Below are 57,671 nucleotides of genomic sequence, written 5' to 3'. Positions count from 1 at the left end.
CAGTTGCTCGCCGTTGTCAGCCCAGAAGCTGACGTCGATCTGCACCTGGTTGGCGATGTTTTCCGGGGTGGTCGGCATGTCTTTCAGGATCGCCTTGTCCAGCAAAGGCACTGCCTGAGAGTTGGCCGGGCCGTAGGCGATGTTTTCCGAGTAGGTCTTCTGCTGTTGCGGCTGCACCGAGAACGCGATGAATTTCTTCGCCGCTTCGGCGCGCTTGGCGTCCAGACCTTTCGGGATGGCCCACGCATCGAAGTCGTAGATGCCGCCGTTCCACACCACTTTCAGATTGGATTCTTTCTGCACCGCAGCGATACGACCGTTGTAGGCCGAGCTCATGACCACGTCACCGGAAGCGAGGTATTGCGGCGGCTGGGCGCCGGCTTCCCACCACTGGATGTTCGGTTTCAGCTCATCCAGTTTCTTGAATGCGCGATCCTGACCGCCCTTGCTGGCCAGTTCCTTGTACACGTCTTTCGGCGCAACGCCGTCGGCCATCAGTGCGAATTCGAGGGTGTACTTGGCGCCTTTGCGCAGGCCGCGCTTGCCCGGGAATTTTTTCGTGTCCCAGAAATCCGCCCAGCTGGTCGGTGCGGTTTTCAGCTTGTCGGCGTTGTAGGCCAGCACGGTCGACCACACGAAGAAGCCCACGCCGCACGGCTGGATCGCGCCTTTGACGTAGTCTTCGGACTTGCCGAACAGCGCAGGATCGAGTTGCTCGAACATGTCTTCGTCGCAGCCACGGGACAGCTCCGGCGATTCAACCTCGACCAGATCCCAGGACACGCTCTTGGTGTCGACCATGGCTTTGACCTTGGCCATTTCACCGTTGTACTCACCAGCGACGATCTTGCCGTTGCCCGCCGCTTCCCACGGTGCGTAGAAGGCTTTGACTTGCGCCGCCTTGTTCGCCCCGCCAAACGACACCACGGTCAGATCCGGCCCAGCGGCCATTGCGCTTGCCGCACCCATCAGGCCCAGGGTCAGGGCTGTGAACTTCAGGGATCTCAACATTTATTGTTCTCTCCACGTGCAGGGTTGGTGTTGGTATTGCCGGGGCGCTTAATGCGCCTCTAGAAGTGGATCGAGCGCGCGAACGTGCTCGACCTGCCAGCCAAGCGGAACCACGTCGCCGACCGCGAGCGCTGGATCGAGCTCGGCAATCGGTTGTTTCACGAAGAAGTCGGTCTTGCCGCAGACTTCAAGGCGCACCCGGACGTGGTCGCCCAGATAGATGAATTCGGCCACCCGCCCGGAGAAGCGGTTGACGCATTGGTCGCTCGAACCGTTGAGGCTGACGCGCTCGGGGCGGATCGACAGGGTGACCGGTTCGCCGGTCCGGCCGATGTTGACCGCCAGCGCCTCGACCTTTTCCCCGCGCCCCAGCTCGACCACGCAGCGCTCGCCGCTTTGGCTGAGCAGGCGACCGTTGAGGCGGTTGTTCTCGCCGATGAAGTTGGCGACGAAGGTGTTTTTCGGTTCTTCGTAGAGGGTGCGCGGCGGGGCGATCTGCTGGATCTCGCCCTGGTGGAACACGGCCACGCGGTCGGACATGGTCAGGGCTTCGCCCTGGTCGTGGGTCACGTAGACCACAGTCACGCCGAGACGCTGGTGCAGGTGTTTGATTTCCATCTGCATGTGTTCACGCAGTTGCTTGTCGAGGGCGCCGAGGGGTTCGTCCATCAACACCAGTTGCGGCTCGAACACCAGCGCGCGGGCCAAAGCCACACGTTGTTGCTGACCGCCGGACAATTGCGCCGGATAACGCGATGCGAACGCATCAAGCTGGACCATGCTCAGGACTTTCTTGACCTTGTCGCTGACGTCGCTCTTGTTCAGGCCACGCACGGTCAGCGGAAACGCCAGGTTTTCAGCGACGGTCATGTGCGGGAACAGCGCGTAGTTCTGGAACACCATGCCGATGTCGCGTTTGTGCGGCGGCACGTTGTTGATCGCCCGCCCGGCGAGGAGGATTTCACCGGCGGTCGGCGTTTCGAAACCGGCGAGCATCATCAGGCTGGTGGTCTTGCCCGAGCCGGACGGCCCGAGCAAGGTGAGGAATTCGCCCTTGCGAATGTCCAGGTTGAGGTCTTTGACGATCAGGTTCTCGCCGTCGTAGCTCTTCTGCACTCCACGAAAGCTGACCAGCACATCGCTGGCCCCTGCGTTTGATTCGACCTGGCTCATACCCACACCTTTGTTATTGATGACTGCTGTGGGATTAAGCCTAGTGGCTGCTTGCAGTCACGCAAATCGGGGCGCAGGAGAGAATCGCCTCAGCCGGATGGAAGGCCGGGGGTAGGGATTGCCCTACAAGGATGGCGCGTTTTGGCAAACCCGACGCATGGGTCGGGGCTCAAGCCGTCAGAACCGGCAAAAGCGCCTGTCGCTATTGGATATGTCGCTCAGAGGAGCTTGTGTTCCATCGCGTACTTCACCAGCTCGGCGAGCGAAGTGATGTTGAGTTTCTGCATCAGCCGCGCCTTGTGGGTGCTGATGGTCTTGCTGCTCAGAGCCAGTTGCTGGGCGATGTCGTTGACGTTGGCGCCTTGCGCCAGGCGTTCGAACACCGAGAATTCGCGCTCCGACAGCAACGAGTGCAGTGGTCGCGCATCGGTCAGGCCGACTTCGAAGACCATGCGGTCGGCCAGCTCCGGATCGATGTAACGCCCGCCCGCCGCGACCTTGCGAATGGCCGTCAGCAGCAGCGCCGGATCGCTGTCCTTGGTGGCATAACCGGCGGCGCCGACCTTCAGCGCCCGGGCGGCCATTTGTGCTTCGTCGTGCATCGACAGCACCAGAATCGCCGGCGGATGGTTCAGCGCGCGGATTCGTGGAATCGCTTCGAGCCCGTTGACGCCGGGCATCGAGATGTCCAGCAACACCACTTCGCAGGGCACATTGCGCAGGGCTTCCAGCAATTGCTCGCCGTTGCTCGCCTCCCCCACCACCTGCAGATCCTTGGCCAGGCCGATCAATTGCTTGATGCCTTCGCGAACGATGGTGTGGTCTTCGGCTACCAGTACACGGATCACTTACTTCTCCTCATCCAGTGGCACCCGCACGCTCAGCGTGGTGCCCTCGCCCGGCTCGCTGTCGAGTGACAGCTGCCCGCCCATGATCAACACCCGCTCGCGCATGCCCACCAGTCCAAAGGATGTCGGCCTGCCGGCAGCGGCGACAAATCCTACGCCATCATCGCTGACCGTCAGACACAATTCGTTGCCTTCCTGCGTCAGCGTCAGTTCCACAGTATGCGCCTGAGCATGGCGCATGACGTTGGTCAACGCCTCCTGAAGAATACGGAACAGGCCGATGGCCTTGGCGTCGCTGAGGGGCGCAAGGTTGTCCGGCACCTGCACCAGACACGGAATCTGCGTGCGCGCCTCGAACCGCCGCGCCTGCCACTCGATGGCCGAGGCAATCCCGGCATCGAGAATCGGCGGGCGCAGCGCCGTCGCCACATCCCGCACCAGCTGGAACAACTGGGCAATCAGGCGCTTCATGCTGTTCAAGCGCTCGTTCAGACCCGGATCAAGTTGCGCGTAGGCCAGTTCGCACATCGACGTTTCCAGTTTCAGCACCGTCAGCATCTGCCCCAGTTCATCGTGAACCTCCCGGGCGATGCGCGCCTTTTCCTCTTCCCGCACGCTTTCCAGGTGCGCCGACAGTTCGCGCAGTTGTTCGCGGGAGGCCGCCAGCTCCAGTTCGATGCGTTTACTTTCGGTGATGTCCCAGACAATGCCGTCCCAGACATAGGCACCGCCCTCCAGCTGACGGGTGATGGCTTTGATCTCAGCCCAGCGCTGCTCGCCCTGGCGCGTGAGAATCCGGCCCTGCCACGACCAGTCGCTGTCGGTGTCCAGCGCCTGGTCCTGAGTCTGGTGATAAGCGGCCCGGTCATCCGGATGCACCAGACTGCGAAGTCCCATGTCGCGATGGGCGATGGCGGCCGGCGCATAGCCGACCAGACTTTCGCTGCCCTCGCTGATGTAGGCAAAGTCGATCTGCCCGGTTACCGGTGCACGCTCGAGACGGAACACCAGCCCCGGCACATTGGCCGCGATGCCTTGCAGCCGCGCCTCGCTTTCTTGCAACGCAGCCAGGGCACGACGGCGTTCGGTGACATCGGTGAGGTAAACCACCAGATACTCGCCATCGCGAAAACGCAGAAAACTCAGCGACACGTCCGCCGGCAGCACACTGCCATCGGCCCGCACACAATTGGTTTCAAAGCTCAGCGGCCCTTCTTCGCTGGCTCGGGCGCGTTTCCACAGGTTGAGCCAGCGATCCATGTGCAGGCCCGGTTCGAAGTCGATCAACGGTCGGTCGATGATGGCGCCCTGTGGATAACCGAGCATGTTTTCTGCCGCACGGTTGGCGTAGCGCACATGGCTGTCCCAATTGACCCAGAGAATGCCGACGGTGCTCTGATCGATGGAAAACTGGGTCAGGCGCAAGGCCTCTTCGCTGGCGGCGCGCAGGGCGATGTCTTCACGCGCGTCGAGCAGGCGCTGTTCAAGACTGCGCTGCTGGCGGCGCTGCCAGAAGACGATGGCCACGCAACTGAGCAGCAACACCGCGAACAACAGACTCAGGTTCTGCCAGAAGCCCGGCGATTCGGAGAGTCGCGGATATTTGGGTTGCAGCCATTGCGCATGCAGGCGCTCCAGGTCCTTGGCCGGGATTGCGCGCAAGGCACTCTCGACGATCCCGGCCAGCTCCGGCCAGTCACGACGGGTGCCGATGCGCAGCAGTTGCGGCAGACCGATGTCACCGACCACCACCAGCCCGGCAAACTCCGGTTCCGCCGACAGCCGCCCGAGCTGCGCCTCATCGACCACCGCGTAGGACGCCTGCTGACTCAGCAACAGTTGCAGCGCCTGGCGCTCCATCGGTACGCCTTGCAGATTCAGGTGCGGATAGTTGCCGCGCAGATAATCGGCGGTGACGCCGGGCATGCGCACGGCGACGCGGGTCTGGCTGTCGAGTTTTTCCAGTTCCACGGTCGCGCTGCTCTTCTGGTCGCTGACCACCAGTTGCGGCACACGCATGTACGGGTCGGAGAACTGCCACAGACGCAGCCCGCCCGGGGTCTGGGTCAGACCCGGGGCAATGTCGATTTCGCCGTCCCGGGCGGCGGCCTCGAGTTGGGCCAGATCCTGAAAATTGCGCCAGCTCAGTTCGACATTCAGCGCTCTGGCCAATGCCTTCATCACTTCGACATTGGCCCCCGACAGCCGCTGCAAGCGCCGGTCGTATTGCGCGTACGGCGCCTGCAGCACCAGACCGACACGCAACTCATTGTGCTGCGCGAGCCACTGCTGCTCGCTCGCCGACAACCGCGCGAGGTGGCTCGGTGGCGCAGGCGCTGCCCAGCCCATCAAGGGAAACGCCAGACAGCCGATAACCCACAGGCAGCAAAAACGCATCATTGAAGTCTCATACACTGACAAATTCTGACCAACCCATTAGGCTGCCGGGATAACTTCTGGCCTGGAATAACCGATGCCCCCTGTCTATCGCCTGGCAATGCCAGCATTGTGCCTGTCGCTGATCCTGCCTTGTGCGTTTTCCGTCGAAGCCGCGGATCCGGCACCTGCCCCCGCCGCAGAAAAAGCCGCCGAAGAAAAACCGGTCGAACGCCAGCCACTGCTTGAGCGTAGTCAGGAAGAAGCCGCGGCACTCGAACGCAAGGTTCCAGCCCAGGAACAACAGCAACTGCAAGCGGGCAGCGACACCTTCCTTGCCCTGTGGAAACCGGCCAACACCGCCGAACCCAAAGGCGCGGTGATCCTCATTCCCGGTGCCGGCGAAACCGCTGACTGGCCCCAAGCGATCGGCCCGTTGCGCCGCAAGTTGCCGGACGTCGAGTGGAGCAGCCTGAGTATCACCCTGCCCGATCTGCAAAGCGATGCCATCGCGCCGCGCGTGGTCGAAGCACCCGCCGCAGCGAAAACCGCTGACCCCGGCAGCAAGGATTCGACCACCGCCGAGCCGATCGAACAAGCCGCCGGCGGCGAAGCCGACGTGGCCGACAAGGTCGTTGCCGAAACCACCGAGGAGCAGTCCAAGGCCGATGCCGAGCGAATTTTCGCCCGCATCGACGCCGCGCTGGCCTACGCCGAACAACAGAGCGCGCGCAGCATCGTCGTCCTCGGCCATGGCACCGGTGCTTACTGGGCGGCGCGCTACATGAGCGAGCGACAAAGCTCGCAGGTCGAGAAGCTGGTCCTGGTAGCCGCGCAGACCCCGGCCAAGGCCCAACCGCAACTGGTGGAACTGACGCCGACCCTGAAGCTGCCGACCGCGGACATTTTCTACATGGATAAAGCGCTGGACCGCAACGCGGCACTGGAGCGCATGCAGGCGAGCAAGCGACTGAAGACCTCCGCGTTCAGTCAGGTCGCACTCAAGGCTTTGCCGGACAACAAGGCCGAGCAGGAGCAGTTGTTCCGCCGGGTGCGGGGCTGGTTGAATCCGCAGAGCCCGGACTGACAAAGCGCAGAAAAAAAATCGCAGCCCAACGCTGCGATTTTTTTATGCCTAGCGAAAATCCCGCCGTTCGCGAATCAACGTGTAGGCATTGTGCAATTCGCGGGTCCTGTCGGTGGCCTCGCGCACCTGCGCCGGCGTGGCCCCCGTCCCGGCCACCTTGTCCGGGTGATGCCGGCTGAGCAGACGCCGATAGGCGCGTTTGATCTGTGCCGGTTCGCTGGTGGCTGAGACGCCGAGCAGGCGCATCGCTTCCTGATAGCTCACCGCCGCGCTGACGATCGGACGCTTGTGTGGCTCGTAGTCCGCCGCCAGCGCATGGATCTGCTGGGTCGTCCAGCCCAGCCACTTGCCCCACTGCGCCAGCAATTCCCGCTCGCTGACGCCGGCCCGACCATCGGCGAAGACCATTCGCCAGCAGGCGCGCAATACACCTTCAGCCGCGTGAGGTTGAGTGCTCAATCGACGCAGATAACCGCGCAGATTGTCGTTGCCGGACTTGCCGCGATTGAACGCGGCAATCGCCCGGCGCTGCGCCGGCTCGCTCATTTCCAGCGCGCGCATCTCATGCCGCGCCTGCTGGATGTGACCGTCCGTGACCCGCCCGTCGCTCTTGGCCAGACGCCCGAGCAACACGAATAACAGTTCGTCGTTGCGCAGCATCGGCCGACCGCCGAGTTTTTCCCGCAAATGCCCCCAGCTCTGCAAATGCAGGCGCCGATCCAGCGCCTGCCCCAACAAAGCCCCAAGCATGGCCCCCGGAATGCTGGCGATAGCAAAACCCGCTCCGGCTCCAATCAGAGTCCCTGGCCACAACATATCAGCGACTCGCTTCTATCAAGGCTTCGGCTTCGGCCAGACGCTCGTGGGTACCGACATCGACCCAGTGACCTTTCAGTCGCTCGCCGGTCACCTGCCCGTCCGCCATGGCTTTACGCAGCAGCGGCGCCAGTTTGAAGGCACCGTTGCTGCAGCCATCGAACAACTGCGGGTGCAGCACGGCGATGCCGCTGTAGGTCAGGGTCGCCGCGTCAGCCTGGCCATCACGCACCTGGCCGTCGGTCAGGGTGAAGTCGCCTGTCGGGTGATGGGCCGGGTTGTCCGCCAGCACCAGATGCGCCAGCCCGGTGATCGGCTGATGCAGCACGCTGAAGTCGTAATCCGTCCAGATGTCACCGTTGACCACCAGAAACGCGTCGTCGCCCAACAGCGGCAAGGCGCGGAAAATGCCGCCGCCGGTTTCCAGTGGCTCGCCCTCCGGCGAGTACTGGATCGACACGCCGAACTGCGAACCATCGCCCAGATGATCTTCGATCTGCTGGCCGAGCCAGGCATGGTTGATCACGATCTCATTGAAACCGGCTGCGGCCAGGGCACGCAGGTGATATTCAATCAGCGGCACCCCACCGGCTCGCACCAGCGGTTTGGGGGTGGTCAGGGTCAGCGGGCGCATGCGCTCGCCTTTGCCGGCCGCCAGAATCATTGCCTTCATGCCGTCACTCCACCACGCAGGCTGGCGAGCAGTGCCTGCAGATCCGCCAGCTCGGGACGGCGGGCGATGACCGCTTCTATATAAGAGAAGAAACGCGGCACATCACCGAGGTAACGCGGCTTGCCGTCGCGATGGCAGATACGGGCGAAGATGCCGATGACTTTCAGATGACGCTGCACGCCCATCAGATCGCTGGCGCGCAGAAACTCTTCGAAGTCCGGCTGCACCGGGATGTTCAGTGCTGACGCCTGCTGCCAGTAGCTTTCCAGCCAGCCGCGCACACGCTCTTCTGGCCAGCTGAGGAAGGCGTCCTTGAACAGGCAGGTCACGTCGTAGGTCACCGGGCCATACACCGCGTCCTGGAAATCCAGCACGCCGGGATTCGGCTCGCTGAGCATCAGGTTGCGCGGCATGTAGTCGCGGTGCACCAGCACTTTCGGCTGGGCCAGGGCGCTGTCGATCAGCAGCTCGCTGACCTTTTGCCACTGCTGCTGTTGGGTGGCATCGAACTCGACGCCCAACTCGCGTTTCACGTACCACTCGGGAAACAGTTCCAGCTCGCGGCGCAACAACGCGACGTCATAGCTCGGCAGCGGTGCCACCATCGGCAACTGCTGAAAAGCCAGCAGCGCTTGCAGGGCATCGCTGAATAACGCTTCGGCATTTTCGCTGTCGATCACGTCCAGATAGGTCTGGTTGCCCAGGTCATTGAGCAAAAGAAAGCCACGTTCGAGGTCTTCGGCATAAATTTTCGGCACGTTGATACCGGATTTCGCCAGCAAAAAGGCGATATCCACGAACGGTTTGCAGTTTTCCTGAGGCGGCGGCGCGTCCATCACGACGAAGCTGCGACCCGCGCCTTCCCAACGGAAATACCGGCGGAAACTCGCGTCGCTGCTGGCCGCGGTCAACGTGGCCGGGGGTACGGCTCCCCAGCCCTGATCTGCAAAAAGGGTTGCCAACTGTTCATCGAGCCAAACTTTCAGGTGTTGCAAGCGTACATCTTGATCAGGCATTGCAAGGGTCTCCGACGGCGCTAGCCGTCAAGCGGGTCATGCTTTATTATCCAGCATCTTTTTCAGACCATCGAGAGGCGTGCGGCCCACACCGCGGGCAGATGGCACGCAGGAAGCCCGGACTAATAAGATGGCATTGAAATCCCCCGCGTTTCGTAAAAAATTTCCGTTGTTGGTAACCGGCAGTCTGCTGGCTATGCAACCTCTGGCCAGTTCATTCGTTGTTGCCGCCGAGCAGTATGACTGCGCCGTCTCGGCAACGGGTGGCTGGGCCTGCTCGCCGAAGACGCCGGCCGCTGCGTTGCCGCCGCGTCCCGTGCATGACGGCAGTGCCGTCAGCGCCGCTGGCGAAGCCCCGGCCGAGAGCGGCTCCACTGCGGAGTCCGGGCCCAAGCCGGTACTGGTTACCGAGTCCAAGGGCCGTGGCCTGAAATCCCGTAGCGAAGACTACAGTCACCTCGACTGGGTTCCGCGCGAGAAGCTCACTGCCGCCCAACTGGCCGAGACCGGTCCTTACTGCTCTGGTTCCTATATCGAACCGATTCGTCCTGGCATGAATGACAAGACGAATAAAAGTGATGCCCCGACCTTCATCGGCGCCAAGGCGTCGCGTTATCAGCAGGATTCGCAGGTTGCGAGTCTGGCCGGTGACGTGGTCATGCGTCAGGGCAGCATGCAGGTCGAAGCCGACGAGGCCAACCTGTATCAGGCCGAAAGCCGTGGCGAACTGGCGGGCAACGTGCGCATTCGCGACAACGGCGCGCTGATCGTCGGCGACCACGCCGACGTGCAGCTCGACACCGGTGAAGCCAAGGTCGACAACGCCGAATACGTCATGCACAAGTCGCGCATTCGCGGTAACGCGCTGTACGCCAAGCGTGCCGAGAACGCGATCATCCGTTTGAAGGACGGCACGTACACCACGTGCGAACCGAACAGCAACGCCTGGCAGCTCAAGGGCAACAACATCACCCTGAACCCTGCCACCGGCTTCGGTACCGCGACCAACGTGACGCTGCGGGTCAAGGACATTCCGGTCCTTTACACGCCGTACATCTATTTCCCGATCGACGATCGTCGTCAGTCGGGTTTCCTGCCGCCGACCATCGGCACCGGCAGCGACACCGGCTTCATGCTGGTGACCCCGTACTACTTCAACCTGGCGCCGAACTACGATGCCACGTTGTATCCACGTTACATGGCTAAACGCGGCCTGTTGATGGAAGGCGAATTCCGCTACCTCACCAAGTCCAGCGAAGGTCAGTTCGGTGCGGCGTACCTCAACGACGAGGAAACCGAGCGCAGCAAACAGACCGACTACCAAAAGAATCGCTACATGTACAACTGGCAACACAAGGGCGGTCTCGACTCCCGCGTGTTCACCCAGGTTGACTACACCAAGATCAGCGACCCCTACTACTTCCAGGATCTGCAGACCGATCAGATCGGCGTGAAAAGTGCCGACTTCGTGAACCAGCAGGGCTCGGTCACCTATCGTGGTGACAGCTACACCGCCCGCTTGAACGCCCAGGCGTACCAACTGGCAACCGTATCGAACATCACGCCATATGACCGTCTGCCGCAGATCACCTTCAATGGTCAGCTGCCGTATCATCCGGAGGGTCTGAACTTCGATTACGAGACCGAGATCGTTCGGTTTGACCGCGATCTGAAGGACGGCAATTTCGTCAACGAAGACGGCACGATCGAGCGCCGCCTCGATAACAACGTGTTCGGCCTGGCTCGCGCCAACGGTGACCGTCTGAACCTGAAACCAGGCGTCAGCCTGCCGATGAACTGGACCTATGGCTTCTTGAAGCCGTCGCTCAAGTACCAGTACACCCAGTACCAACTGGATCTGGATGGTCAAGGCAAACGCGACATTGCGACGCAAAATGCCGAGCAAAACAAACTCAACGGCACCTTCGACAGCAACCAGAGTCGTGGCGTCCCTATCGCCAGCGTTGACGGTGGCCTGTACTTCGACCGCAATACGTCCTTCTTTGGCAAGAACTACCGCCAGACGCTTGAACCGCGCATGTTCTACCTCTATGTGCCGAAGGTGGATCAGGAAGACATTCCGGTATTCGATACCAGCGAATACACCTTCAACTATGCGTCGCTGTTCCGCGACAACCGCTTCTCCGGCGCCGACCGTGTCGGCGACGAGAACAAGCTGTCGCTGGGCGTGACCAGTCGCTGGATCGAAGACGACGGGTTCGAGCGTCAACGCATCAGCGTCGGCCAGGCTCTCTACTTCAAGGATCGCGAAGTCCAACTGCCAGGCATCGCGTTCAACGACCGCGACGACGCCAAGGCCAATGTTTCGCCTTACGCGCTGGAATACGAATACCGCTGGAACCGCGACTGGCGCACCACGGCCGACTACAACTGGGATCCGGACAGCCGCAGCCCGCGTTCCGGTAGCGCGATGTTCCACTACCAGCCTGAAGACAACCCGAACAAGGTGGTCAACGTCGGCTATCGCTATCGCAACGACCAGGTCCGCTACGACCAGAACACCGGTAAATGGGCCGTTGGCGGTGGTGACTACGGCACGCCTGGCCAGCCTGGCTACGTGAAGGACTACTACAAGATCCAGCAGCATGATTTCTCGGTCATCTGGCCGATCGTTCCGCAGTGGAGCGCGATCAGCCGCTGGCAGTACGACTACAACCGCAACCGCACGCTGGAAGCCTTCGGTGGTTTCGAATATGACAACTGCTGCTGGAAACTGCGCCTGATCAACCGTTACTGGGTCAGCTATGACGAATTCAGTCAGAACGCCCCGGAAAACGAAAAAGGCGACCACGGCGTCTTCCTCCAAATTGTTCTGAAGGGACTCGGCGGCCTCACCGGCGCCAAGGTAGAGAGCTTCCTCGACAAAGGCATCCAAGGTTATCGTCAACGTGAAGACCAAGCTTTCTGATTGTCTGCGCCCGCTGATGCTGGGCGCGCTGTTCCTGGGTACCGCGGCCAATGCCGCGGTGCAGTCCATCGATAAGGTTGTGGCCATCGTCGACAACGACGTGGTCATGCAGAGCCAGCTGGATCAACGCGTCCACGAAGTTCAGCAAACCATCGCCAAGCGTGGCGGCGGCTTGCCGCCTCCGGGCGTACTGGATCAACAGGTGCTCGAGCGCCTGATCGTCGAGAACCTGCAACTGCAGATCGGCGAACGTTCCGGCATCCGCATCACCGATGAAGAGCTGAACCAGGCGGTCGGCACCATTGCCCAGCGCAACAACATGACCCCGGAGCAGTTCCGCATCGCCCTGTCCCGCGATGGCCTGTCCTACGAGGACGCTCGCGAGCAGATCCGTCGTGAAATGATCATCAGCCGTGTACGCCAGCGTCGTGTGGCCGAACGTATTCAGGTCTCGGAACAGGAAGTGAAGAACTTCCTCGCCTCCGATCTGGGCAAGATGCAACTGTCCGAAGAGCTGCATCTGGCCAACATCCTGATTCCGACCCCGGAAAGCGCCAACTCCGAAGCGATTCAGAGTGCTGCTCGCAAGGCAATGGACGTTTACCAGCAGCTCAAGCAAGGTGCCGACTTCGGCCAGATGGCCGTGGCCTACTCCGCAAGTGACAACGCCTTGGAAGGCGGCGATATGGGCTGGCGTAAAGCCGCTCAACTGCCACCGCCGTTCGACCGTGAACTGAGCAGCATGACACCGGGTGACATCACTCAACCGGCACGCACTCCAGGTGGTTTCATCATCCTGAAGCTGCTGGAAAAGCGTGGTGGCGAGAGCCAGATGCGCGACGAAGTGCATGTGCGTCACATCCTGGTCAAGCCAAGTCCGGTTCGCGACGAAGCCAAGACCAAGGAACTGGCTCAGTCGCTCTACAACCGCATCGAAGCCGGTGAAGATTTCGCCGAACTGGCCAAGAAGTATTCGGAAGACCCGGGCTCCGCCCTCAACGGCGGCGACCTGAACTGGATCGACCCGAACGCACTGGTACCGGAATTCCGCGCCGTGATGGCCAAGTCCCCGCAGGGTCAGCTGTCCAAGCCGTTCCAGACCCAGTACGGCTGGCACGTTCTGGAAGTCCTTGGCCGTCGCGCCACCGACAGCACCGAACAGGCCCGTGAGCAGCAAGCAATGACCGTACTGCGTAACCGCAAATACGACGAAGAGCTGCAAACCTGGCTGCGTCAGATCCGTGACGAAGCGTACGTAGAGATCAAACTCCCTGGTGCAGACCAGGCAGCGCAGTGAAACCCAAGCGTTTCGCGCTGACACCCGGCGAACCGGCCGGCATCGGTCCCGACCTGTGCCTGCTGCTCGCCTCGCAAGCCCAGCCACATCCCCTGATTGCCATCACCAGCCGCGACCTGCTCCAAGAGCGGGCCGCGCAGTTGGGGCTGGCCGTCAGCCTGCTGGAAGTCGCACCAGGCAACTGGCCGGACGCTCCGGCGCCCGCCAACAGCCTGTACGTCTGGGACACCCCGCTCAGCGCCCCCGTGGTCGCCGGGCAACTGGACAAGGCCAACGCCGCATTCGTCCTCGAAACCCTGACCCGCGCCGGCAATGGCTGCCTGAACGGTGATTTCGCCGGGATGATCACCGCCCCGGTTCACAAAGGCGTGATCAACGAATCGGGTATCGCGTTTTCCGGTCACACCGAATTTCTCGCCGACCTGACCCACACCGCCCAAGTGGTAATGATGCTCGCCACCCGCGGTTTGCGCGTGGCGCTGGTCACCACTCACCTGCCCTTGCGCGACATCGCCGATGCGATCACGCCGGAGCGGCTGGAACGGGTCACGCGGATTCTGCACGCCGACCTGCAACAAAAATTCGGCATCGCCCAACCGCGCATCCTGGTCTGCGGGCTCAACCCGCACGCCGGTGAAGGCGGACACCTGGGCCATGAAGAAATCGACATCATCGAACCCACATTGGAGCGCCTGCGCGGCGAGGGCATGGACCTTCGTGGCCCGCTGCCTGCCGACACTCTGTTTACCCCCAAATATCTGGAGCACTGCGACGCGGTGCTGGCGATGTACCACGACCAGGGCCTGCCCGTGCTGAAATACAAAGGCTTCGGCGCTGCGGTCAACGTGACCCTGGGCCTGCCGATCATCCGCACATCGGTCGACCACGGCACCGCCCTGGATCTGGCCGGCAGCGGCAGGATCGACACCGGCAGCCTGCAAGTCGCCCTGGAAACCGCCTACCAGATGGCCGAGACCCGTTTATGACCGAGCAATACCAACACAAGGCGCGCAAACGCTTTGGCCAGAATTTCCTGCACGATGCCGGCGTCATCGACCGCATCCTGCGCTCCATCAGTGCCAAGGCCGGCGACCGCATGCTGGAGATCGGGCCGGGCCAGGGCGCATTGACCGCCGGCATCCTCAACTCCGGCGCACAGCTGGACGTGGTGGAGCTGGACAAGGACCTGATCCCGATCCTCAACCAGCAGTTCGCCGGCAAGAGCAATTTCAACCTGCATCAGGGCGATGCGCTGAAGTTCGACTTCAACAGCCTGAACGCTGCGCCGAACAGCCTGCGCGTGGTCGGCAACCTGCCGTACAACATCTCCACGCCGCTGATTTTCCACCTGCTGAACAACGCCGGCATCATTCGCGACATGCACTTCATGCTGCAGAAAGAAGTGGTCGAGCGTCTGGCCGCAGGTCCGGGTGGTGGTGACTGGGGTCGGTTGTCGATCATGGTTCAGTACCATTGCCGCGTAGAGCATCTGTTCAACGTGGGGCCGGGAGCATTCAACCCGCCACCGAAAGTCGACTCGGCCATCGTTCGCCTGGTGCCGCACGCGGTTCTGCCGCACCCGGCCAAGGATCATCGCCTGCTCGAACGCGTGGTTCGCGAAGCTTTCAACCAGCGCCGCAAAACCCTGCGCAACACCCTCAAACAACTGCTCAGCAACGCTGAAATCGAAGCCGCCGGCGTTGATGGCAGTCTGCGTCCCGAGCAACTGGATCTGGCGGCATTCGTACGTCTGGCCGACCAGCTCGCGGTACAGGTCCCGGCAACCCCCGCCGCCGACTGACAGCCGATGAACGCTATCGGGCAGGACGCCACTCTGGTTTACTGCCCGATACTTGCCTAGACTGATTCCCCATCAGCTACGCCTCGCGTTCCGCTTCGTTTAAGGCCCTTTTGCATGTCCGATCCTCGTTATCAGGTCGATGTCAGCGTCGTTACCCACTATCTGGCAGACCAATCGCAACCCGAGCACGACCGCTTCGCCTTCGCCTACACCATCACCGTGCAGAATAATGGCGAGCAGCCCGCACGCCTGATGTCGCGTCACTGGGTGATCACTGACGGCGACGGCCATGTCGAAGAAGTCCGCGGCGCCGGTGTCGTCGGCCAGCAACCACTGATCGATTCAGGCAAAAGCCACACGTACAGCAGCGGCACGGTCATGACCACCAAGGTCGGCACCATGCAAGGCACTTACGAAATGGTTGCCAGCGACGGCAAACATTTCGACGCAATCATCAAGCCCTTCCGCCTCGCCGTCCCCGGAGCCCTGCACTGATGGCGACGTATGCCGTGGGGGACCTGCAAGGCTGCCTCGAACCGCTGAAATGCCTGCTCAAGCAGGTTGCGTTCGATCCGGCGATCGATCGGCTGTGGCTGGTCGGCGACCTGGTCAACCGTGGCCCGCAATCGCTGGAAACCCTGCGTTTTCTATATGGCATGCGTGAATCGCTGGTTTGCGTGCTGGGCAATCACGACCTGCACCTGCTGGCGGCCGCTAAAAAGATCGAGCGCCTGAAAAAGTCCGACACCCTGCGCGAGATTATCGAAGCCCCCGACGGCCCGGTGCTGATGGAGTGGTTGCGTCAGCAAAAGCTGATGCACTACGACGAAGTGCGTGATGTCGCCATGGCCCACGCCGGCATCCCGCCGCAATGGTCGCTGCGGCGCGCTCTGAAGTGCGCCGCCGAAGTCGAAACCGCCCTGCGCGACGACAATCTGTTTCCCGCCTACCTCGACGGCATGTACGGCAACGAACCGGCGAAGTGGGACAACGATCTCAAAGGCGTCACCCGCCTGCGAGTCATCACCAACTATTTCACGCGCATGCGCTTCTGCACCGCCGAAGGCAAGCTTGACCTCAAGAGCAAGGAAGGCCTCGACACCGCGCCACCGGGGTATAAGCCCTGGTTCCAGCACAAGGAGCGCAAGACCAAAGGTCTGCGGATCATCTTCGGTCACTGGGCGGCGCTGGAAGGCAATGTCCATGAGCCAGGCATCTGCGCACTGGACACCGGTTGTGTCTGGGGCGGCAGTCTGACCCTGATGAACGTCGACAGCGGCGAACGCCTGTCATGCAAATGCGATGAGCATGGTGGCCTTGCCCCGACCGTCGCACCACTTATCCCCGAAACTTCGCCAGTCAGCGTCCCGCGTTAGACTGCGCTATCAGCCGAGCAACAGGAACCCGCCATGAGCGAATTCAAACGTATTCCCCCGGAGCAGGCCCAGGCCCTGCGCGAGCAAGGTGCAGTCGTGGTCGACGTTCGCGACCCGGCGACCTTCGCCGCCCTGCACATCAGCGGCTCGAAGCATCTGGATAATCATTCCCTGCATGCTTTCATCCAGGGCGCCGACCTCGATGCTCCGACCGTCGTGGTCTGCTATCACGGCAACTCGAGCCAGGGTGCTGCGGCGTACCTCGTGAGCCAGGGCTTCTCCGACGTCTACAGCATGGACGGCGGCTTCGAACTGTGGCGTACGACTTTTCCTTCGGAAACCGCGCAAGGCACCTCCGAATAATTTTTTTGTAACGCGCAGGCCCCGGCTCCCGTGGGCCTGCGCCGGCAGACGAACGGTCTTGCCACAACTAATTACGTATCTCGCCTTTACCTCCCGAATTCCCAACTATCCTTAAGCCCAGGCCATCCAAAACAGGGGAGAGCCGGTACACCGGCGCACGGGTCATCGGGAGTGACTTTCAAGGTTGTCGACCGCGAAAGTGTTCTGGGGGGTAAACAATCAGCTGCCACAGCGGCTGCTTGCCAGCATCGACTGAGTGATCCGGCGTCGGCTCCACGTATCGAGCGAGGTGACGTCATGAGTATCTTTAGCCACTTCCAACAACGCTTCGAGTCCACACGCCAGGAAGAATTCTCCCTGCAGGAGTACCTGGAACTGTGCAAAAAGGATCGCAGTGCCTACGTTTCCGCCGCCGAGCGTCTGTTAATGGCCATCGGCGAACCGGAACTGCTCGACACCTCGACCAACTCGAGGCTGTCACGCATCTTTTCCAACAAGGTGATCCGCCGCTATCCGGCCTTTGAAGACTTCCACGGGATGGAAGAATGCATCGACCAGATCGTGTCGTATTTCCGGCATGCGGCCCAGGGCCTGGAAGAGAAGAAACAGATCCTTTACCTGCTCGGCCCCGTCGGCGGTGGTAAATCGTCCCTGGCCGAGAAGCTGAAACAACTGATGGAAAAAGTGCCCTTCTATGCCATCAAGGGCTCGCCGGTATTCGAATCGCCTCTGGGCCTGTTCAACGCCACCGAAGATGGCGCGATCCTCGAGGAAGACTTCGGCATTCCACGGCGCTACCTGAACACCATCATGTCGCCATGGGCCACCAAGCGCCTGGCCGAATTCGGCGGCGACATCAGCCAGTTCCGCGTGGTCAAGCTGTACCCGTCGATCCTCAACCAGATCGCCGTGGCCAAGACCGAACCGGGTGACGAAAACAACCAGGACATCTCCGCACTGGTGGGCAAGGTCGATATCCGCAAACTCGAAGAGTTTCCGCAGAACGACGCCGACGCCTACAGCTACTCCGGTGCGCTGTGTCGGGCCAACCAGGGCCTGATGGAGTTCGTCGAGATGTTCAAGGCACCGATCAAGGTGCTCCACCCGTTGCTGACCGCCACTCAGGAAGGCAACTACAACAGTACCGAAGGCCTGGGCGCAATTCCGTTCACCGGGATTTTGCTGGCCCACTCCAACGAGTCGGAGTGGCACACCTTCCGCAACAACAAGAACAACGAAGCCTTCATCGACCGGATCTACATCGTCAAGGTGCCGTACTGCCTGCGGGTCAGCGACGAAGTGAAGATCTACGACAAGCTGCTGTTCAATAGCTCCCTGTCCAAGGCCCATTGCGCGCCGGACACCTTGAAGATGCTGGCGCAGTTCACTGTGCTGTCACGCCTGAAAGAGCCGGAAAACTCCAACATCTACTCCAAGATGCGCGTGTATGACGGCGAAAACCTCAAGGACACCGATCCGAAGGCCAAGTCGATCCAGGAGTACCGCGATGCAGCGGGCGTCGACGAAGGCATGAACGGTCTGTCGACCCGGTTCGCGTTCAAGATCCTGTCCAAGGTCTTCAACTTCGATCCGCACGAAATCGCCGCCAACCCGGTGCACCTGCTCTATGTGCTGGAGCAGCAGATCGAACAGGAACAGTTCCAGGCCGAAACCCGCGAGCGCTACCTGCGCTACCTGAAAGAATACCTGGCGCCGCGTTATATCGAATTCATCGGCAAGGAAATCCAGACCGCCTACCTCGAGTCTTACAGCGAGTACGGCCAGAACATCTTCGACCGCTACGTGCTGTATGCGGACTTCTGGATTCAGGATCAGGAATACCGCGATCCGGAAACCGGCGAGATCCTCAACCGCGTTGCCCTCAACGAGGAGCTGGAAAAGATCGAAAAACCGGCCGGCATCAGCAATCCGAAGGATTTCCGCAACGAGATCGTCAACTTCGTGTTGCGTGCCCGGGCCAACAACAACGGCAAGAACCCGACCTGGCTCAGCTACGAAAAACTGCGGGTGGTCATCGAGAAGAAAATGTTCTCGAACACCGAGGACCTGCTGCCAGTCATCAGCTTCAATGCCAAGGCCAGCAAAGAGGATCAACAGAAACATAACGACTTCGTTACACGAATGGTCGAACGCGGCTACACCGACAAACAGGTACGACTGCTCTCCGAGTGGTATCTGCGGGTCCGGAAATCGCAGTAAAGCAGCTGCAAGCTACAAGCTTCGAGCTGCAAGTAAAAAGCGCATGAGCCTGATGCCAGGGCATATGCCTGCACTTGCGGCTCGCAGCTCACTACTTGAAGCTGCCCGGAGGGCCTCCTATGAGCTATGTGATCGACCGACGTCTCAATGGCAAGAACAAGAGCACGGTGAACCGTCAGCGCTTCCTGCGGCGTTACCGTGACCACATCAAGAAGGCTGTCGAAGAGGCGGTCAGCCGGCGTTCCATTACCGATATGGAACACGGTGAGCAGATCAGCATTCCCGGTCGCGATATCGACGAGCCGGTGCTTCACCATGGTCGCGGCGGCAAGCAGACCGTGGTCCATCCCGGCAACAAGGAATTCACCGCCGGCGAACATATTGCCCGTCCGCCGGGAGGCGGAGGTGGCCGTGGGCCAGGCAAGGCCGGCAACTCCGGCGAAGGCATGGACGAGTTCGTCTTCCAGATCACCCAGGAAGAATTCCTCGAATTCATGTTCGAGGACCTCGAACTGCCCAACCTCGTCAAGCGCAACCTGACCGGCACCGACACCTTCAAGACGGTACGTGCGGGGATCAGCAACGAGGGCAACCCGTCGCGGATCAACATCATCCGCACCCTGCGTTCGGCTCATGCACGGCGCATTGCGTTGTCGGGCAGCAGCCGCGCCAAATTGCGGGAAGCCAAAGAGGAGTTGGCTCGGCTGAAACGGGAAGAGCCGGACAACTTCGGCGATATCCAGGATCTTGAAGCAGAAATCGAGCGACTCAGTGCGCGTATCCATCGCGTGCCGTTTCTCGATACCTTCGATTTGAAATACAACCTGCTGGTCAAGCAACCCAATCCCAGCTCCAAAGCCGTGATGTTCTGCCTGATGGACGTTTCCGGCTCCATGACCCAGGCGACCAAGGACATCGCCAAGCGCTTCTTCATCCTGTTGTACCTGTTCCTCAAGCGGAACTACGACAAGATCGACGTGGTGTTCATCCGCCACCACACCAGCGCCCGGGAAGTGGACGAAGAAGAGTTTTTCTATTCCCGCGAGACCGGCGGCACCATCGTTTCCAGTGCAATCAAGCTGATGCAGGAGATCATGGCCGAGCGCTACCCGAGCAACGAGTGGAACATTTACGCCGCCCAGGCTTCCGACGGCGACAACTGGAACGACGACTCGCCGATCTGCCGCGACATCCTGATCAACCAGATCATGCCATTCGTGCAGTACTACACTTACGTGGAGATCACCCCGCGCGAACATCAGGCCTTGTGGTACGAATACGAGCGCATCGCCGAAGCCTTTTCCGACACTTTTGCCCAGCAACAACTGGTCTCGGCCGGGGATATCTATCCGGTCTTCCGTGAACTCTTCCAGCGCAGGTTAGTGACATGACCGCCAAAGAGCAGAAGCGCCAACCCATTTCCACCGGCTCGGAATGGACATTCGAGCTGATCCAGACGTACGACCGTGAAATCGCCCGTATCGCGGCCCGCTATGCCCTGGATACCTATCCCAACCAGATCGAAGTGATCACCGCCGAACAGATGATGGACGCCTATGCGTCGGTCGGCATGCCGCTGGGCTATCACCATTGGTCCTACGGCAAGCACTTCCTCAGCACCGAAAAATCCTACAGTCGCGGACAAATGGGGCTGGCGTACGAGATCGTGATCAACTCGGACCCGTGCATCGCCTACCTGATGGAAGAAAACACCATCTGCATGCAGGCGCTGGTGGTTGCGCATGCCTGCTACGGCCACAATAGCTTCTTCAAGGGCAACTATCTGTTCCGCACCTGGACCGACGCCAGTTCGATCATCGATTACCTGGTCTTCGCCAAGCAGTACATCATGCAGTGCGAGGAGCGCCACGGGATCGATGCCGTGGAGGATCTGCTCGATTCCTGCCACGCCCTGATGAACTACGGTGTCGACCGCTATAAACGTCCGTACCCGATTTCCGCCGAAGAAGAGCGGCGTCGGCAGAAGGATCGCGAAGAACACCTGCAGAAGCAGATCAACGACCTGTGGCGCACCATTCCCAAAGGCGCAGACAAGTACAGCGACAAGGACAACGCGCGCTTCCCGGCCGAACCGCAGGAAAACATCCTGTATTTCATCGAGAAACATGCTCCGCTGCTGGAGCCCTGGCAGCGCGAGATCGTGCGGATCGTGCGCAAGATCGCCCAGTATTTCTATCCACAGCGCCAGACCCAGGTGATGAACGAAGGCTGGGCGACGTTCTGGCACTACACGCTGATGAACGACCTGTACGACGAAGGCCTGGTGACCGACGGCTTCATGATGGAGTTCCTGACGTCCCACACCAGCGTGGTGTTCCAGCCTGGGTTCGACAGCCCGTATTACAACGGCATCAACCCGTATGCCCTGGGCTTTGCCATGTATCGCGACATCCGGCGCATGTGCGAAGAGCCCACGGAAGAAGACCGCCGCTGGTTCCCGGACATCGCCGGCAGCGATTGGTTATCGACCATCAAGTTCGCCATGAGCAGCTTCAAGGATGAGAGTTTCATCCTGCAATACCTGTCACCCAAGGTGATCCGCGACCTGAAGCTGTTCAGCATCCTCGATGACGACCAGAAGGACGATCTGCTGGTACCGGCGATCCATGACGAGGGTGGTTACCGGATCATTCGCGAAACGCTCGCGGCGCAATACAACCTGGGCAACCGCGAACCGAACGTGCAGATCTACAGCATCGACCGCCGCGGCGATCGCTCGCTGACCCTGCGCCACCAGCAACACGACCGCAAACCGCTGGGCGACTCCACCGAGGAGGTCCTGAAACACCTGCACCGGCTGTGGGGCTTCGACATTCATCTGGAAACCCTGCAGGGCGACCAGATCATGAAGACCCATCATGTTCCGCCCCGCAGCGAACACAGCGAGGGGGACTACGGTCGACTCGACCTGGCCGTCATTCATCTTTGATCCCGTTCAGGCCTCCGAAAGTCCGGCGCAAGGGTTATCCTGTCGGGCCAACGGAGGTTTTTTATGCAGATTTACAAGGTCGGCGGTGCGGTACGTGATCGCCTGCTGGGCAAACCGGTCACCGATATCGATTGGGTGGTGGTCGGCGCGACCACGGAAGAAATGCTTGCCAAGGGATTTCGCCCGGTCGGCGCGGATTTCCCGGTGTTTCTTCACCCGAAAAGCGGCGAGGAGTACGCCCTCGCCCGCACCGAGCGCAAGAGCGGTCGCGGTTATGGTGGCTTCACCTTTCACGCCAGCCCCGAGGTCACGCTTGAAGAGGACCTGATCCGCCGTGATCTTACGATCAACGCCATGGCCGAAGACGATCAGCAAAACCTGACGGATCCCTATCATGGCCAGCGCGATCTCGAAGAACGGATTCTGCGTCACGTTTCCCCGGCGTTTGCCGAAGATCCGCTCAGGGTTCTGCGTGTTGCGCGCTTTGCTGCCCGCTACGCGGAGCTCGGTTTCAAGGTGGCGCCCGAGACCCTGGAGCTGATGCGTCAGCTCAGCGAATCGGGCGAACTGGAAGCCCTTACCGCCGAACGCAGCTGGAAAGAGATTTCCCGCGCACTGATGGAAGATCAGCCCCAGGTATTCATTCAGGTACTGCGCGATTGCGGCGCCTTGAAGGTGCTGATGCCAGAAGTCGACGCCTTGTTCGGCGTACCGCAGCCGGAAGCCCATCACCCGGAGATCGACAGCGGCATTCACACCCTGAGCGTGCTCGAGCAATCGGCCCTGCACAAGCAACCGCTGACCGTGCGCTGGGCCTGTCTGCTGCACGACCTCGGCAAAGGCCTGACGCCAGAGGCGGAATGGCCACGACATATCGCCCATGAGCACAAAGGCCTGACATTGATCAAAGCGGTCAACGAACGCTTCAAGGCACCGAAGGACTGTCAGGAGTTGGCCTTGCTGGTCGGCCAATATCACACCCACGGGCATCGCGCCCTGGAGTTGAAAGCGTCGACTTTGCTTGAGTTGCTGCAAAGCTTTGACATTTACCGTCGACCACAGCGTTTCGAAGAATTTATCGCCGCGTGCGAGATGGACGCCCGAGGCCGCAAAGGGCTTGAGCAGCGCAGTTATCCACAGGCCGATTACCTGCGCGGTGCGGCCAATGTGGCGCGCAGCGTGGCGGTACAGCCGTTGCTGGAGAAGGGATTCAAGGGCCCGGAACTGGGCGAGGCACTCAAGCGCGAACGGCTAAAGGCGCTAAAGGCTTACAAGGAGTCGGCAGCGTTCTGAAATCAGGTGATCCGCCCTTGCGAGGACGGATCAGGCAGTTCAACGCATGCCCGAAGGCGTGAGCTGAGTACCGCGCCACTCAAATCCGACCGGTGCAAGCACCTGATCGATCTGCGCCTCAGCCCACAATGTCGCAAAGCTTTTTCCCACACCAGGATGCACCCGATCCGGCGCAATCAAAGACAGCGGCCACAGCACAAAGGCATTTTTCAGGATTTCCGCCCGAGGCAGGACCAGTCCATCGAAGTTGCCCGCCAGATCGCCGTACAGCAGCACGTCGATATCCAGCGGCAAGCCCTTGCGATCCGGCGCATAACGGCCATTGTCCGCTTCAATGAATTTCAAGCGGCGATCCAGTTCGATCAACGGCAGATCCGTAAAAGCCGACACCACGAAGTTGAAGAACGGCCCGCTCTTGATCCCCACCGGCTGGCTTTCGAACACAGGCGAACAGCGGATATCCACCAGAAACGTGGACAAGGCATCCAGACCGGCCTGCAAATGGGTTTCGCGCTCGATATTGCTACCGAGCCCGAGATAGACCTGGGTCAGCGACATCCGCGCTCGATCTCCACACCCACGCCACCCTTGGCGGCCGGTACGGCACCTGGCTTGGTCAGCTTCAGGCGCACCCAGGTGATCTTGAATTCACTCATCAGCGCTTCAACCAGACGTTCGGCGAAAGTCTCGACCAGTTGATACTGGGATTGCTCGGCAAAGGCCTGGATCCGCGTGGACACACTGGCGTAATCGAGCGCCAGGGTCAGGTCGTCACCGGCGGCGGCCGGCCGATTGTCCCAGGCGAAGCTCAGATCAAGACGCAGGCACTGTCGGATGCCGCGCTCCCAGTCGTAGGCACCGATCACGGTGTCGACTTCCAGGCCCTCGATAAACACTCTGTCCAAGCACTTCTCTCCGCTGCACGACAAGGGCGCAATGCGCCGTTAGAATCAGGGCGTCCTCGCCCGGAATAGTTAGCATGTTTTGGTTACTGGCGATCCTCGCCTACCTGCTCGGCTCTCTGTCCTTCGCCATTTTGCTCAGCCGCCTGACCGGAAATCCGGATCCGCGAATGAGTGGCTCGGGTAATGCCGGCGCCACCAACATGCTGCGCCTGGCCGGACGCAAACTCGCGATCCTGACCCTGCTGGGTGATCTGTGCAAAGGCCTGCTGCCGGTGCTGATCGCTTCGGCTGTAGGCCTTTCGCTGCAGGATCAGGCGTGGATCGGCGTCTGCGCCGTGATCGGTCACCTGTTCCCGTTGTACTTCCGCTTTCGCGGTGGCAAGGGCGTTGCCACGGCGGCCGGCATGCTGCTGGGACTGTATCCACCTGCCGCGTTGCTGGCCGTGTGCGCCTGGCTGCTGACGTTCTACCTGACCCGCACCAGCTCGCTGGCGGCGTTGATCGCCACTCCGCTGACCCTGCCGTTACTGGCCTGGCAGGAACCGGCGGCGCTGTTGCCGATGAGCACGCTGACACTGCTGATCGTCTGGCGCCACCGGGGCAATCTACGCGACCTGTTCGCCGGGCGCGAACGGCATTTTTAAATACCGCACGTGAGCGCCGCTCATCACAGCGCCGACAACTGCTCCATCGGCCAGCGCGCCTGCACGCTGATCGCCAGACTCTCTTGCTGACCAGCCTGCAAACGCTGGCAGCCGGCAAACGCGATCATCGCGCCGTTATCGGTGCAAAACTCGGGACGGGCATAAAACACATCGCCCTTCATGTCGCCGAGCATTTTCTCCAGCGAAACACGCAACGCCTTGTTGGCACTGACGCCGCCGGCGATCACCAGACGCTTCATGCCGGCCTGCTTCAAGGCCCGTTTGCACTTGATGGTCAAAGTCTCCACCACGGCCTGCTGGAACGCCAGCGCGATGTCGCAACGGGCTTGCTCGCTGTCGTCCCCGGCGCTGACGCATTGCTGCCAGGTGTTGAGAGCGAAGGTCTTCAGGCCGCTGAAGCTGAAATCCAGGCCCGGGCGATCACACATCGGACGCGGGAAGGTGAAACGTCCTGCGACGCCCTTCTCTGCGAGCTTGGCGATTTCCGGTCCGCCCGGATAATTGAGGCCCATCATTTTGGCAGTCTTGTCGAAAGCTTCGCCCGCCGCATCGTCCAGCGTCTCGCCGAGGAGGCTGTATTGGCCGATGCCATCGACCTGAACCAGCTGCGTATGACCACCGGACACCAACAAAGCGACGAACGGGAACTCCGGCGGTTTTGGCTCCAGCATCGGCGCCAGCAGGTGGCCTTCCATATGGTGCACGCCGAGCGCCGGAATGCCCCAGGCAAACGCCAGCGCCTGGGCGCAGGAAGCCCCCACCAGCAGCGCACCGACCAGGCCGGGACCCGCAGTGTAGGCGATGGCATCGATCTCGGTCGGTACGCAGTCGGCCTCGGCCAGCACCTGACGAATCAGGGGCAGCATGCGCTTGACGTGATCGCGCGAGGCGAGCTCCGGCACCACGCCGCCATAGACGCGGTGCAGGTCGATCTGGCTGAACAGCGCGTCGGCCAGCAGACCGCGCTCACTGTCGTACAAAGCGACGCCGGTTTCGTCGCAGGAAGTTTCTAATCCCAGTACTAGCATGGGTTTGCGCCTTGTTTAGGCTGAATTCGAAGGCGCGCATAATAGTCGCCGCGTGATGCCCCGACCAGCGGTTTTCGATCAGAGGCTTTGCATTCCGAGCGATGAGGGGTTAACATCCGCAACCCTTAAAAACCGACGTCTTCAAGTGCTCTTTTGCCGCGAGGATGTTGACCCCGGTAATGAATGAAGGTAGCTCTGGATGCCAGCCGTCAAAGTTAAAGAGAACGAACCCTTCGACGTAGCTCTGCGTCGTTTCAAGCGCTCCTGCGAAAAAGCCGGTGTACTGGCTGAAGTTCGTAGCCGCGAATTTTACGAGAAGCCAACTTCTGAGCGTAAGCGCAAGGCAGCTGCTGCTGTTAAGCGTCACGCCAAGAAAGTTCAGCGCGAACAGCGCCGCGCCGTTCGTCTGTACTAATACACAGACGATCGTAGCAAGCTTCTGCCAAGCCCGGCCCTCAGCCGGGCTAATGGCATTTGCGTAAAACGCTTGATGCTTCACCGTCGAAGCCGCAGATGCGACCGAGACAAACCCGCTTCACCGCGTCAGGCCTGGCTCTTTTGCCAGCGGTGCACGTCTTTTCTGACGAGCCTTTCAAGGCTACTGACGAGCACACCCACTGATTCCTCTTACGACGATCAGCCCAAGGCACCTGCTTGCGTGCCCGCTTCATGAGCTATCCGAGGCCGATTACCAGCCGTCAGCGGATTCAGCGCAACATTTTCGAATAGTCGAAGACTGATGATTACTAACGTCAGTGGATTTTCGGCAGATACACTTCCCGACAGCGATTACGCAAACGACACCGGTCGAGCCGCCCCACGTGCGCGCATCACTCATTGACCCGCGTCTGGCCGCCTTTCGCATCGGATCCATTACAGCGCAGACGAGAACGCCATGGCCGGGCTGATTCCCCAGAGCTTCATTGACGACCTTCTGAACCGCACCGACATCGTCGACGTGGTCAGCTCGCGCGTGCAATTGAAGAAGGCCGGCAAAAACTACACCGCCTGCTGCCCGTTCCATAAAGAGAAAACCCCGTCGTTCAGCGTCAGCCCCGACAAACAGTTCTATTACTGTTTCGGCTGCGGCGCCGGCGGCAACGCCCTCGGTTTTCTGATGGATCACGATAACCTGGACTTCCCCCAGGCCGTCGAAGACCTCGCCAAAGCCGCCGGCATGGAAGTCCCACGGGAAGAAGGCGGTCGCACGAACAAACCGCGCCAGCCGACCGACTCGCCACTTTATCCACTGCTCACCGCCGCCGCCGACTTTTATCGACAGGCGCTCAAGAGCCATCCGGCACGCAAGGCGGCAGTGGATTACCTCAAGGGGCGCGGCCTGACCGGCGAAATCGCCCGGGACTTCGGCCTCGGATTCGCCCCACCGGGTTGGGACAACCTGTTCAAACACTTGAGCAGCGACACCTTGCAGCAGAAAGCCATGATCGATGCCGGCCTGCTGATCGAAAACGCCGAAACCGGCAAACGCTACGACCGCTTTCGCGATCGCGTGATGTTCCCGATCCGCGACACCCGCGGGCGGATCATCGCTTTCGGCGGCCGAGTGCTCGGCGACGACAAGCCAAAGTACCTGAACTCGCCGGAAACCCCCGTGTTCCATAAAGGCCAGGAACTCTACGGCCTCTACGAAGCACGCAAGAACAATCGCAACCTCGACGAAATCATCGTCGTCGAGGGCTATATGGACGTCATCGCCCTGGCCCAGCAAGGCCTGCGCAATGCCGTCGCGACATTGGGCACCGCCACCAGCGAAGAACACCTCAAGCGCCTGTTTCGCGTCGTGCCGAACGTACTGTTTTGCTTTGACGGCGACCAGGCTGGCCGCAATGCCGCCTGGCGCGCACTGGAAGCCACACTGCCCTGCCTGCAGGACGGTCGCCGTGCACGCTTTCTGTTTCTGCCGGAAGGCGAAGACCCGGATACGTTGATTCGCGCCGAGGGCACTGACGCCTTCCGCGCCCGGATCAATCAGCACGCACAGCCGCTGGCGGACTACTTCTTCCAGCAACTGACCGAAGAAGCCGACCCGCGCTCGCTGGAGGGCAAGGCCCACATGGCCACGCTCGCAGCACCGCTGATCGACAAGGTCCCTGGCGCCAACCTGCGCATCCTGATGCGTCAGCGCCTGAGCGAGATCACCGGCCTGAGCAGTGAAAGCGTCAGCCAACTGGCCCAGAGCGCGCCGCAGGAAGCACCGCCGGCCTACGACCCGGGCATCGACTATGACGCCATGCCGGACTACAGCGACTACCATCAGCCGCAGGCACAGGACATGTATGTGCCGCAGCAGGAATGGACGCCGAAGAAACCCGGTGCCGGCGGCAAGAAATGGGACAAGAAACCGTGGGACAAGAATGGCAAGCGTGGCGGCGATCGCGACCAGCCCCGTGCCCCACGCGTGCCGGCCGCCGTCGAACCACCGACCCTGGCCGCCCTGAGAACCTTGCTGCATCACCCGCAACTGGCGGAGAAAGTCGAGGACGCCGGGCACTTCGCGGACGAGACCCAGACCAACGCACAACTGCTGGTGGCACTGCTCGAAGCCGTACAGAAGAATCCCAAGCTAAACTCATTTCAGTTGATCGCGCGATGGCACGGAACCGAACAGGGCCGCTTGCTAAAGGCGCTGGCGGAAAAGGAATGGCTGATTGACGGAGACAACCTTGAACAACAGTTTTTCGACACCATTACTAGCTTGTCAGCCCGCCAACGCGAGCGAAATCTGGAACAACTGCTCAGGAAAGCGCGTCAAAGCGAACTGAGCGCCGAAGAGAAAAATCAACTGCGCGACCTTTTAAGTCGCAATGTTTCCGCATCAAACCCGACCTCAACTGGCGCGTGAGGTCATAGCTCAGGTATAATCCTCGGCTTGTTTTTTGCCCGCCAAGACCTTCAGTGGATAGGGTGTTATGTCCGGAAAAGCGCAACAGCAGTCTCGTATTATTGAGTTGATCAAACTGGGTCGTGAGCAGAAGTATCTGACTTACGCCGAGGTCAACGACCACCTGCCCGAGGATATTTCAGATCCGGAGCAGGTGGAAGACATCATCCGCATGATTAACGACATGGGGATCCCCGTACACGAGAGTGCTCCGGATGCGGACGCCCTTATGCTGGCCGACGCCGATACCGACGAGGCCGCTGCGGAAGAAGCAGCCGCTGCGTTGGCGGCGGTGGAGACCGATATCGGTCGCACCACCGACCCGGTGCGCATGTACATGCGTGAAATGGGTACGGTCGAGCTTCTGACTCGTGAAGGCGAAATCGAAATCGCCAAACGCATCGAGGAAGGCATCCGTGAAGTGATGAGCGCCATCGCGCACTTCCCTGGCACGGTTGACCATATTCTCTCCGAGTACACTCGCGTCACTACCGAGGGCGGTCGCCTGTCCGACGTTCTGAGCGGTTACATCGACCCGGACGACGGCATTGCGCCGCCTGCCGCCGAAGTGCCGCCGCCGATCGACGCGAAAGCGGCGAAAGCCGAAGAATCCGACGACGATGACGACGCCGAAGCTTCCGATGACGAAGAAGAAGCCGAAAGCGGTCCGGATCCGGTCATTGCCGCACAGCGCTTCGGTGCTGTCGCCGATCAGATGGAAATCACCCGCAAGGCCCTGAAAAAGCACGGTCGTCACAACAAGGCGGCAATTGCCGAACTGTTGGCCCTGGCCGAGCTGTTCATGCCGATCAAACTGGTGCCGAAGCAATTCGAAGCCCTGGTCGAGCGTGTTCGCAGTGCCCTGGATCGTCTGCGTCAGCAAGAGCGCGCGATCATGCAACTCTGCGTACGTGATGCACGTATGCCTCGCGCCGACTTCCTGCGCCAGTTCCCGGGCAACGAAGTCGACGAAAGCTGGTCCGACGCCCTGGCCAAAGGCAAGAGCAAGTACGCCGAAGCCATTGCTCGCGTGCAACCGGACATCATCCGTTGCCAGCAGAAGCTGACCGCGCTGGAAACCGAGACCGGTTTGACCATCGCCGAGATCAAGGACATCAACCGTCGCATGTCGATCGGTGAGGCAAAAGCCCGCCGCGCGAAGAAAGAAATGGTTGAAGCAAACTTGCGTCTGGTGATCTCCATCGCCAAGAAGTACACCAACCGTGGCCTGCAATTCCTCGATCTGATCCAGGAAGGCAACATCGGTCTGATGAAAGCGGTGGACAAGTTCGAATACCGTCGTGGTTACAAGTTCTCGACTTATGCCACCTGGTGGATCCGTCAGGCGATCACTCGCTCGATCGCCGACCAGGCCCGCACCATCCGTATTCCGGTGCACATGATCGAGACGATCAACAAGCTCAACCGCATTTCCCGCCAGATGCTGCAGGAAATGGGTCGCGAACCGACCCCGGAAGAGCTGGGTGAACGCATGGAAATGCCTGAGGACAAGATCCGCAAGGTATTGAAGATCGCCAAAGAGCCGATCTCCATGGAAACCCCGATCGGTGATGACGAAGACTCCCATCTGGGTGACTTCATCGAAGACTCGACCATGCAGTCGCCAATCGATGTCGCCACTGTTGAGAGCCTGAAAGAAGCGACCCGCGAAGTACTGTCCGGCCTTACTGCCCGTGAAGCCAAGGTACTGCGCATGCGTTTCGGTATCGACATGAACACCGACCATACGCTCGAAGAAGTCGGCAAACAGTTTGACGTGACCCGCGAGCGGATCCGTCAGATCGAAGCCAAGGCGCTGCGCAAGCTTCGCCACCCGACGCGAAGCGAGCATCTGCGCTCCTTCCTCGACGAGTGATACCAGAACCCCCGGCCCAGGCCGGGGGTTTTGTTTATAGGGCAGATTAAATACTCAGCTCCGCCCTCCCCCGCGCACAGCCCGTCTACACTCGAAACATTCCCCCCGAGCCATAACGAGACCGTTATGCCCAGACTGGCGTCCGTGCTTTTTTTGCTGCCACTGATGATCTGGACCGCAACGGCTGACGCGCTGACTCTGACCGATGAAGAACGTAGCTGGCTGGCGGCTCACCCGGACCTGCGCCTGGGTGTCGATGCATCGTGGCCGCCCTTCGAGTTCCGCGACGACCAGAATCGCTACCAGGGCCTGGCGGCGGACTATATCGATGTGATTCGCCAACGCCTGGCGATCAAACTCACGCCCATTGAGCCGGTGAGCTGGACCGTAGTGCTCGAACAGGCGAAAAACGGCAAGATCGACCTGTTGCCGGGCATCATGTCCACCCCGGAACGCCAGAGCTACCTGTCGTTCACCCGCCCTTATCTTGACTTTCCGATCGTCATCCTCGCCCACGTCGGCGGCCCGCAACCGCGCAAGCTCGAGGAGCTTTACGGCCTGAAAATCGCCGTAGTGGAAAACTACGCGCCCCACGAACTGCTGCGCACCCATCATCCCGACCTGAACCTGGTGGCGATGCCCAACGTCAGCTCTGCGTTGCAAGCATTGGCCACAGATGAAGTGGACGCCGTGGTCGGCGATCTGGCCTCCAGCGTCTGGAGCCTGCGTCAGCTCAAACTGGATGGATTGTATGTCAGCGGCGAAACCCCTTATCGCTACCAACTGGCGATGGGCGTCCCTCGGGACAACAAAATGCTGGTGGGGATTCTGGACAAGGTGCTTGCCGATATGTCCCCGGAGGAAATCAGCAGCATTCAGGAACATTGGGTGGGCAACGTCCTCGATCACCGGACATTCTGGTCCGATCTGCTGGTTTACGGTGTACCGGGGCTCTCGCTTCTGGTCATCGTGCTGGCGGTGGTGATCCGCATCAACCGCCGCCTCAGTTCGGAAATCGCCCGGCGTATCGACCTCGAACAGGAACTGCGCAGTAGCGAATACCACTATCGCGGACTGGTGGAGAGTCTTTCGGCCATCGCCTGGGAAGCGCGGATCAGTGACTTCACCTACAGCTATGTTTCGCCCCACGCCGAAGATCTGCTCGGTTATCCGCTGTCTCACTGGCTGATTCCGGGCTTCTGGCGCAACATCATTCACCCGGCGGATCTGACCCGCGCCCAGAGCTTCTGCGATCACGAAGTCTTGGCTGGACGCGACCACAGCCTCGATTACCGGGTGATCACCGCTGACGGCCGCTGCCTGTGGGTGCGCGACATCGTCAGCCTGATCGAACACGGCCACGAACCGGTGATGCGCGGTCTGATGATCGACATCAGTGAAACCAAACGCACTGAAGAGGCGCTGCGCCTGTCGGAACAGAAGTTCGCGTCGGTATTCCAGCAATGCCCGGACATCCTGGTCATTGCACGGCTCTCCGACGGCTGCCTGCTGGAGGTCAACGAAGCCTTTGAGGAACAGATCGGGCTCAAGGCCGAAGAAGTCATCGGCCAGACCGCCACCGAACTCAACATCTGGGGCATTCCCGGTGTTGGTCCCGGCCTGCTTCAGCGACTGCAGGCCGGCAGCATTCGCAACCTGGAGATGCCCTTTCGCCGCAACAATGGTCAGGTGTTCACCGGGCTGATTTCCGCAGAACCCTTCGAGCTCGACACCACACCGGCGCTGGTCGTGGTGGTGCGCGACATCACCCAGCTCAAGGAAACCCAGCAGCAACTGCAAACCTCCGAAGAGAAGTTCGCCAAGGCCTTCCACGCCTCGCCGGACGGTCTGCTGCTGTCGCGCCAGAGCGATGGCCTGCTGCTGGAGGTCAACGAAGGTTTCAGTCGCATCACCGGTTTCAACAGCGCCATGTCGGTGGATCGCTCGGCGCTGGACCTGGGCATCTGGGTCAACCTCAACGAACGCAAGCAAATGCTCGATCTGCTGCACCGCGACGGGTTCGTTCGCGACTTCAGCTGCCACATCCGCCGCAGCGACGGGCAGATCCGCCTTTGCGAAGTGTCCAGCCGTCCACTGCCGATCGGCGACGAAGACTGCATGCTGACCATCGCCCGGGACATCACCGAACGCCACTTGATGCAGGAAAAACTGCAGCAAGCTGCGACCGTGTTCGAGAGCACTGCCGAAGGCGTGCTGATCACCGACACCCAGCAACATATCAGTGCCGTGAACCGCGCCTTCACCGAAATCACCGGTTACAGCGAAAGCGAAGCACTGGGTCACACTCCGCGCCTGCTGGCCTCCGGCCTGCACGACAGCGCGTTTTACGCGGCGATGTGGCATCAATTGACCGACGAAGGCCACTGGCAGGGCGAAATCTCCAACCGGCGCAAGAACGGTGAGCTCTACCCGAGCTGGCTGACCATCAGCGCCGTGCGCAACCGCGACAAGTTCATCACCCACTTCGTCGCGGTGTTCGCCGATATCTCCAGCCTGAAGCACGCCCAGGCCAAACTCGACTACCAGGCCCATCACGACCCGCTCACAGGCCTGCCAAACCGCACGCTGTTCGAAAGCCGCCTGTTGATGGCACTCAACAGTCAGCAGGAAAACGGCGGCCAGGGCGCGGTGTTGTTCCTCGACCTCGACCGTTTCAAACACATCAACGACAGCCTCGGTCACCCGGTCGGCGATTTGCTGCTCAAGGGCATCGCCGTACGCCTCAAGGAGCAACTGCGAGACATCGACACCGTCGCGCGGCTGGGGGGCGACGAATTCATCATTCTGCTGCCCGGCCTGCAGCAACCCGGCGATGCCGACAACATCGCCACCAAACTTCTGAACTGCTTTGGCGCGCCGTTCCAGGCCGGCGAGCATGAGTTCTTCATCAGCGCCAGCATCGGCACCAGCCTTTACCCGCGCGACGGCTGCGATGTCGCGACCCTGATCAAGAACGCAGACGCGGCGATGTACCGCTCCAAGGCCAAGGGCCGCAACCGGGTCGAAAGCTACACCCGCGACCTCACCGCCCAGGCCAGCGAACGCGTAGCACTGGAACACGAACTTCGCCGGGCCATCGAGCGCGAGGAGTTGTACCTTTATTACCAGCCGAAAATCAGCCTCGACGATCACAATCTGGTCGGCGCCGAAGCCCTGATCCGCTGGCGCCACCCGAACTTCGGCGAAGTGCCGCCAGAGCATTTCATTCCGCTGGCAGAAGAGAACGGCATGATTCTGCAAATCGGCGACTGGGTGCTGGAAACCGCGTGCCGGCAAATGTTCGAGTGGGGCCAGATCTATGAATCCCTCGGCCCGCTGTCGGTGAACCTCGCCGGCGCACAACTGCGCCAACCGAACCTGCTGGGACGCATCGAGCAACTGCTCAAGGACAACCGCCTGCAACCGGAATTACTGCAACTGGAAATTACCGAAAACTTCATCATGAGCCAGGCTGAAGAGGCGCTGGCAGTGCTGCACCAGCTCAAACACCTCGGCGTGCAACTGGCCATTGATGACTTCGGCACCGGTTATTCCTCGCTGAGTTACCTCAAGCGCCTGCCGCTGGACATCCTCAAGATCGACCAGTCTTTCGTGCGCGGCCTGCCCGATGACCCGCACGACGCGGCGATTGTCCGCGCCATCATCGCCCTGGGCCGCAGCATGCAATTCACAGTAATTGCCGAAGGCGTGGAAACCCAGGCCCAACAACAGTTCCTCGCCGCCGAAGGCTGCGAACAGATCCAGGGCTACATCGTCAGCCTGCCGCTGCCACCAGAAGAGTTCGCCGCGACGTTTCTTCGTATAGCCGTATCAGATTTTTCGGATAGCACAGCCGAGAAACCGTCGCTATAATCCGCGGCCTACTGAGGGCCTATAGCTCAGTTGGTTAGAGCAGAGGACTCATAATCCTTTGGTCCACGGTTCAAGTCCGTGTGGGCCCACCAAACATGAAAAAGCCGCGCATTCGCGCGGCTTTTTCGTTTCTGCCATTCCGGCCCGGGGGCAGTCGTTCCATCTCCCTCAAAACATGCGACTTCCGAAAGCGTGAACAAGGCTTGCCTCGTGCCTGTTTAAATCGACAACTAACCATTTCGTTACACTTTTGTCCTGGCACCCAAAGCCGAGGCACATCTGATGATTCGAAAAAGGAATTTTTATGGTTGATGTCACTCGCCGCTCGCTCATGGGAATCGCCGCAGCACTCCCCCTGCTCGCGCAGTCATCCTGGGGACAGGCGCAACGTCAGGATGTACCGGCACCGGTACCCGGCGATGAGGTACTGATCAATTTCAACGAGAGCCCCTGGGGACCGGCACTCACCGCCCGACAGGCGATGCAGGAAGGCATTGCACTGTGCGGGCGTTATCCCTACAAGATCCAGTACCGACTCAACGCTCTATTTGCCCGCCAACAAGGCATACCGGAGGAGTATGTTCAGACCTTCTGCGGCTCCAAAATGGCCTTGCAGCATGCGGTTCACGCCTTCACTCGACGGGGCAGCCTGGTCGTCGCGTCGCCCTCTTATGAAGACCCTGTCGAGGCGGCGCGTGGCAGCCAGGTCGCGGTCCACGAAATAGCGCTGAATCCTGATCACGCCCATGATCTGCCACGCATGTTGGCGGCCGACCCGCAGGCGGGACTGATCTACGTCTGCAATCCGAATAATCCGACCGGTACGGTGACGCCCCACGCAGATATCCTGCTCGCGCTGGCGAACAAGCCAAAGGGAACGATTCTGTTGGTGGACGAGGCCTATATCGACTTCTCGAATGCGCCAACCTGCATCCCGTTGGTCAAGGACCATCCCGAACTGATGGTGCTGCGAACCTTCTCGAAAATCTATGGCATGGCGGGCGCTCGCCTTGGTATCGCGATAGCCAACCCGACCCTGCTGGAGCAACTGGAGGTGTTCGGCAACTATAACGTGCCGGCGGCTCCGTCACTTTTGGGCGGCATAGCCAGTCTCGAGGACACGCAGTTGCTGCCACAACGCAAGCACACCAACACGAAGCTGCGTGACGAGACGATCAGCTGGCTGGCCGCTCGTGGTTTTCGCTGCACGGTGTCGCAGGCCAACTGCTTCATGGTCGACGTGAAACGTCCTGCCACGGAGGTGGTGCAGGCGTTGGCCGATCGCCGGGTAAAGGTAGGCCGGGTATGGAAAGAGTGGCCGACCTGGATTCGGGTCAGCGTTGGCACGGAAGACGACATGCGACGGTTTCGCGAGGCATTTGCCAGCGTCTGATATCAAGACAGTTCCTATGGAAAACCGCGCGAGTGTCGCCCACAAGCTTACCGCCGGCCGAGCCTGTAACATGCGCAGCCAAAGATCCGCGCCCATGGAGACGCCCCTTGTCCGACATCCGCCCACCCGTGCTCGATGAAATCGACCGCCAGTTGATCGCTGCCCTGCAAATCAACGCCCGCGAAAGCGTGGCGATGCTGGCGCGGCAATTGGGGATCGCCCGCACCACCGTGACTTCGCGATTGGCGCGACTGGAAAAGGCCAAGGTCATCACCGGGTATGGTGTGCGTCTGGGTCAGCGCGTGGTGGACGGCGGATTGCAGGCTTACGTCGGGATCAAAGTGCAGCCACGCTCCGGCAAAGAGGTGCTGCGCCGGTTGAGCGCGATGGCCCAGGTACAGCAATTGTGCGCGGTGAGTGGTGAATTTGATTACGTAGCCTGGCTGCGAACCGATTCCCCGGAGCAGCTCGATCAGCTTCTGGATCAGATCGGCAGCGTAGACGGCGTGGAGAAGACCACAACTTCGATCATCCTCAGCAGCAAGATTGATCGCGGGCATCCAGTTTGATCACTACTTTCGTCATATTGCAGCACTAACGTTCAAAACGACGACACATTGCGTCTTATTAACGTGTTCTACGCTCCCTAGAATGGCTGGCATCTTTTCCTATACTCAGACGCGCATCCAGCGTCGGGTCGCCAGCAAGGTCAGCCATGAACAAGAACAATCGCCATCCTGCAGACGGTAAGAAACCCGTCACCATTTTCGGCCCGGACTTTCCTTTCGCCTTCGACGACTGGATCGAACACCCGGCCGGTCTGGGCAGCATTCCCGAGCATAACCACGGGGCCGAAGTGGCCATCGTCGGGGCCGGCATCGCGGGTCTGGTGGCGGCTTACGAGCTGATGAAGCTCGGCTTGAAGCCGGTCGTTTATGAGGCCTCGAAGCTTGGTGGACGCCTGCGTTCGCAAGCGTTCAACGGTACCGACGGCATCGTCGCCGAGCTCGGCGGCATGCGCTTCCCGGTGTCCTCCACCGCGTTCTATCACTACGTCGACAAACTCGGCCTCGAGACCAAGCCCTTCCCCAACCCGCTGACGCCGGCCTCCGGCAGCACCGTGATCGACCTGGAAGGCAAAACCCATTACGCACAGAGCCTGAAGGATCTTCCTGCACTGTTCCAGGAAGTGGCTGACGCCTGGGCCGATGCTCTGGAGGCCGGCTCACAGTTCGCCGATATCCAGCAGGCGATCCGCGACCGTGACGTGCCACGCCTCAAAGAACTGTGGAACACCCTCGTACCGCTGTGGGACGACCGCACGTTCTACGATTTCGTTGCCACATCGAAAGCCTTCGCCAAACTGTCGTTCCATCACCGCGAAGTGTTCGGTCAGGTCGGTTTCGGCACCGGCGGCTGGGACTCGGATTTCCCCAACTCGATGCTGGAAATCTTCCGTGTGGTGATGACCAACTGCGACGATCACCAGCATCTGGTGGTCGGCGGTGTGGAACAAGTGCCACAAGGCATCTGGCGCCATGCGCCGGAACGCTGCGTACACTGGCCGCAAGGCACCAGCCTGAAATCGCTGCACCACGGCGCCCCGCGCTCCGGGGTAAAGAAAATCGCCCACGCGCCTGACGGACGTTTCGCAGTCACCGACAACAACGGCGACACCCGCGAATACGCCGCCGTACTCACCACCTGCCAGAGCTGGCTGCTGACCACCCAGATCGAATGCGACGAAAGCCTGTTCTCGCAGAAGATGTGGATGGCGCTGGACCGCACTCGCTACATGCAATCGTCGAAGACCTTCGTGATGGTCGACCGCCCGTTCTGGAAGGACAAGGATCCGGAAACCGGCCGCGACCTGATGAGCATGACCCTCACTGATCGCCTGACCCGTGGCACTTACCTGTTCGACAACGGCGACGACAAACCCGGCGTGATCTGCCTGTCGTACTCGTGGATGAGCGACGCGTTGAAGATGCTCCCGCACCCGGTGGAAAAACGCGTGAAACTGGCGCTGGATGCGCTGAAGAAGATCTACCCGAAGGTCGACATCGCCGCGCGGATCATCGGCGATCCGATCACTGTGTCCTGGGAAGCCGACCCGCACTTCCTCGGCGCGTTCAAGGGCGCCCTGCCCGGTCACTATCGCTACAACCAGCGCATGTACGCGCACTTCATGCAGGACGACATGCCGCCGGAGCAGCGCGGGATTTTCATCGCCGGTGACGACGTGTCGTGGACGCCGGCCTGGGTTGAAGGCGCGGTGCAAACGTCGCTCAACGCGGTGTGGGGAATCATGAAGCACTTCGGCGGGTCCACACATAAAGAGAACCCCGGCCCGGGCGATGTGTTCAAAGACATCGGCCCGATCGCCCTGCCCGAGTAAGAGGAATCCCCGATGCGTGTAGCCCTTTACCAATGTCCACCGCTGCCACTGGAACCCGCCGCCAACCTTCAGCGCCTGCATCAACTGGCGATGGAGGCCAAAGGCGCCGATCTGCTGGTGGTGCCGGAGATGTTCTTGACCGGCTACAACATCGGCAAGGAGGCAGTCGCGACATTGGCCGAGGTCTACAACGGTGAGTGGGCGCAGCAAGTAGGACGGATCGCCAAGGCTGCCGGCCTGGCGATTCTTTACGGTTACCCTGAGCGCACCGCCGAAGGACAGATCTACAACGCCGTGCAGTTGATCGACTCAAACGGCGAGCGCCTGTGCAATTACCGCAAGACGCATCTGTTCGGCGATCTGGATCGTTCGATGTTCAGCGCCGGCGATGGCGAGTTTCCCATCGTCGAGCTCAACGGCTGGAAGCTCGGGTTCCTGATCTGCTACGACCTGGAGTTCCCGGAAAATGCCCGGCGCCTGGCCCTTGAAGGTGCCGAGCTGATTCTGGTGCCGACAGCGAACATGATTCCTTTCGATTTCATTGCCGACGTCTCCGTGCGCTCCCGGGCTTTCGAAAACCAGTGCTACGTGGCGTACGCCAACTACTGCGGCCACGAGGGCGACATCCATTACTGCGGGCAAAGCAGCATCGCCGCGCCGGATGGCAGCCGCATCGCCCAGGCAGGATTGGATGAAGCACTGATCGTCGGTGAGCTGGATCGCCAGTTGATGGTCGACTCCCGTAGCGCCAACCGTTACTTCAACGACCGCCGTCCCGAACTTTACGACGCGCTCAACAAGCGCTAATCCGCTAGCATTGGCACTTCACTGTTCTGGAAGTGCCCATGCCTGCGCCGACTCACCCTCGCCCCCACACCGAAACCCTGGCCAACGGCTTGCGCGTGACCCTGCGTCACGTGCCCGGCCTGAAGCGCAGCGCCGCTGCGTTGCGAGTGGCGGCCGGCAGTCATGACGTGCCGTTGGCATGGCCGGGGCTGGCGCACTTCCTTGAGCATCTGCTGTTTCTCGGCACCGCGCGATTTCCTGCACAGCAAGGGCTGATGGCCTACGTGCAAGGTCACGGCGGCCAGGTGAATGCCAGCACCCGCGAGCGCACCACCGATTTCTTCTTTGAATTGCCGCCAGCGTCCTTCAGCGCCGGGCTGGAGCGTCTGTCAGACATGCTCGCCCATCCGCGTATGAATCCGGACGATCAGTTGCGGGAGCGGGAAGTGTTGCAGGCGGAGTTTGTCGCGTGGACGCAGGATGCTGCGGCTCAGCAGAAAGAAGCGCTGTTCGAAGGGTTGTCAGCGGAACATCCGTTGCGCGGTTTCCACGCCGGAAACCGCGACAGCCTGCCGGTGGAGCAAGCGGACTTTCAACAGGCATTGAAAGACTTCCACCAGCAGTTCTACCGCACCGGGCAGATGACCCTGAGCCTGGTCGGGCCGCAGAGTGTTGAAGAGCTACGCACGCTGGCCGAACAGTTTGCCGCCACGCTGACGCCTGGGGATAAAACTGCACAGGCAGCCCCCGTACGCTTGATGGGTAACGCGCAGGAAAGTTATCAACAGGCCGGCGAGCATCGCGGCAATCTGCTGTTTGCGTTGGAGGAGTTACCGGAGTCGTCAGCCGAAGCGCTGGCGTTTCTCTGCCACTGGTTGAACAGCGCCAAACCCGGTGGCTTGCTCGCCCATTTGCAGCAGCAGGGTCTGGCGGAAGGTTTGCAGGCCTGTGTCCTGTATCAGTTTGCCGAGCAAGCTTTGCTGCACCTTCAATTCACGACGCCATCCGGTCCACTCGACGCCATCCGCGCACAGTTTCTCGACTGGTTGAGCTTCTTCGCAGCCCAGCAGGACTGGCCAACTTTGCGGGAGGAATATTCGGCACAGTTTCAGCGTCAGCAGCAGGTCAGCGGCGCGCTGCAACGGGCGCGACTCGACAGCGAACAACTCGAGAGCGGCCTGTCCGACGCGGCCGTTACGGCGCTCAAAGTAATTCTCGGCAAAATCGGCACTGTGGATAACTTCAGCAGTCACTGGCATCTGCCCGCTGCCAACCCGCTTCTGCGCGCAGCCGAGCCGCTGGCCAACGCCGGTCTGATCCGCGGCCAGACCAGCGCCCACCGAGGCCTGCGCACATTCGCTCAGGATCGCTCGCGCAGCCGCCGCGAACGCTCGTCGATGCAATTCAGCCAGGCGCTCCCGGATAACGGCGACGAAGGCGCGGTGTATGTGCGCTGGCAGACGGAAGCGGCGGCCACGGCCGAGCTGCAAGCGAAACTGCAACGCAGCCTGCGGGAAGTGTCTGACGACGCGCGTCAGGCCGGGGTGGAGTTGTCCTTCAGCACTACGGGTAATCAGTGGCTGCTGAAATTGACCGGCCTGCAGGACACGCTGCCCGTAGTGCTGGAACATGCGCTGAAATATCTGACGCAGGTCGATGCCGACTCGCCAAGCGGTGAGCCGCCAGTGCCGTCGATGCTGATCCGTCAATTGCTCAAGGCATGGCCCGAGCGTTGCCTGCCCGTGGTTGCGCAATCCGATGATGCCAAGCAGCTGTGGACAACTTCCCGTTGGGATGGTCTGGCGCTGGGTCTCGATGCCCACACCCAATCGGCCATGGGACTGGCCCTGAGCCGCATTCCCAGCAAGCCATCCAATGAATTACCAACCCTGCCGGCATTCCACGCACAACTTCGCTGGGATCAGTTCGACACCGCCTCCAGCGAACACGCATTACTGCTGTTCTGCCCGACCGCCAGACCGGACATTCCCAGCGAAGCCGCGTGGCGCTTCCTTGCGCACCTGTGCCACACGCCGTTCTATCAGCGGCTACGAGGTGAATTGCAACTGGGATACGCGGTGTTCAGTGCTTTCAGACAGGTACACGGTCAAGGTGGATGGCAGTTCGGCGTGCAATCGCCGACCGCCACTCCCGCGCAACTGCTCGATCACGTTCAACAGTTCATCGAAGGCATCCCCGCGCTGGTCGAAAACATTGATGATGCCTTCCTCGTCGAGCAGCGCCAGATCCTCGCCGTACACCTGGATGCCGGCATCCTGTCCGGCAAGGAGGCTGCCGAACTTCTGTGGCAGGCAAAACTCGCCGGCCACTCGTCGGATTACCTGATTCAACTGAGCAATGCCATAAGTCAGCTTGACCGCGAGGCATTGCTGGCCGCCGCACACTGTTTAATCCGCGCCGAAGGCGGCTGGCACGTCCTGGCCAACAGCCCTTCGCCGGGCGCACCGTGGCAAGCGGCAAATTGATCATTACCGGGGCTGCAAGGAGCTTTCTCAAAGATTCACGGGCAAACCCCCTGAAATTTTGAGTAACATAGCCACCTAACTATTTGGAACATCCCTGCGCTGCCGTGGACTATACCTATGGATAGCGCTATCCCACCCACCTGAAAAAGGAGTCACCCGATGGCCTGGACCAAACCTGCTTACACCGACCTGCGCATCGGCTTCGAAGTCACCATGTACTTCGCCAGCCGCTGAGTCCTGCCTCAAGCAGAACATTGCAGTGCAACGCCTCGGCTCGCCGGGGCGTTTTATTTTCAGCGTTGAAATGATGGAGCGTTCATGTTCGTCCAGATTCTGGGTTCGGCCGCCGGTGGCGGTTTTCCGCAGTGGAACTGCAACTGCGTCAACTGCGCAGGCTTTCGCGACGGCAGCCTGAATGCCCAGGCCCGCACCCAATCGTCCATCGCCATTTCCGATGACGGCGTGAACTGGGTGCTGTGCAATGCCTCGCCGGACATCCGCGCGCAGCTTCAGAGCTTCGCCCCGATGCAACCGGGCCGTGCCCTGCGTGATACCGGCATCAGCGCGATCATCCTGATGGACAGCCAGATCGACCACACCACCGGCCTGCTCAGCCTGCGCGAAGGCTGCCCGCATCAGGTCTGGTGCACGGACATGGTCCACGAAGACCTGAGCACCGGTTTCCCGCTGTTTACCATGCTCAAGCACTGGAACGGCGGGCTGGACTGGAACCGCATCGAACTCGACCAGAGCTTCACCGTCGCCGCGTGCCCGAACCTGCGCTTCACCCCGCTGCCTCTGCGCAGCGCCGCACCGCCTTACTCGCCGCACCGCTTCGACCCGCACCCGGGCGACAACATCGGCCTGATCGTCGAAGACCTCAGCACCGGCGGCAAACTGTTCTATGCGCCAGGCCTGGGCAAGGTCGATGCGCCGTTGCTGGAAATCATGGCCGGCAGCGACTGCGTGCTGGTGGACGGGACGATGTGGGATGACGATGAAATGCAGCGTCGTGGCGTCGGCACACGCACCGGCCGCGAAATGGGCCACCTGGCGCAGAACGGCCCCGGCGGCATGCTCGAAGTGCTGGAACAGCTTCCCGAGCAGCGCAAGGTGCTTATCCACATCAACAACACCAATCCGATTCTCGATGAGGACTCGCCGGAGCGCGCGGAGCTGGTGCGGCGCAATGTTGAAGTGGCGTATGACGGCATGAGCATCGTCCTGTAACGAATGGCCCGGAGAACCGCAATGACCGACACCCCGCTGTCCCCCGCCGAATTCGAAGCGGCCCTGCGCGCCAAGGGCGCCTATTACCACATTCATCACCCGTATCACGTGGCGATGTATGAAGGCCGGGCCACCCGCGAGCAGATTCAGGGCTGGGTCGCCAACCGTTTCTACTATCAGGTGAACATTCCCCTGAAAGACGCGGCGATCCTCGCCAATTGCCCGGATCGCGAGATCCGCCGCGAATGGATTCAGCGCCTGCTCGACCACGACGGCGCGCCCGGTGAGGACGGCGGCATCGAAGCCTGGCTGCGTCTGGGCCAGGCCGTCGGTCTCGATCCGGATCAATTGCGTTCCCAGGAACTGGTGCTGCCCGGCGTGCGTTTCGCCGTCGATGCCTACGTCAACTTCGCCCGCCGCGCCAGTTGGCAGGAAGCTGCCAGCAGCTCTTTGACCGAACTGTTCGCGCCGCAGATCCACCAGTCGCGTCTCGACAGCTGGCCGCAGCATTACCCGTGGATCGACCCGGCCGGCTACGAATATTTCCGCACCCGTCTCGGTCAGGCCCGCCGCGATGTCGAGCATGGTCTGGCGATTACGCTGGAGCACTACAGGACCCGCGAAGGTCAGGAGCGCATGCTGGAAATTCTCCAGTTCAAACTGGACATTCTTTGGAGCATGCTCGATGCCATGAGCATGGCTTACGAACTGAACCGCCCGCCGTATCACAGCGTCACCGATCAACGGGTCTGGCATAAAGGAATCGCCTTATGAGTTTCGACCGCAGCAAGACCCCGACCTGGCGTCCCGGCTACCGTTTCCAGTACGAACCAGCCCAGAAAGGCCACGTGCTGCTGTACCCGGAAGGCATGATCAAGCTCAATGAAAGTGCCGCGCTGATCGGCGGCCTGATCGACGGTGAGCGGGACGTCGCGGCAATCATTGCCGAACTCGACAAACAGTTTCCCGGCGTGCCCGAGCTCGGTGACGACATCGAGCAATTCATGGAGGTTGCCCGTGCGCAACACTGGATCGAACTTGCCTGAGTCATCGGTGCAAGTCCCGGCCAAACCGGAAATCGGCCTGCCGCTGTGGCTGCTCGCCGAGCTGACTTACCGCTGCCCGCTGCAATGCCCGTACTGCTCCAATCCGCTGGATTTCGCCGAGCAGGGCAAAGAACTGAGCACCGAGCAGTGGATCAAGGTGTTCCGCGAAGCGCGGGAGATGGGTGCAGCGCAACTGGGCTTCTCAGGTGGCGAACCGCTGGTACGCCAGGACCTTGCCGAGCTGATCCACGAAGCGCGCCAGTTGGGTTTCTACACCAACCTGATCACCTCCGGCATCGGCCTGACCGAACAGAAGATCAGCGACTTCAAGAAGGCCGGCCTCGACCACATCCAGATCAGTTTCCAGGCCAGCGACGAGCAAGTGAATAACCTGCTCGCCGGCTCGAAAAAGGCCTTCGCGCAGAAACTGGAAATGGCCCGCGCCGTGAAGGCTCACGGCTATCCGATGGTGCTGAACTTCGTCACCCATCGGCACAACATCGACAAGATCGACCGCATCATCGAGCTGTGCATCGCGCTGGAGGCCGACTTCGTCGAACTCGCCACCTGCCAGTTTTACGGCTGGGCGCAGCTCAATCGTGTCGGTCTGTTGCCGACCAAAGAGCAACTGATCCGCGCCGAACGCATCACTAACGAATACCGCGCCAAGCTGGAAGCCGAAGGGCATCCCTGCAAGCTGATTTTCGTCACACCGGACTATTACGAAGAACGCCCGAAAGCCTGCATGAATGGCTGGGGCAGCCTGTTTCTGACAGTCACCCCGGACGGCACCGCCCTGCCCTGTCATGGCGCCCGACAGCTGCCGGTACAATTTCCCAATGTGCGCGACCACAGCATGCAGCACATCTGGTACGACTCGTTCGGCTTCAACCGCTTTCGCGGTTATGACTGGATGCCCGAGCCGTGCCGCTCCTGCGACGAAAAAGAACAGGATTTTGGCGGCTGCCGTTGCCAGGCCTTCATGCTCACCGGCGACGCGAGCAATGCCGACCCGGTGTGCAGCAAGTCCGAACATCACGGCGTGATTCTCAAGGCCCGCGAAGAAGCCGAGCACGCCACCCAGACCATCGAACAACTGGCCTTTCGCAATGAACGAAACTCGCGCCTCATCGCCAAAGGCTGAGCCTTTCAGCGCCACCGCCGCGGTTGCCGCCGGCGTGGACTTCGCCGAATTGCAGCTCGGCGCCCAGGGTTTGTTCTGGAATGAATATCGCCCGACAGACGCCGCCTGCCGGATCTGGCATTGGTGCGATGGCGTGGCGAAATGTCTGACGCCCGCGGGTTTCAGCGTGCGCAGCCGGGTGTACGAATATGGCGGTGGGGCGTTTTGCCTGACGCCTGACGGGGTGGTTTTTGTCAACGAGGCGGATCAGCAGCTGTATCGCCAGACGCTGGATGGCGAGCCCGTGGCATTGACGTCTGGCGAGTGTCGTTATGGCGATCTGAACTACGCCGACGGGCAGGTGCTGGCCGTTGAAGAGAACGGTGATCGCCATCGTCTGGTGGCTATCGATCTGGCGAATGGCGACCGCCAAATGCTGGTTGAAGGGGCGGATTTTTACGCGTCGCCGATCATCAGTCCGGACGGCCAGCGCCTGGCGTGGATCGAGTGGAGCCGTCCGCATCAGCCGTGGACATCCACACGACTGATGCTCGCCGAGCGCTCGTCCAATGGATTTTCCGCCCCGCGTTGCGTGGCTGGTGAAACCCTTGAAGAGTCGATCCAGCAACCGCGTTTCGATGCCGATGGCCGACTGGGCTGTCTGACCGATCGTGCTGGTTATTGGCAACCGTGGGTCGAGTCGGCAAACGGCTTGCAACCGTTAGCCAGCGCCGAAGCCGATCACGCTCCAGCCCCATGGCAACTTGGCGGCTGCACCTGGCTGCCCACCGACGAAGGTTTCTTGGCGAGCTGGAGCGAAGGCGGTTTCGGTCGTCTGGCGCTCAACGGCGAAGACTTCACCGGTGATTACAGCCGCTTCCGTCATCTGGCTGTCGATGATCAGTTCATTTACTGCATTGCCGCCTCACCGATCAGCCCTTCAGCCGTGATCGCCATTGATCGCGATTCGCGTGAAGTGAACGTTCTGGCCGGCGGTGTCGCACCGCTGCCCGCCGAGCGCATCAGTCGCCCGCAAACCCTGCGCTACCCCAGCGGTTCGGGTGAAGCACACGGATTCTTTTACCCGGCCACGAATGGCGATGCGAAACCGCCGCTGGTGGTGTTCATCCACGGTGGCCCGACGTCGGCCTGCTACCCGATGCTCGACCCGCGCATTCAGTACTGGACACAACGCGGGTTCGCCGTCGCCGATCTCAACTACCGAGGCAGCAGCGGCTATGGCCGAGAGTATCGACAGGCCCTGCATCTGAGTTGGGGAGTGGTGGATGTAGAGGATGCTTGCGCAGTGGTGGCCTATCTGGCCGAACGCGGCATGATCGATGGCGACCGTGCGTTTGTCCGTGGCGGCAGCGCCGGCGGTTACACGACGCTGTGCGCACTGGCGTTCCATCAGGTATTCCGCGCTGGCGCCAGTCTGTACGGTGTCAGCGACCCGGTGGCCCTGGCCCGTGCTACGCACAAGTTCGAAGGCGATTACCTGGACTGGCTGATCGGCGATCCAGAGAAGGACGCCGAACGCTACGCCGCCCGCACGCCGTTGCTGCACGCAGGCAACATCCGCGTACCGGTGATCTTCTTCCAAGGTGAGCTGGACGCCGTCGTCGTGCCGCAACAGACCCGCGACATGGTCGCGGCCCTGGAGCAAAACGGTATAGAGGTCGAAGCGCATTACTACGCCGACGAACGCCACGGCTTCCGCCGGGCCGCCAACCAGGCCCATGCGCTGGAGCAGGAATGGCGGTTCTACCGGCGAGTGATGGGTTTGACGGACTGAGACTCAGCGCTTGGCGATGATGTACACCGCGTGCACGATCCCCGGGATGTAACCGCACAACGTCAGCAGAATGTTCAGCCAGAACGCGCCGCCGAACCCGACCTGCAGAAACACACCCAGTGGCGGCAATAGAATGGCGATGATGATGCGGATAAAGTCCATGGGGCAGCTCCTGATTGGGGGTTGGCTCACCTGAGCCATACAAGCTAATCGACCTGTGCCGTCTGTCAGGGTTCAGTGCAAACCGCAATCTCGCCATCTGATTGCCATTACCCGGCCACAAAAAAAACGCCCCACGCCAAAAGAATCAGGCGTGGGGCGTGCGTTATACCGCGAGACGGTTCTTGAATTCGGGTGGGAAACTTCAGCTCAGACGGCAATCCCTTTGCGGCATTGCAATTGCGCGGTGCGTACCCGGGAGAAGGCGCGGGCCAGACGCAGGAGCATTTCGTCGATGTTGGCCTTGCTGACGTTGAGCGCCGGGGTGAAGCGCAGGCAGTCGGCTTGTGGGGCGTTGAGCAGCAAACCTTCGTGAAGCGCGGCTTTTACCACGGCCTCGGCGGAGTCTTCCGACAGGCTCAGTCCCCAGAACAGCCCCTGCCCGCGTAACTCGCCATGCTCATAACGATGGGCCAGACGGGCGAGCCCTTCGCGCAGATGCTGGCCGTTGTCCCGGATCTGTTCGAGGAAGGCGCGGTCCTGCACGCTGTCGAGCACCACCAGGCCAGCGGCGGTCATCAGTGCGTTGCCATGATGCGTACCGCCCAATTCCCCAGGTTCGAAACAGCAGGCCTTGCCTCGCGCCAGCAGCGCCGCCAGTGGAACACCGCCGCCGAGGCCTTTGCCGAGCACGACGATATCGGCGCGCACTCCGTAGGACTGTTCGGCGAGCAAGGTGCCGCAGCGGCCGATGCCGGTTTGAACTTCGTCGAGAATCAGCAGAATCCCCAGCTCCCGGCACAGACGTTCGACACCCTTGAGGTAATGCTCGGTCGCCGGGATTACTCCGGCATCGCTCTGGATCGGTTCGAGCATGATCGCCACGGTTTGTGCGTCGACCGCTGCATGCAATGCCGGCAGGTCATTGAACGGCACCAGATCGAAACCCGGCAGCAGCGGCGCGAAGCGGTTGTGCAGGTTGCAACTGTCCGACGCCGAAATCGTCGCCAGACTACGTCCGTGACAGCCTTGTCTGGCGACAATGATCCGCGAAGCGCCACCGCGATGCAGTTGACCCCATTTGCGCGCCAGTTTGATCGCTGCTTCACAGGCCTCACTGCCGCTGTTGAGCAGGTACGCCTGATCGCTGGCAGTGCTGGAACACAGGCGCTCGGCGAGGCTGAGCATGCCGCGGTTGTGCAGATTGAAGCCGGGATTGATCAGGGCCTGGGCCTGGCTGGCGATGGCCTTGACCAGCGCCGAAGGGCTGTGGCCAAAGCTGTTGGCGCCGCCGGCCTGGGAAAAGTCCAGGTAGGCGCGGTCATTGCTGTCCCATAGCCAGGAGCCCTGGCCGCGAACGAATACCTGCTGCGGGCGCTCGACGCTGGGCATCAGACGTTCGGCATTCAGGCCATCAGAAACGTCCGATTCCTGGGTTTCAAAAACCAGGTCATCGAGGCTCGGCGTCTGGCGCCGCAAACTGAACAGATTCATTGAAAAAAACCTCGATCGAGGTTTTTTGAACTGCCTATGCAAACACTTTCATAACAAACGCTGGTCATTGCGCTTTCCGGCCCTGTAAGCCTTGTGAATGCGGTTAGACTAGGCCGGTTCACGGCGTCGAGCCATTTCGATTTCCCAGCATTTTCGATAAGTGTTACTTATGGATTTCAAACAACTGCGTTATTTCGTCGCGGTCTACGAAGAAGGTCATGTCGGACGCGCCGCCGAGCGCCTGTCGATCTCTCAACCCGCGCTGTCCCAGCAGATCCGCCAGCTGGAACAGAACCTCGACGTCATCCTGTTCGAACGCAGCAGCAAACGCCTGTTGCCGACCCTCGCCGCCCACACCTTGTACAACCACGCCCTGCCGCTGCTCGACGGCATGCAGCGGGCGCGCGAGGCGCTGGGCAACTTCAAGGGTCAGGCACTGCGCACATTGGCGATTGGTGTACTGCAAACCGTGCACACCAGCCTGGTGCCGCAGATGCTTGAGCGGGTGCGCAAGGCCCAGCCGCATCTGGTGGTGCAGATTTATGAACTGACGGGGCTTGAGATCGAGCGGCGACTGCTCAACGGCTCGCTGGATATCGGCATCAGCTATTTGCCGCCACGTCAGCCGGGGCTGCACGGCGTAATGCTGTACGAAGATGAACTGACGCTGGTCATCCCGGCGGATCATCCGCTGCGGGAATTCAAGAAAGTCTCGATGAGTCAGGCGGCCGAATTGCCGATGTTGCTATTGGGCGAAGAATTTCAGATCCGTCAGATCTGGCAGGCGCAATTGGCCAGCCTCGGACGACGCCCGCAAGTGCAGGCCGAATTGAACAATATGGTCGGGATTCTAGACAGCCTGCCGCATACGCGTCTGGCGACGGTGCTACCCGGTCGTTCGCAAAAGGAGTACGACGATCAGGATCTGTTGTGGAAACCGTTGAGTGAGCCGCGTGTACCGTTGAAGGTCGGGCTGGTGTGTCGCGATGTGCAGCGCCAGCAGGCGCCATTGGCCTTGCTGCGAACGTTGCTGGAAGAGGTGATGCAGCGTGAGGACAAACCGCTGAAAGGTGCACCACCGCTGGACGCGCTGAGCTGAAAACTTTTCTGCGGCCATAAGAAAACCCCGCCGAAGCGGGGCTTTGCAGACTGTTTCCCTGACATCCATTTCACTCCGCCACCCTGGCAGAATCCTACGTGTCCGTGTTGTTGCTTTGCGCTTCCTGCGCGACGTCCATGGAAAGTAGATTAGCTCTGGATCCAATCTACGCCTATGGGAGAACAGCAGCACGTCATGTAAGAGATCGCTTACATGACGTTACATCATCAGAACTGCGCAGCGTCCAGCAGGAACAGCGACTCGCTGCCAGCCTTGACCGACGCGCTCAGCGAGTGAATCCGCGGCAGCAGACGGGCGAAATAGAACCGCGCCGTGCCGAGTTTGCTCGCGTAGAAATCGTCCTGCGCTTCTTTGCCCAGCGATGCCTTGGCCATCAGCGCCCACATGTACGCGTAAGCGGTGTAGCCGAACGCTTGCAGATACTCGACCGATGCCGCACCGATTTCGTTCGGGTTGGTTTTCGCCCGGTCCAGCAGCCACGAGGTCAGCTCATCGAGGGTGTCGACGGCGTCATTCAGCGGCTTGGTGAACTCGCCCAGATCGGCACTGGCGGTCGCGGTGAAATGGCGGATCTCGTCGGCGAACAGCTTGTAGAAAGCGCCGCCGCTGCCGACGATCTTGCGACCTACCAGGTCCAGCGCCTGAATGCCGTTAGTGCCTTCATAGATCTGGGTGATGCGCACATCCCGCACCAGTTGCTCCTGGCCCCACTCGCGGATGTAGCCGTGGCCGCCGAAGATCTGCTGACCATGGACGGTGGTTTCCAGACCCAAATCGGTCAGGAAGGCCTTGGCCACTGGCGTCAGCAAGGCAACCAGATCTTCCGCACGCTTGCGGGTGGCGGCGTCTTCGCTGAACTTGGCGGTGTCGAGTTGCATCGCCACGTAGGTGGAGAACGCACGGCCGCCTTCGTTCGAGGCTTTCATGGTCAGCAGCATGCGACGTACGTCCGGGTGGACGATGATCGGGTCGGCCACCTTGTCTTTGTTCTGCGCGCCGGTCGGCGAACGGCTCTGCAGGCGGTCGCGGGCGTATTCGATGGCGTTCTGGTACGAGCGCTCGCCGGTGGCCAGGCCCTGGATGCCGACGCCCAGACGCTCGTAGTTCATCATGGTGAACATCGCCGCCAGGCCCTTGTTCGGCTCGCCGACCAGATAACCCACCGCTTCGTCGAAGTTCATCACACAGGTGGCCGAGGCCTGGATGCCCATCTTGTGTTCGATCGAACCGCAGTTGGCCGGGTTGCGTGCGCCCAGGCTGCCATCGGCATTGACCATGAACTTCGGCACCAGGAACAGCGAAATGCCCTTCGGCCCCGCCGGTGCATCCGGCAGTTTGGCCAGCACCAGGTGGATGATGTTTTCGGTCAGGTCGTGCTCGCCACCGGTGATGAAGATCTTGGTGCCGCTGACCTTGTAGGAACCGTCGGCCTGAGGTTCGGCCTTGGTGCGGATGATGCCCAGGTCGGTGCCGGCGTGCGGCTCGGTCAGGCACATGGAACCGGCCCAGACGCCTGCGTACATGTTCGGCAGGTAAGCGGCTTTCAGCTCTTCGCTGGCGTGAGCGTTGATCGACAGGCAGGCGCCGGCGGTCAGCATCGGATACAGACCGAAGGACAGGCTGGCGGAGTTGACCATCTCTTCGACCTGAGCCGAAACGGCTTTCGGCATGCCCATGCCGCCGTAGGCCGGATCACCGCCTACACCGACCCAGCCGCCTTCGGCATAAGTCTGATAGGCCTGTGGGAAACCGGCCGGCGTGGTGACGGCACCGTCGGCCCAGTGGCAGCCTTCTTCGTCGGCGGCACGGCTCAGGGGCGCGATGCTTTTGCTGGTGACCTTGCCGGCTTCTTCGAGAATGGCTTCGACAGTTTCCGCGTCCACGGTCTCAGCCAGCGCCGGCAGTTCGGCCCAGAGTTTGGCGACTTCGAACACTTCATTGAGGACGAAGCGCATATCGCGCAGCGGCGCTTTGTAGTCAGCCATGGCAAACCTCGCAAAGATCTAAACAGGTGATTCGTGGAAGGGTTTTTCGTTGAGTTGGAGTGTAACCCAACAACTTTTGCGACACATAGGGTCAGGCGATGACTGTTTTGTTATTTTTAGTCACCAGCCATCCAGCATAAAGAAGCCCGCAATCAGCGGGCTCTTTTGTTTAACAGGGACGTGTTACAGCGCGAACAACTGCGCTGGCAGTTTCATCAGGCAATCGCTGCCCGCCTCGATCGCCGAACGATGCGCCGCGGTGCGCGGCAACAGACGCTTGAAGTAAAACTCGCACGTCGCCAGTTTGCCCTGGCAGAAATCGCCATCACCCTCGCCCGACTCCAGCTGCGCCTGAGCGACCAGCGCCATGCGCAGCCACAGATAGCCGAGAACGATGTAACCGCTGTACATCAGGTAATCCACCGACGCGGCGCCCACTTCATCCGGGTTCTTCATTGCCGCCATGCCGACCTTCATGGTCAGCTCGCCCCACTGCTGGTTGAGGCCATCAAGCTGCGCGACAAACCCGCCCAGTTGCGCATGCCCGGCATTGGCCGCGCAGAACTTGTGGACGATTTTGGTGAAGTTTCGCAGCAGCTTGCCCTGGCTGCCCAGCACCTTGCGCCCGAGCAGATCCAGCGCCTGAATGCCGTTGGTGCCCTCGTAGATCGGCGCGATCCGGCAATCGCGAACCAGTTGCTCCATGCCCCACTCGCGGATAAATCCGTGGCCGCCGAACACCTGCATGCCGTGGTTGGTCACCTCAAGGCCGGTGTCGGTCATGAACGCTTTGCAGATCGGCGTCAGGAACGCCAACAGGTCTTCGGCTTCCTGACGCGCCTCGGCGTCCGGGCTCAGGTGCGTAACATCGAGCATTTGCGCGGTGAAATAGGTCAGCGCGCGGTTGCCTTCGTTGAAAGCTTTCATGGTCAGCAGCATGCGTCGCACGTCCGGGTGGACGATGATCGGGTCGGCCGGTTTGTCCGGAGCTTTGGCGCCGGTCAGGGCACGCATCTGCAAGCGATCGTTGGCGTATTTGATTGCGCCCTGGAAACTCGCTTCGCCCAGACAAAGACCCTGCATTCCCGTGCCGAGGCGCGCATGGTTCATCATGGTGAACATGCAGTTCAGGCCCTTGTTCGGCTCGCCGATCAGGAAGCCTTTGGCGTCGTCGAAGTTCAACACGCAGGTGGCCGAGGCTTTGATGCCCATCTTGTGCTCGATCGAGCCGCAGGAAACGCCGTTGCGCTCACCCGCCTCACCGGCTGCGTCCGGAAGGAATTTCGGCACGATGAACAGCGAAATGCCTTTGGTCCCGGCCGGTGCGTCCGGCAGCTTGGCCAGCACCAGATGAATGATGTTGTCACTCATGTCGTGCTCGCCGGCGGAGATGAAAATCTTGCTGCCGGTCACTGCATAACTGCCGTCGGCCTGAGGCACGGCGCGGGTCTTGATGATGCCCAGATCGGTGCCGCAATGGGCTTCGGTCAGGCACATGGTGCCGGTCCACTGGCCTGCAGTGAGTTTGCGCAGATAGGTGTTTTTCTGTTCTTCGGTGCCGTGGGCGTGGATCGCCGACATGGCGCCATGAGTCAGGCCCGGGTACATGCCCCAAGAGGTGTTGCTGGAGGCGACCATTTCGCTGATCACCAGCCCCAACGAACTCGGCAGGCCCTGGCCGCCGTAAGCCGGATCTGCCGCCAGACCGTGCCAGCCGCCTTCCACGTATTGTGCGAAGGCTTGCTTGAAGCCTGTAGGCGTTGTCACCACGCCGTTGTCGAAATGGCAGCCTTCTTCGTCACCGCTGCGATTGAGCGGTGCCAGCACGTTCTCACAGAACTTCGCGCCCTCGTCGAGGATCGCGTTGATCATGTCCGGGCTGGCGTCGTGGGCGCCGAGGGCCGCGTACTGAGTGTGGAAGTCAAAGACGTGGTCGATCAGAAAGCGCATGTCGCGCAGGGGAGCTTTATATTCGGGCATGGTGGCTTCTCCTTCAGCAGATTGCTTCAACCTACTGCCGGCCACCCTGCCCCACAATCACTGTCCAGACGCTGAATGCGCCGTCATCACTCAACCTGCGGCGCTGTCCATGCGCACCGCGCCACGGCGGTTCTGCCCGAACGCCATCACGCAGTTACGGCCTGCGCCCTTGGCGCTGTAGAGCGCCTGGTCGGCGGATTTCAGTACCTCTTCCGGGGTGCGCTGTTCCAGGCGTTCGGCCACGCCGATGCTGACCGTGACCGACACACTGGACGCGCCCGAACCCGAGCGACGCTGACGGCCCTGCTGATCATCCTGCGGGCGGCTTTCCTGATTACGCAGCTGAATGTTGTAGGACGCAATCGACTCGCGAATGACTTCCAGGTGCGGCATGCACTCTTCAAGAGTCTTACCCGCAAACACCAGGGCGAATTCCTCACCGCCATAGCGATATGCCCTACCGCCGCCGCTGATTTTCGACAGCTTGCTGGCGACCAGACGCAAGACCTGATCCCCAACGTCGTGGCCGTGGGTGTCGTTGAATTTCTTGAAGTGATCGACGTCGCTCATCGCCAGCACATAGTTGCGACCCAGACGCTGCATGCGCTCGTTGAGTGCGCGGCGCCCCGGCAAACCGGTGAGTTCGTCGCGGAAGGCCATTTGGTACGCCTCGTGCGCTACCGCTGCAGCAATCATCAGCATCACCTGGCTGCACATGATGTTCAGGGTGAATGGCAGGATGAAGGTTTTCGGCAGCATCCAGAACACCCCGAGCAACCCCACCAGTTGCGCCGCATGCAGCGGACGCGGGTTGCGCCAGTATTGCCAGGCCAGCAGCAGAAACGCCGAGATGAACACCGGATACGACAACTGGATCAGGCTCATCCACGCGCCGTGCAGCGCCGGCCAGCGGATTTCGGAAAGCCACATGAGCAACGCCTGCGGGTAACTTTGCTCAAGCCCCAGCGCCACGCTGCCAAAGGCCAGCAGCACGGCGAAGCGCGCGACCATGTCCTGAAACAGGTGCGTGCGTTCCTGCCACGCGGCGAACAGACCGAACAGCAAGGGCAACAGCAGACAGACCAGATGGAACACCACAGCCGCGTCTTCGCGCACCTTGCCGTTGTCGCGGTAATAGTCGGTCTGGGTATCGAGCAGGAAGTAGGCGATGTACACCGTGACCATCAGAAACAGCTCGCGCTGGCGTCGGTAAACCGCACAGTACGAACCGCCCAACAGCAGCACCAAGGTTGGCAATACGTTAAACAGCGAGGTGAAGAATACGTTGAGGTCTTTGACGTACGCAGCCGCCAACCCCGCGAGCAACAACAGCAGTGAAGGCAGGAAATGACTGAAACGTACAGCGGAAGAACGCGGCAAGGGTAAAAGCTCCGACCCGTCATGGCAAAGAGATGGCATTGTGCCTGCAATGTGGCCAGTTAAGCACACATAATGTGATCCAGATCACAGGCTGTCTCTTTAACGGCCGAAATCGGCGGTTGCTGAGGGATTCAGTAAGGTTTTTTGCGCAACGGCCGCTAGACGGCCACCATGGCCATCATTCTTGATGGCCATGGTGTGTTTTTCTGCTCAGAGATCGTTGTAGAACGGCTGCAATGGCCCCTCTGCTGCCGGCCGGCCTTCAGCACCGTAAGGCTTGAGATAGAGCGATGCATCCATCGCCTGACGGGTCGTGACTTTCGGACTGGCCGGGCGCTGAGTGACGGCATTCTCGTCGCCGATATGGCCCTGCGGGATCACCAGCGACGGATGATCGAACGGTGCGCGCTCCCACGCCACGCGCGGATCGGTCAGGCCGACCTCCATGAATTTCACCAGCGCGTCGATTTCATCGGGCGTCAGGTTCAGCGCCGTCATGTCCGGGTCGAGATTGGAGGTGTTGTGCTGATTCACCGCCGGATGCTCGAAGCCGCTGGTGTTGTTGGCGTCCTCGCCGCGCCGGTCACCGCCACGGTTGTAGAACTCCATCACCTGCTTGAGCGTCGAGCGGCTGCCGTTGTGGAAGTACGGGCCGGTCAGGGCGATGTTGCGCAGGGTCGGGGTCTTGAAAGCACCGTCGACCGAGTCGCGGAAACCGACATTCGGCTTGAGCGTGGCATCGCACGGAATCGCCGCGCTCAATGGCGCCTCGAACGTGCAGACATCGACGTCCAGCGGATCGACCGAGCGGCCGCCCTGCAGCACGCTGTTGTACTGCCGGGTGAACGACCAAGGATTGCCCCACGCATCCGCGCCGCCAAGGGCCAGGTCTTCCGAGGTCGGCCGCACACCGGTGTTGTAGAAACCGTTGTCGTAAAGGGTGGTCAGGTTGTCGGCCATCACCATGCGCTCGATGCGTTCGCGCGGATGCATCAGCAGGCGGCTGGCGGCGTTGGTCAGCTCCGGTCCGCCGTGGCAATTGACGCATTTGCCCTTGCCGAGAAACAGGTTCATGCCCTCGACCTGTTGCGCGTTCATCGCCGTGTGATCGCCTTGCAGATAGGCATCGATCGGCGCCTGATCGGACACCAGCGTGGCCTCATACATCTGGATCGCCAGGCCGAAGAACAGCGGGAAATTGGCCTCCATCTGGGTGTACGGCGCACCGCCCACCAGAACGTTTTGCGTGGCGTTCCACAGCCGGGGCTGGAAGGCGTTCTTGATCAGCTCGCGATAGGTCGGACGCCGTGCGCCGGACACTGGAGCCAGCACCGAGTCGGTGGATGAGATCCGCTGCTGCTTGAGCATCAGCGTGTCGAGCATCCTGCGACCGATGTCGGCAAAAGTGCGGCCACCGCAGGACATTTCCACCGGACTGCCGGGCGGGCCGACGGCTTGCGAGGCGGCAGACGCATCGTTGAGCGCCAGCCGCACTTTGGTCGCGACCGTGCTGCGTTCGCTGGTCACGTAGATCCCGGCATCCGGATCGCGATTACCGAACGGCGAGAAGCCGTTGAACACGTTGTTGGCCCGACCGTCCCAGAAGTTGCGCACGTTGAACGCGGCATTGATCACCGACGGCGCGTTGCGTCCAGTACTGCGACGTACGTTGATGCCGCCTACCTGAAACAGTCCGTCCGGCTGCTGGGTGCATTTGTCGAAACGCGGCTGGTTGGGTTTGACGAAGTTGGCGTCAAACACGCCTTGCGAGCCGACCACGTCGTCCGTCGAGTACACGATGGGCGAGTTGCGCTCCAGCGGATTGCTCAGCATGTGGGTCGGGAAGTCGGTTTTCTTCAGCGTGTAGTTCGGGCCACCCTTGCCACCGGACAATGTCGCGTAGGACGCCACGTCACCGGGAATGTCCGACGCCACAAACGGCTTGTTGAAGATCGACGCGACGTTGGCGTTGGTGTGCGCCTGGCCGGGGTTGAGCTGGTTGGTGATGCGGTGGTCGACGCCGGCGTGGTAATGGCAGGACGCGCAGGCCGTGGACCCATCGCTGCCGATCTCCATGTCCCAGAACAGCGCCTTGCCCAACAGGATCGCAGCCTGGCGATTGAGCACGTAGTCGGTCATCAGGTCGACCTTGCGCCCACCTTCGGTTCCGGACGGATCAGGGGGCACCATCCCGCGCAACGATTGCAGCGAAGGGACTTCCGGCACCGGGGGATCGACTTCGGCGGGGTCGGCGGCCCATGCGCTGTGGACTGACAGCGCGATGGGTAACCAGAAGGTCAAACGAGCGAGTCGACTGATGTTCATAGGCTTCACCCTGACTGTTGTTGTTAAGTGCCGGGCGTCTTGCTTCTTTGAGCAGGCAGTTCTGGTTAGCACCGGTAAATCGGGCAGTGCAATTAATTGGCCACTCTTCTGGAAACATTTTGAATCAATAAGCGCAGGGATTCGGCCGAGCAGTGGCTTCATCAATGCTGGGGAATCAGCCCCGGGATTGGGGAAATCCGGGCACAAAAAAACCGCTGCCCCCGAGGGAGCAGCGGTTTTTTGAAAGACCGCGTTAAGGCTTAGTAGCCCAGTGCGAAGTCTTCTTCTTTCATGTCCATCAGGTTGTTGGCGCCCGACAGCATGGTGGCCACGTGCGTACGGGTACGCGGCAGGATGCGCTGGAAGTAGAAGCGCGCGGTTTGCAGCTTGGCGGTGTAGAACGCCTCGTCGCTGGTGCCGGCAGCCAGTTTTTCAGCAGCCAGACGCGCCATGTCAGCCCAGAAGTAGGCCAGGCAGGCGTAACCGGAGTACA

The 57,671-nt window shown here is 60.9% G+C and carries 46 protein-coding genes and 1 tRNA gene (2 of these 47 running past the window's edge); 30 read left to right on the top strand and 17 right to left on the bottom strand.

Features of this window, described 5'->3' with window-relative positions:
• The 4 genes from ACTJK9_RS07195 to ACTJK9_RS07180 all read right to left on the bottom strand — a co-directional run.
• Positions 1–1,011 carry the 5' portion of an ABC transporter substrate-binding protein gene (locus ACTJK9_RS07195; RefSeq protein WP_007959933.1) on the bottom strand. It extends 33 nt beyond the left edge of the window, so 1,011 of the gene's 1,044 nt are visible here — the first part of the coding sequence; it begins with the start codon at positions 1,009–1,011; the stop codon falls past the left edge of the window.
• 48 nt (positions 1,012–1,059) lie between these two features.
• Positions 1,060–2,184: an ABC transporter ATP-binding protein gene (locus ACTJK9_RS07190; RefSeq protein WP_440813108.1), complete on the bottom strand. Its 1,125-nt coding sequence runs from the start codon at positions 2,182–2,184 to the stop codon at positions 1,060–1,062.
• 218 nt (positions 2,185–2,402) lie between these two features.
• Entirely contained in the window at positions 2,403–3,032 is a 630-nt protein-coding gene (locus ACTJK9_RS07185; protein ID WP_085612925.1) for a response regulator, read from the bottom strand.
• Positions 3,033–5,432 carry a PAS domain-containing sensor histidine kinase gene (locus ACTJK9_RS07180; RefSeq protein WP_085612927.1) on the bottom strand — a complete coding sequence of 800 codons (2,400 nt, stop codon included), beginning with the start codon at positions 5,430–5,432 and terminating at the stop codon, positions 3,033–3,035. It lies immediately after the preceding gene.
• Positions 5,433–5,505: 73 nt separating this feature from the next.
• Between ACTJK9_RS07180 and ACTJK9_RS07175 the strand changes: the two genes are divergently transcribed.
• Positions 5,506–6,495 carry an alpha/beta hydrolase family protein gene (locus ACTJK9_RS07175; protein WP_085612929.1) on the top strand — a complete coding sequence of 330 codons (990 nt, stop codon included), beginning with the start codon at positions 5,506–5,508 and terminating at the stop codon, positions 6,493–6,495.
• Positions 6,496–6,543: 48 nt separating this feature from the next.
• Here the strand turns inward: ACTJK9_RS07175 and ACTJK9_RS07170 are convergent, their stop codons facing one another.
• The 3 genes from ACTJK9_RS07170 to ACTJK9_RS07160 are packed head-to-tail and all read right to left on the bottom strand — an operon-like array spanning position 6,544 to position 9,000.
• Positions 6,544–7,311, bottom strand: a complete 768-nt coding sequence (locus ACTJK9_RS07170) for a TerB family tellurite resistance protein (protein WP_440813105.1) — start codon at positions 7,309–7,311, stop codon at positions 6,544–6,546.
• Position 7,312: 1 nt separating this feature from the next.
• Complete coding sequence (gene murU, locus ACTJK9_RS07165; RefSeq protein ID WP_085612931.1) at positions 7,313–7,984, bottom strand: N-acetylmuramate alpha-1-phosphate uridylyltransferase MurU; 672 nt, start codon at positions 7,982–7,984, stop codon at positions 7,313–7,315.
• Positions 7,981–9,000, bottom strand: coding sequence for an aminoglycoside phosphotransferase family protein (locus ACTJK9_RS07160; RefSeq protein ID WP_440813103.1), 1,020 nt, complete (start codon positions 8,998–9,000; stop codon positions 7,981–7,983). The genes murU and ACTJK9_RS07160 overlap by 4 nt, the downstream gene beginning before the upstream one ends.
• A 130-nt stretch (positions 9,001–9,130) precedes the next feature.
• Here ACTJK9_RS07160 and ACTJK9_RS07155 point away from each other — a divergent pair, with 130 nt between their 5' ends.
• The 11 genes from ACTJK9_RS07155 to ACTJK9_RS07105 all read left to right on the top strand — a co-directional run bounded on the left by ACTJK9_RS07155 (position 9,131) and on the right by ACTJK9_RS07105 (position 23,229).
• Positions 9,131–11,929, top strand: a complete 2,799-nt coding sequence (locus ACTJK9_RS07155) for an LPS-assembly protein LptD (protein WP_221398207.1) — start codon at positions 9,131–9,133, stop codon at positions 11,927–11,929.
• Positions 11,910–13,226: a peptidylprolyl isomerase SurA gene (surA, locus tag ACTJK9_RS07150; protein WP_221398208.1), complete on the top strand. Its 1,317-nt coding sequence runs from the start codon at positions 11,910–11,912 to the stop codon at positions 13,224–13,226. The genes ACTJK9_RS07155 and surA overlap by 20 nt, the downstream gene beginning before the upstream one ends.
• A complete protein-coding gene (pdxA, locus tag ACTJK9_RS07145) occupies positions 13,223–14,212 on the top strand; it encodes a 4-hydroxythreonine-4-phosphate dehydrogenase PdxA (RefSeq protein WP_085612933.1) in 990 nt (329 codons plus the stop codon). Before surA ends, pdxA begins: the two co-directional genes overlap by 4 nt.
• Positions 14,209–15,027, top strand: a complete 819-nt coding sequence (gene rsmA, locus ACTJK9_RS07140) for a 16S rRNA (adenine(1518)-N(6)/adenine(1519)-N(6))-dimethyltransferase RsmA (RefSeq protein ID WP_064599835.1) — start codon at positions 14,209–14,211, stop codon at positions 15,025–15,027. Before pdxA ends, rsmA begins: the two co-directional genes overlap by 4 nt.
• A gap of 114 nt (positions 15,028–15,141) precedes the next feature.
• The gene (gene apaG / locus ACTJK9_RS07135; RefSeq protein WP_039768081.1) at positions 15,142–15,522 is read left to right on the top strand and encodes a Co2+/Mg2+ efflux protein ApaG; all 381 of its coding nucleotides are present in this window, start codon (positions 15,142–15,144) and stop codon (positions 15,520–15,522) included.
• Positions 15,522–16,403, top strand: a complete 882-nt coding sequence (locus tag ACTJK9_RS07130; RefSeq protein ID WP_085612934.1) for a symmetrical bis(5'-nucleosyl)-tetraphosphatase — start codon at positions 15,522–15,524, stop codon at positions 16,401–16,403. The genes apaG and ACTJK9_RS07130 overlap by 1 nt, the downstream gene beginning before the upstream one ends.
• Positions 16,404–16,436: 33 nt before the next feature.
• Positions 16,437–16,766: a thiosulfate sulfurtransferase GlpE gene (gene glpE, locus ACTJK9_RS07125; protein WP_007959911.1), complete on the top strand. Its 330-nt coding sequence runs from the start codon at positions 16,437–16,439 to the stop codon at positions 16,764–16,766.
• A gap of 297 nt (positions 16,767–17,063) precedes the next feature.
• Complete coding sequence (locus tag ACTJK9_RS07120; protein ID WP_064599839.1) at positions 17,064–18,986, top strand: PrkA family serine protein kinase; 1,923 nt, start codon at positions 17,064–17,066, stop codon at positions 18,984–18,986.
• Between the two features lie 119 nt (positions 18,987–19,105).
• Positions 19,106–20,377, top strand: a complete 1,272-nt coding sequence (locus tag ACTJK9_RS07115) for a YeaH/YhbH family protein (RefSeq protein ID WP_440813097.1) — start codon at positions 19,106–19,108, stop codon at positions 20,375–20,377.
• Positions 20,374–21,936 (top strand): SpoVR family protein, encoded by a 1,563-nt coding sequence (locus tag ACTJK9_RS07110; RefSeq protein WP_064599843.1) that lies wholly within the window; start codon positions 20,374–20,376, stop codon positions 21,934–21,936. Before ACTJK9_RS07115 ends, ACTJK9_RS07110 begins: the two co-directional genes overlap by 4 nt.
• Positions 21,937–21,999: 63 nt before the next feature.
• Complete coding sequence (locus ACTJK9_RS07105; RefSeq protein WP_085612935.1) at positions 22,000–23,229, top strand: multifunctional CCA addition/repair protein; 1,230 nt, start codon at positions 22,000–22,002, stop codon at positions 23,227–23,229.
• A 39-nt stretch (positions 23,230–23,268) separates the two neighbouring features.
• Here ACTJK9_RS07105 and folK read toward each other — a convergent pair whose 3' ends face one another.
• Positions 23,269–23,787, bottom strand: coding sequence for a 2-amino-4-hydroxy-6-hydroxymethyldihydropteridine diphosphokinase (gene folK / locus ACTJK9_RS07100; RefSeq protein ID WP_085612936.1), 519 nt, complete (start codon positions 23,785–23,787; stop codon positions 23,269–23,271).
• Positions 23,778–24,134: a dihydroneopterin aldolase gene (gene folB / locus ACTJK9_RS07095; protein WP_085612937.1), complete on the bottom strand. Its 357-nt coding sequence runs from the start codon at positions 24,132–24,134 to the stop codon at positions 23,778–23,780. The genes folK and folB overlap by 10 nt, the downstream gene beginning before the upstream one ends.
• Before the next feature lie 74 nt (positions 24,135–24,208).
• Between folB and plsY the strand changes: the two genes are divergently transcribed.
• The gene (gene plsY, locus ACTJK9_RS07090) at positions 24,209–24,778 is read left to right on the top strand and encodes a glycerol-3-phosphate 1-O-acyltransferase PlsY (protein WP_064599851.1); all 570 of its coding nucleotides are present in this window, start codon (positions 24,209–24,211) and stop codon (positions 24,776–24,778) included.
• Between the two features lie 23 nt (positions 24,779–24,801).
• Here the strand turns inward: plsY and tsaD are convergent, their stop codons facing one another.
• Positions 24,802–25,827, bottom strand: coding sequence for a tRNA (adenosine(37)-N6)-threonylcarbamoyltransferase complex transferase subunit TsaD (gene tsaD / locus ACTJK9_RS07085; protein WP_039768071.1), 1,026 nt, complete (start codon positions 25,825–25,827; stop codon positions 24,802–24,804).
• A 199-nt stretch (positions 25,828–26,026) separates the two neighbouring features.
• Between tsaD and rpsU the strand changes: the two genes are divergently transcribed.
• From rpsU to ACTJK9_RS07005, 16 genes are all read left to right on the top strand, one after another.
• On the top strand, positions 26,027–26,242 hold the full coding sequence (rpsU, locus tag ACTJK9_RS07080; protein ID WP_002551877.1) for a 30S ribosomal protein S21: 216 nt from the start codon (positions 26,027–26,029) through the stop codon (positions 26,240–26,242).
• 480 nt (positions 26,243–26,722) lie between these two features.
• Positions 26,723–28,690, top strand: a complete 1,968-nt coding sequence (dnaG, locus tag ACTJK9_RS07075) for a DNA primase (RefSeq protein ID WP_085612938.1) — start codon at positions 26,723–26,725, stop codon at positions 28,688–28,690.
• 67 nt (positions 28,691–28,757) lie between these two features.
• A complete protein-coding gene (gene rpoD, locus ACTJK9_RS07070; RefSeq protein WP_039768067.1) occupies positions 28,758–30,605 on the top strand; it encodes an RNA polymerase sigma factor RpoD in 1,848 nt (615 codons plus the stop codon).
• 126 nt (positions 30,606–30,731) lie between these two features.
• Positions 30,732–34,478 carry a bifunctional diguanylate cyclase/phosphodiesterase gene (locus ACTJK9_RS07065; protein WP_440813092.1) on the top strand — a complete coding sequence of 1,249 codons (3,747 nt, stop codon included), beginning with the start codon at positions 30,732–30,734 and terminating at the stop codon, positions 34,476–34,478.
• Positions 34,479–34,493: 15 nt separating this feature from the next.
• Positions 34,494–34,570: transfer RNA gene (locus tag ACTJK9_RS07060), tRNA-Ile, on the top strand.
• Between the two features lie 212 nt (positions 34,571–34,782).
• Positions 34,783–35,871, top strand: a complete 1,089-nt coding sequence (gene ptaA / locus ACTJK9_RS07055; protein ID WP_085612940.1) for a pyoverdine biosynthesis transaminase PtaA — start codon at positions 34,783–34,785, stop codon at positions 35,869–35,871.
• 107 nt (positions 35,872–35,978) lie between these two features.
• Positions 35,979–36,440: an Lrp/AsnC family transcriptional regulator gene (locus tag ACTJK9_RS07050; protein WP_064599860.1), complete on the top strand. Its 462-nt coding sequence runs from the start codon at positions 35,979–35,981 to the stop codon at positions 36,438–36,440.
• Between the two features lie 146 nt (positions 36,441–36,586).
• On the top strand, positions 36,587–38,269 hold the full coding sequence (locus ACTJK9_RS07045) for a flavin monoamine oxidase family protein (RefSeq protein WP_064599862.1): 1,683 nt from the start codon (positions 36,587–36,589) through the stop codon (positions 38,267–38,269).
• Positions 38,270–38,281: 12 nt separating this feature from the next.
• A complete protein-coding gene (locus ACTJK9_RS07040; RefSeq protein WP_085646887.1) occupies positions 38,282–39,076 on the top strand; it encodes a carbon-nitrogen hydrolase family protein in 795 nt (264 codons plus the stop codon).
• Positions 39,077–39,114: 38 nt separating this feature from the next.
• Positions 39,115–41,541: a pyrroloquinoline quinone biosynthesis protein PqqF gene (gene pqqF, locus ACTJK9_RS07035; RefSeq protein ID WP_440813087.1), complete on the top strand. Its 2,427-nt coding sequence runs from the start codon at positions 39,115–39,117 to the stop codon at positions 41,539–41,541.
• A gap of 159 nt (positions 41,542–41,700) precedes the next feature.
• On the top strand, positions 41,701–41,775 hold the full coding sequence (gene pqqA, locus ACTJK9_RS07030) for a pyrroloquinoline quinone precursor peptide PqqA (RefSeq protein WP_003444522.1): 75 nt from the start codon (positions 41,701–41,703) through the stop codon (positions 41,773–41,775).
• Positions 41,776–41,859: 84 nt separating this feature from the next.
• A complete protein-coding gene (gene pqqB / locus ACTJK9_RS07025) occupies positions 41,860–42,771 on the top strand; it encodes a pyrroloquinoline quinone biosynthesis protein PqqB (RefSeq protein ID WP_007959878.1) in 912 nt (303 codons plus the stop codon).
• A gap of 21 nt (positions 42,772–42,792) precedes the next feature.
• Entirely contained in the window at positions 42,793–43,545 is a 753-nt protein-coding gene (gene pqqC, locus ACTJK9_RS07020) for a pyrroloquinoline-quinone synthase PqqC (RefSeq protein ID WP_064599869.1), read from the top strand.
• Positions 43,542–43,817 carry a pyrroloquinoline quinone biosynthesis peptide chaperone PqqD gene (gene pqqD, locus ACTJK9_RS07015; RefSeq protein WP_095195887.1) on the top strand — a complete coding sequence of 92 codons (276 nt, stop codon included), beginning with the start codon at positions 43,542–43,544 and terminating at the stop codon, positions 43,815–43,817. Before pqqC ends, pqqD begins: the two co-directional genes overlap by 4 nt.
• Entirely contained in the window at positions 43,789–44,961 is a 1,173-nt protein-coding gene (gene pqqE / locus ACTJK9_RS07010; RefSeq protein ID WP_440813083.1) for a pyrroloquinoline quinone biosynthesis protein PqqE, read from the top strand. The genes pqqD and pqqE overlap by 29 nt, the downstream gene beginning before the upstream one ends.
• A complete protein-coding gene (locus ACTJK9_RS07005; RefSeq protein ID WP_440813080.1) occupies positions 44,927–46,735 on the top strand; it encodes a S9 family peptidase in 1,809 nt (602 codons plus the stop codon). The genes pqqE and ACTJK9_RS07005 overlap by 35 nt, the downstream gene beginning before the upstream one ends.
• A 3-nt stretch (positions 46,736–46,738) precedes the next feature.
• Here ACTJK9_RS07005 and ACTJK9_RS07000 read toward each other — a convergent pair whose 3' ends face one another.
• Both ACTJK9_RS07000 and ACTJK9_RS06995 read right to left on the bottom strand, forming a co-directional pair.
• Entirely contained in the window at positions 46,739–46,897 is a 159-nt protein-coding gene (locus ACTJK9_RS07000; protein WP_003228885.1) for a YqaE/Pmp3 family membrane protein, read from the bottom strand.
• A 207-nt stretch (positions 46,898–47,104) separates the two neighbouring features.
• Positions 47,105–48,388 carry an aspartate aminotransferase family protein gene (locus ACTJK9_RS06995; RefSeq protein ID WP_440813077.1) on the bottom strand — a complete coding sequence of 428 codons (1,284 nt, stop codon included), beginning with the start codon at positions 48,386–48,388 and terminating at the stop codon, positions 47,105–47,107.
• 169 nt (positions 48,389–48,557) lie between these two features.
• Here ACTJK9_RS06995 and ACTJK9_RS06990 point away from each other — a divergent pair, with 169 nt between their 5' ends.
• Positions 48,558–49,487, top strand: coding sequence for a LysR family transcriptional regulator (locus ACTJK9_RS06990; RefSeq protein WP_440813075.1), 930 nt, complete (start codon positions 48,558–48,560; stop codon positions 49,485–49,487).
• 227 nt (positions 49,488–49,714) lie between these two features.
• Here ACTJK9_RS06990 and ACTJK9_RS06985 read toward each other — a convergent pair whose 3' ends face one another.
• From ACTJK9_RS06985 to ACTJK9_RS06965, 5 genes are all read right to left on the bottom strand, one after another.
• Positions 49,715–51,493, bottom strand: a complete 1,779-nt coding sequence (locus ACTJK9_RS06985; RefSeq protein WP_102685698.1) for an acyl-CoA dehydrogenase C-terminal domain-containing protein — start codon at positions 51,491–51,493, stop codon at positions 49,715–49,717.
• A gap of 183 nt (positions 51,494–51,676) precedes the next feature.
• Positions 51,677–53,473, bottom strand: a complete 1,797-nt coding sequence (locus ACTJK9_RS06980) for an acyl-CoA dehydrogenase C-terminal domain-containing protein (RefSeq protein ID WP_440813072.1) — start codon at positions 53,471–53,473, stop codon at positions 51,677–51,679.
• A gap of 90 nt (positions 53,474–53,563) precedes the next feature.
• A complete protein-coding gene (locus tag ACTJK9_RS06975; protein WP_064380305.1) occupies positions 53,564–54,853 on the bottom strand; it encodes a GGDEF domain-containing protein in 1,290 nt (429 codons plus the stop codon).
• 210 nt (positions 54,854–55,063) lie between these two features.
• Positions 55,064–57,178 carry a cytochrome-c peroxidase gene (locus tag ACTJK9_RS06970; protein WP_440813070.1) on the bottom strand — a complete coding sequence of 705 codons (2,115 nt, stop codon included), beginning with the start codon at positions 57,176–57,178 and terminating at the stop codon, positions 55,064–55,066.
• 260 nt (positions 57,179–57,438) lie between these two features.
• Positions 57,439–57,671 carry the 3' portion of a phenylacyl-CoA dehydrogenase gene (locus ACTJK9_RS06965; RefSeq protein WP_085612953.1) on the bottom strand. 1,573 nt of this gene lie beyond the right edge of the window, so only the last 233 of its 1,806 coding nucleotides appear in the window; the start codon falls outside the window, past its right edge; it ends in the stop codon at positions 57,439–57,441.

Origin of the sequence: Pseudomonas sp. 22082 (assembly GCF_052046055.1) — a bacterium.
GTDB lineage: Bacteria > Pseudomonadota > Gammaproteobacteria > Pseudomonadales > Pseudomonadaceae > Aquipseudomonas > Aquipseudomonas pharyngis.
The sequence above is the reverse complement of the archived record's forward strand: the minus strand, read 5'-3'. Positions and strand labels throughout refer to the sequence as shown.

What these genes read in the sequence shown, in the direction of transcription:
- ACTJK9_RS07190 (WP_440813108.1), bottom strand. Translation starts at nt 2,184, where the DNA reads ATGAGCCAGGTCGAATCAAACGCAGGGGCCAGCGATGTGCTGGTCAGC.
- ACTJK9_RS07180 (WP_085612927.1), bottom strand. Translation starts at nt 5,432, where the DNA reads ATGATGCGTTTTTGCTGCCTGTGGGTTATCGGCTGTCTGGCGTTTCCC.
- ACTJK9_RS07175 (WP_085612929.1), top strand. Translation starts at nt 5,506, where the DNA reads ATGCCCCCTGTCTATCGCCTGGCAATGCCAGCATTGTGCCTGTCGCTG.
- ACTJK9_RS07170 (WP_440813105.1), bottom strand. Translation starts at nt 7,311, where the DNA reads ATGTTGTGGCCAGGGACTCTGATTGGAGCCGGAGCGGGTTTTGCTATC.
- murU (WP_085612931.1), bottom strand. Translation starts at nt 7,984, where the DNA reads ATGAAGGCAATGATTCTGGCGGCCGGCAAAGGCGAGCGCATGCGCCCG.
- ACTJK9_RS07160 (WP_440813103.1), bottom strand. Translation starts at nt 9,000, where the DNA reads ATGCCTGATCAAGATGTACGCTTGCAACACCTGAAAGTTTGGCTCGAT.
- ACTJK9_RS07155 (WP_221398207.1), top strand. Translation starts at nt 9,131, where the DNA reads ATGGCATTGAAATCCCCCGCGTTTCGTAAAAAATTTCCGTTGTTGGTA.
- rsmA (WP_064599835.1), top strand. Translation starts at nt 14,209, where the DNA reads ATGACCGAGCAATACCAACACAAGGCGCGCAAACGCTTTGGCCAGAAT.
- apaG (WP_039768081.1), top strand. Translation starts at nt 15,142, where the DNA reads ATGTCCGATCCTCGTTATCAGGTCGATGTCAGCGTCGTTACCCACTAT.
- ACTJK9_RS07130 (WP_085612934.1), top strand. Translation starts at nt 15,522, where the DNA reads ATGGCGACGTATGCCGTGGGGGACCTGCAAGGCTGCCTCGAACCGCTG.
- glpE (WP_007959911.1), top strand. Translation starts at nt 16,437, where the DNA reads ATGAGCGAATTCAAACGTATTCCCCCGGAGCAGGCCCAGGCCCTGCGC.
- ACTJK9_RS07120 (WP_064599839.1), top strand. Translation starts at nt 17,064, where the DNA reads ATGAGTATCTTTAGCCACTTCCAACAACGCTTCGAGTCCACACGCCAG.
- ACTJK9_RS07115 (WP_440813097.1), top strand. Translation starts at nt 19,106, where the DNA reads ATGAGCTATGTGATCGACCGACGTCTCAATGGCAAGAACAAGAGCACG.
- ACTJK9_RS07110 (WP_064599843.1), top strand. Translation starts at nt 20,374, where the DNA reads ATGACCGCCAAAGAGCAGAAGCGCCAACCCATTTCCACCGGCTCGGAA.
- ACTJK9_RS07105 (WP_085612935.1), top strand. Translation starts at nt 22,000, where the DNA reads ATGCAGATTTACAAGGTCGGCGGTGCGGTACGTGATCGCCTGCTGGGC.
- folK (WP_085612936.1), bottom strand. Translation starts at nt 23,787, where the DNA reads ATGTCGCTGACCCAGGTCTATCTCGGGCTCGGTAGCAATATCGAGCGC.
- plsY (WP_064599851.1), top strand. Translation starts at nt 24,209, where the DNA reads ATGTTTTGGTTACTGGCGATCCTCGCCTACCTGCTCGGCTCTCTGTCC.
- tsaD (WP_039768071.1), bottom strand. Translation starts at nt 25,827, where the DNA reads ATGCTAGTACTGGGATTAGAAACTTCCTGCGACGAAACCGGCGTCGCT.
- rpsU (WP_002551877.1), top strand. Translation starts at nt 26,027, where the DNA reads ATGCCAGCCGTCAAAGTTAAAGAGAACGAACCCTTCGACGTAGCTCTG.
- dnaG (WP_085612938.1), top strand. Translation starts at nt 26,723, where the DNA reads ATGGCCGGGCTGATTCCCCAGAGCTTCATTGACGACCTTCTGAACCGC.
- rpoD (WP_039768067.1), top strand. Translation starts at nt 28,758, where the DNA reads ATGTCCGGAAAAGCGCAACAGCAGTCTCGTATTATTGAGTTGATCAAA.
- ACTJK9_RS07065 (WP_440813092.1), top strand. Translation starts at nt 30,732, where the DNA reads ATGCCCAGACTGGCGTCCGTGCTTTTTTTGCTGCCACTGATGATCTGG.
- ptaA (WP_085612940.1), top strand. Translation starts at nt 34,783, where the DNA reads ATGGTTGATGTCACTCGCCGCTCGCTCATGGGAATCGCCGCAGCACTC.
- ACTJK9_RS07045 (WP_064599862.1), top strand. Translation starts at nt 36,587, where the DNA reads ATGAACAAGAACAATCGCCATCCTGCAGACGGTAAGAAACCCGTCACC.
- ACTJK9_RS07040 (WP_085646887.1), top strand. Translation starts at nt 38,282, where the DNA reads ATGCGTGTAGCCCTTTACCAATGTCCACCGCTGCCACTGGAACCCGCC.
- pqqF (WP_440813087.1), top strand. Translation starts at nt 39,115, where the DNA reads ATGCCTGCGCCGACTCACCCTCGCCCCCACACCGAAACCCTGGCCAAC.
- pqqB (WP_007959878.1), top strand. Translation starts at nt 41,860, where the DNA reads ATGTTCGTCCAGATTCTGGGTTCGGCCGCCGGTGGCGGTTTTCCGCAG.
- pqqC (WP_064599869.1), top strand. Translation starts at nt 42,793, where the DNA reads ATGACCGACACCCCGCTGTCCCCCGCCGAATTCGAAGCGGCCCTGCGC.
- pqqD (WP_095195887.1), top strand. Translation starts at nt 43,542, where the DNA reads ATGAGTTTCGACCGCAGCAAGACCCCGACCTGGCGTCCCGGCTACCGT.
- ACTJK9_RS07005 (WP_440813080.1), top strand. Translation starts at nt 44,927, where the DNA reads ATGAACGAAACTCGCGCCTCATCGCCAAAGGCTGAGCCTTTCAGCGCC.
- ACTJK9_RS07000 (WP_003228885.1), bottom strand. Translation starts at nt 46,897, where the DNA reads ATGGACTTTATCCGCATCATCATCGCCATTCTATTGCCGCCACTGGGT.
- ACTJK9_RS06995 (WP_440813077.1), bottom strand. Translation starts at nt 48,388, where the DNA reads ATGAATCTGTTCAGTTTGCGGCGCCAGACGCCGAGCCTCGATGACCTG.
- ACTJK9_RS06990 (WP_440813075.1), top strand. Translation starts at nt 48,558, where the DNA reads ATGGATTTCAAACAACTGCGTTATTTCGTCGCGGTCTACGAAGAAGGT.
- ACTJK9_RS06985 (WP_102685698.1), bottom strand. Translation starts at nt 51,493, where the DNA reads ATGGCTGACTACAAAGCGCCGCTGCGCGATATGCGCTTCGTCCTCAAT.
- ACTJK9_RS06980 (WP_440813072.1), bottom strand. Translation starts at nt 53,473, where the DNA reads ATGCCCGAATATAAAGCTCCCCTGCGCGACATGCGCTTTCTGATCGAC.
- ACTJK9_RS06970 (WP_440813070.1), bottom strand. Translation starts at nt 57,178, where the DNA reads ATGAACATCAGTCGACTCGCTCGTTTGACCTTCTGGTTACCCATCGCG.